We start from the raw sequence: 42,215 nt of genomic DNA, 5'->3' as shown, positions 1-42,215 counted from the left end.
AAAGTGCCCGAGTTCCGTGTTGTCAAAGTTTCACTTAAGGTAAACTGCTGGGAAAAGGGGGTTCGCCAGTGGTCTTAGGGCTTTTTGGCATCCGGCTCAAAGTCCAGTGAAATGGAATTCATGCAAAACCGCTTATGGGTAGGCGGTGGCCCGTCGTCAAAAATGTGGCCGAGATGGGAATCGCAGCGACCACATAACACCTCCGTTCGATGCATACCCTCTGAATCATCCGACTGGTAGCGAACGGCTGTTACCCGGCCTGGCTCGTAGAAACTGGGCCAACCACAGCTGCTGGCAAACTTGGCATCAGACCGGAACAACATATTACCGCAAACAGCACAATAGTATGTACCCCGGAGTGTGCTCTTCCAATATTTTCCGGTGAACGGGCGCTCCGTATCTTTTTCCCGTGCAACAGCATACAGATCGGCGGAAAGTACCTTTTTCCACGCTGTATCGCTTACCTGCAACCGGATCGTATCTGTAGTTGAATACCACGGATTGTTCTCGTGACCACGGGCTGATTTTTCATTTTGGGCGAAGCCGTTTAATGCGATCAGCAGCAGCATGGCAGCATATATAATTCTCTTTGTCATGATTGATTTGTCTTTGAATATCACCGCTGTCCGGGTAAGTTATTTTTCGGATATTTCCTGTGCGAATTCCATCAGTCCTTCGCCGTCGACATAACCCGTGTGGTTGGCGAGCACCTTTCCATTCTCATCAATAAAAAGCAGCGTGGGTAAACCTTCGATCTGCCAGCGTTTCGCAAGATCAATCCCTTCTCCTTTTGCGACATCTACGCTGTAATTGATAAAATGCTTATTGAAATATGCCGCTGCTTTAGCGTCCTTAAAGGTAGTTCTTTGCAATTCTTTACAGGGCCCGCACCAGGTAGCAAAAGCATCAACAAATACCATTCTATGAGTGGTCTTAGCCTCCGCTAACACTCCCGCATAGGTCTTCGTGGTAAACTTGATTTCCGGATCTGAAGCCATTTGCTGCGCATCCGTCTGAAAGGAGTAGAGCATAACAAAGAGTATTGAGAAAACCGCCGGCAGACGATAGTTTAACAATTGACTTTTCATTTGATGAGTAATTGAAATTTCGAGCTACTTTCCGTTCAGGTACGCCAGAACCTGTTTAGAATGTTCATCACCTTTCATAAAATCCCGGAAGCTATATGCCACGGTGCCGTCCAGGCCGATAACGAATGTTTCACGACCGCTTACCTTCACGTTGTTCCCAAAGTCCTGCTCTCTTACCTTGAATAGTTTCAATACTTTGTTATCCGGATCACTTAATAAGGTGAAAGGCAGATGCTCTTTTTCGGCAAAGGCCTTGTGGCTGGCCGCCGTGCCATTATTAATACCGATCACCAGCGCATTGGCTTCCGTATATTTAGCATACGCATCGCGAAATGCACAAGCTTCTTTCGTACAAACCGGGCTTTCGTCTTTAGGATAAAAGAAAATAACCAGTTTCTTTTTACCAACGTATTTGCCAAGCTTGAACGGCTTACCGTCCTGATCCATCAGCGTAAAGTCAGGCACCTGATCGCCCTGTTTCAACGTCGTAGTCTCGGCGGGTGCATCCTGTGCTGCTACCGGGTTGTTGCTAAGGCCAAGGCACGCGCTTACCGCGATGAGGCCGATCCATAGTTTTTTATTGAAGATTGCTTTCATAAGGATTTTGAAAAGTTGACAATTGATTTACCGCATCAAAGGTCTGTGAAACCCTCACGCTGAATTTTCACTTAAGTGAAAATCGATGCGTTTTAGTGATGAAATATGTGTTGCCGGCGCATAAATACGCCGAACAAATTAGGCTACGACAAAAGTAGATTCGGCTAATTCCGCTGGCCTGGATACACTCCAATTTTGTACAACAAAAACACAAAAATGGAAATTCGCAGAAGGCAGAACGTTATAACGCTTACACTAATCTTAAACATGTTTAGTGTTTTATCAGTCGCTCAGTCAATTGGAAACTTAAAGGGTAGAATTATTGAGCAATCCACCAAACAAACCCATTACATCCCCAATCGTTTAGTAAATTCTTCAAGACAAAAACCAATCTTTCACCTTTGGAATTCAGGCAGTCTTTTAATTAACGGAACCGGTTTGTTGGCCGGCTGACTATGATTTTCTTTTGTTTCTGCGCGTGCATAGATCGCTCATCATTTTTTTGCTCCAAAAGACGATAGAGGCTTTACCCGATCGTACCACTCCGCCAAAGCGAGTTCGTTGATGAGTTGCCGCTCGAACGGATTTTGCTGAAGCGCATGGAGTTGATCGTTGAATTCCGGAAAACTTCGGGCAGCGATCCATTTTTTCAAAAAGCTCAGCATTAATTGTTCAACACCGAAAAGTTTACGATCACTCTTCAATTTTCTTTCTGCTGCCCGCAACGCATACTGCAGGTAATCGACATTGTTTAAAAGCGTGTTGACCATTAGGTTGAGGATTTGAAACATACTTTGCTGCGCTTGGCTCATGGCACTGGTTAGTTGGTTCAGCGCTATATTAATAAGCTTCAACGCGGCCGAGTAATCTTTCACGCCTACCAATATCCTGGCACCCGCAAAAAGAAGTTGCGCGTGCATGTGCAGCGGCAGTTGAGACGCTTCGCGCTGCCAGCGTTCCTCGAATGTCTTCATGTGCATCAAGCCCTCGTCGAAAAGTCGACGATCGGCGAAAACGTTTAATTCATGTTCCAGCGTTTTATAGGTTAAGACAACGTTCAAGCCGCCACCTTCTTCGTGCAATGACTGCAGTCGCTGCAGGAAGAACTGCATGTCTTCGTAGCGCTGCATTTGCCGTAGGTCGTACAACACGCCGTCCAGCAAGTGAAAGTAATATAGCGGTGCGCCTTTCCAAAGCTCGTGGTTTTGCTGGAAGAGCGCATCAAGATCATAGAACACCGGAAGGCTGCCTTCCGGATTGCCCGTCATCTGAAAGTATATTGACTGAAAGTGGAGGTGAAGTTGTTGAAGCTCGAAAGGCTTCCTGCCAGGGCCGTTCAAAAGCTGATATTCCTCCAGCAGAAGATCATTCAAACGCGTTGCCTCCTGTTGACTGCGAACCATACCGTTCCGCCAGTAGCGCAAGAGCAAGATTTCATAGAGCGTGGAGTGCTGTTCGATTTTGGTTTGCTGCTCCAGGAGTTCGGTGATCCTCTTTTGTTTTTCCAACAGCTCGAACTCGTCGAGGCCCTCGAAATGCGAGCGCACCAGGTACTGTAGCTCCTGGCGCGCAGCCAGCACATAATACATAAACTTTTCACGCTGCAGCGCCAGGGTCTTCGTCTTCTCGAGCTGATCGAAGCTCAGCTTTAGAAGGCCCCGGTTATATAGAAGGCGGCTATCCTGTAGCAGATTGCTCAGGCGTGTTTCCACATCTTTTTCCGTGTCAAATTGCCGCAGACTTTTCATCAGCACGCGGTATAAGTGCTTGCGTGCCGGCTCGACCGTCTGCCCGGGAAAGCTCTTGCGTACTTCATTCGCCAGATCGTCGTCGGGCATCGTATGCTTTTCGAGGATCGTAAACAACGTCAAATAGCTCTTCTCGCCCTTCTGTAGCTCCGAGACCATTTTAAAATAGCGCTTCTCCGATTTGCTCATGGCCTGCACGATGGAGAATACTTCAACGATAGCGTTCATACAGTAGGATTGGCTAAGATGAACAAAAGATACGCGCAAAAATCACTTACGGGCTAGCAAAAGGCGGCTTTTTATATGTTCGGTCCGATCTTAGGAATATTGAATTGCCAAAAGAATGGCATGCGAAAGTCGTCGGCTTCCAATAGCTTAGCAAACGATTGAGGTAAAAATCCACCTAACCTATGCCTGTACCGATTTATGTTATAGGAAGCTCAAACACCGACCTGGTTGTAAAAACAGAGCGTCTGCCCAAGCCTGGCGAAACTGTTTTGGGCGGCACCTTCCTGATGAACCCCGGCGGTAAAGGTGCCAACCAGGCGGTGACGGCCGCACGCCTGGGCAGCCACGTGACCTTCGTTGCCAAGGTCGGCAGCGATATTTTCGGCAAGCAGGCCATGCAGCAATTTCAGCGCGAGAATATCGGAACCACGTTTATCACTACCGACACCGAGCATCCCTCCGGAGTTGCGCTCATTGGTGTAGACGCCAGTGGCCAGAACAATATCATCGTCGCGCCAGGCGCCAATAGCCACCTCGATATTCGCATAGTAGAGCAGGCCTTGGAGCGCGTCGAAGGTGCAGCCATCGTGCTGTTGCAGCTGGAGATTCCCATCCACATCGTCGAGTTTGCAATTGAGCGCTGCGCTGCCAAAGGGCTTACTGTCATTTTAAATCCAGCCCCGGTACAGGCATTGCACGAGCAGGTGCTGAGACACCTGCACATTATCACGCCTAACGAATTTGAAGCCGGCATGCTCACCGGCATCGAGGTTGTCGACGTGACAACAGCCGAGCAGGCCGCACAAAAGTTGCAAGCCCTGGGTGTCGCTAACGTCGTGATCACATTGGGTGCGAAAGGGGCCTACCTGCGGTCAGGCACCAAAGGCAAGCTGATCGCCGCGCCTCCCGTGACGGCCGTCGACACCACGGCCGCGGGCGACTGTTTTAACGGTGCCCTGGCCGTAGCATTGTCCGAAGGCGTGGCATTGGAGGAAGCCGTCACGTTCGCCTGCAAGGCGGCCTCGATTTCCGTCACCCGCATGGGCGCGCAATCGTCCATACCATACCGCAAAGAGGTAAATGAGATATCGCTACTTTCGGTATTGTAACCAAACCTAAGTGATTGTTATGTTCATCGTACAGGATTATTCACTCGCCGTATTCTTTTGTATTGTCACTATGCTCTGCTGGGGCTCGTGGGGAAATACACAGAAGCTCGCAGCCGGCTCGTGGCGCTTTGAATTGTTTTATTGGGACTACGTCCTCGGCATTGTGCTCTTCGCATTGCTGTCAGCCATAACGTTAGGCAGTGCTGGCACCAGCGGCCGCGGCTTCGTGGACGATATGCTCCAGGCGGACGGCGCCAACATCGGCTCGGCTCTGATTGGGGGCGTGGTGTTCAATGCCGCAAATATTTTATTGGGCGCCGCGATCGCTATTGCCGGCATGTCGGTGGCATTTCCCGTCGGTATAGGCCTGGCGCTGGTCATCGGCGTAATCGTGAACTATACCTTGTCACCGGTAGGAGAGGAGCGTCTTCTTTTTGGCGGCGTGGCACTTATCGTGGTCGCCATATTGCTGAATGCGTACGCATACCGCAAGAAGATGGCCGGCACAGCCGGTGGTCTTTCCACCAAGGGCCTCCTGCTTTCGATCGTCAGCGGTGCCCTGATGGGTCTGTTCTATAAATATGTGGCCGCGTCGATGTTCCCGGATTTCACTACACCGCTTCCCGGCAAGCTCAGCCCCTATACCGCCGTGGTTTTCTTCGCCATCGGAATCTTCCTGAGCAACATCGTCTTTAACTCGCTGCTCATGCGTTTCCCCTTTGCAGGCAAGCCGGTTACGTACGGTGCCTATTTCGACGGCACCTTGCGCAATCACTTGACAGGAATTGCCGGCGGGGTCATCTGGTGCATCGGCATGTCCTTCAGCATCATTGCCTCGGGTGCGGCGGGCCCTGCCATATCCTATGGGCTCGGACAAGGCGCCACGGTTATTGCTGCCCTCTGGGGCATCTTCATCTGGAAGGAATTTAAGCAGGCGCCCCGGGGTACAAACAATATCCTGACCGTCATGCTGCTGTTGTTCGTGATCGGCCTCGGACTTATCATTTTCGCGCGGTAGCACATCGTTCGTCAATATTAGCAAAGCATTTTTAATCTATGGACAAGACATCGAACGGACGCCGAAAGTTTATGAAAAGCTCACTGGCGGGTGTAGGCCTTCTCAGCCTACCGCAACTGGTATACGGCAGTGCGGAGCAGTCCGGTAAAAAGAAGATCGTCGTGGTCGGCGGTCATCCCGACGACCCGGAGTGCGGCACCGGGGGCACCGTGCCATTACTCATCAAGGCCGGCCACGAAGTAACACTCCTGTACTTTACCAATGGTGACGAAGGCATAGAAGATAAAACCCACGAAGAGGCCGCCGCCATCCGTAAGAAAGAATGCGAGGCCGCCTGCAAGATTCTCGGCGCCAAACCGCTTTTCTTCAACCAGATTGACGGCGAAAGCGTGATTAATAATCTGGAAATGGCGCGCTTTCAAAAACTGCTGTGGGCCGAGAAGCCGCACGTTGTTTTTTGTCACTGGCCCATCGACTCTCATAAAGACCACCAGCTCTCGAGCGTGCTCACTATGCAGGCATGGATGGAAGCACCCGTGCCCTTTGCGCTATACTTCTACGAGGTGTGCATGGGATACCAGTCCTTCCTCTTTCACCCCACCGACTACGTCGACATCAGCGAAACGCAAGCGCTGAAATGGAAAGCGCTGGCCTGTCACGCCAGCCAGAAAATCATCGGTGCTGACGGAAAATATACCCAGATGATGCACGACTGCGGCCATCCGTCCATGGAAGATTTCCGGGGGAAAGAGCTCGGGGTGCAGGCCGCCGAAGCGTTCATACGCATGACAGGCCGTGGCATGGGCAAGCTCATCCTCTAATAACGACATCATGAAACGATCCGATAAAATGACCCGGCGAAAAGCACTCAAATCAGGATATAAAATGGGAGCTCCCTGGGCGAATTAATGGTCGACACCATTACCGGCAAGAAAGAAGTACTCAAGAAATTTGCGTTGGCCCGCCTGCTCGGCTGATGTGTAACGATCGAAGATAATGTATAGAAAGCTCTTTTTGATAACCCTAAGTTGGCTCATCGCTACGCCGCTGGTGGCAGCATCCATTGTACTCAACAAACGAGACGCCGAAGTATGGTTGCCACAGCAAGCATTGACCGGCTCACTGATTGATCTGGATGTGCCAACAGTGCGGATTGTACAGGCCGATACCAGCTTCAGCGTCTCAGTCGTGAACCGACGTTTTTCATTCAACGTATCACTGTCGCCAGGCGCGAATAGCATCCATGCCGAGGCAATGGTAAATGGCGAGGTCATGTCCTCCGGTGCAGTGACATTGACATTAATGTATACGCCAGTTCCATTGGTAAAGCTGCGGGCAAAGGCACAGGGCGATAACATCCTGCTGTCGGTCGACGTCGTGGAAAATCCGCAGGGCAGGGCATTGCGCTATTACTGGTGCGCGCACGCCCAAAACCCCGCCGTGGTAAAGCTGAGCAATTCGTCCGCAGCGACACCAAGCGCACGTATTCCGGCGACGCGTGGGCGCTATACTTTTAGCCTGGCCGTTATTGCCGGTGGCGACTCTACCTGGTATCAGACGTACGTGGTGCGCGATGCGCAAGGGGTGCATGCGTTCGCCCCCGATACCGACGTCCCGGCCTGGATGCAGTACGCCGTGGTATATGAAGTAACACCCCATCGGTTTGTGGCCCACGGCACCTTTCGCGACATTACCGCCAAACTGCCCGAGCTGAAGACGCTTGGCATCAATACACTTTGGCTACAACCTATCTTCCAGACTCACCAGATCGGACAGGGCTACGACGTGACCAATTACCTGGCCTTACGCAGCGACCTCGGCAGCGAGCAGGATTTCCGCACGCTGGTGCACACGGCCAAACAGCAGGGTATCCGGGTCATGCTCGACATCGTGCCCAATCACACATCTATACACCACCCGTATGCCGCGGATTATGCCGCCTGGGGCGACCGCTCGCATTACGCGAGATTCTATCAGCACACCTTTGACGGTGCCCCTTATGCGTCATTTTATCACAAGGATGAGCAGGGTTTTGTATACTACTTCTGGAAAGACCTCGTCAACCTGGACTATAGCAATGAAGAGGTGCAACGGTGGATGATCGAGGTCTGCAAATACTGGCTTCGGGCGTACGACGTCGACGGCTATCGGTTTGATGCCGTCTGGGGAGTTATTTCCCGGCAACCCGGGTTTGCGCAACGCTTGCGCACGGAGCTCAAAAGTATCAAACCCGATTTCCTGCTGCTGGCGGAAGATAAAGCCGCGGATGCGAATGTATATGCCGCGGGATTCGACGCCGCATACGACTGGACCGCCGATACCACGTGGGTGTCGCAATGGTCGTGGCAGTATGAATACCATGACCGCGAAAGCCGCACAGTGTTTAATCATCCCTCTACCGAGAAACGTGTGACGCTGCTTCGCGACGCCTTGTTTAACAACGGCGACCCTACCGCCGCACGGCTGCGCTTTCTCGAGAACAATGACCTGCCGCGGTTTATACGAGGACATAATCTTGCGCAGACGCGCATGGCGGCCGCGTTGCTCTTTGCCTTACCGGGCATGCCCATGCTTTATAACGGTCAGGAAATGGGTTACCCGAAACATCCCTATAGCGGCGGCGACCTGTTCCGACGCGAGCAAACCATCCGCTCGCTCGATACCACGGGACTCTACGACCACTACCGCCAGCTCATCGCCTTGCGTGCCGCTCACCCGGCACTAACCGGCAACAACCTGGTCCTGCAACATCAGGCGCCACAACAGGGCGTGCTGGTCTTGCACCGTTGGGCAGGGCAGGAGCATATTATAGTTTTGCTGAACCTCGGTGACACCGCTACAACCGTTCCGGTCGATGCGATCTTGCCACCAGGCACTAAAAAGCGGTTGACCGCAATTGACCTCCTGACGGGCGAGCGCCTAAAGCTTCAAACGGGCCGCCAGACCACCGTTCGCGCCAACGCGCATTCCGGACGTTGGATTCTACTCAAATAGCCATTCCCGCACACCTCCTGATTTGTACAATCGTCGATAACGTTTGCGCAATGGTTGGCATTAGCTGAATCACACAGCAGAGTTAACTGTTTTGACAACCATTTTAACCTGTTTTAACGGTATAATACGAATTCATACTTGGTTTGGATTGTCCAGACAGGCGTTAAGTTGGTTGGAATAGCGGGTGGAATTTTACCAATATTACAAGTGTTCGGAATCGATTGCAGCTCTTTCCTGCTAATTGTCCCGGGCACCTAAGCTGTGATTAAAACTTAACCAACTATAATCCAAAACCTATGGAGATTACTACGATTTACAGGGAGAGAACCCGGTGGTACTTCGCGGCCATGTTCCTGGTGTTGCTCGCATCGGGGGGATGGGCATCTGCGCAAAGTATTACTGTAGCAGGTGCCGTTACCGACGACCTGGGCGAAACGCTGCCAGGCGTCAACATCGTCGTTAAAGGTACTACCACCGGTGTTACCACCGAGAGCAATGGTAAGTATTCGATCACAGTTGATGCGGCCAGTACGCTGGTGTATAGCTTCCTCGGTTTTATGCCCACCGAAGAGGTGATTAATAATCGCACCGTCATCAACGTCGTGCTCACGCCCGACATTCAGACGCTCAATGAAATTGTGGTAGTCGGTTATGGCACGCAAAAACGCGAAACCATCACCGGCTCGATCGCGTCGGTAAAATCGGCCGACTTCAACGCCGGTCAGATCAACGATCCGATCACACTCATTTCCGGTAAAGTTGCCGGCCTGGCCGTCAGCAACTCCAGCCGTTCTGACCCGAACGCCACGGCAGACTTCTCGCTTCGCGGTCCCGCGACGGTAGAAGGTAATTCGCGCCCGCTGATCGTCATCGACGGTATCCCTGGCGGTGACCTGCAAACCATCGCCCCCGGCGACATTGCTTCGATCGATGTTTTAAAGGACGGCTCCGCTGCGGCCATCTATGGGTCGCGTGCTACTGCGGGCGTTATTTTGATCACAACCAAGAAGGGCGTGGCCGGCAAGCCCAAGCTAAACTATACTGGCTATGTCACGACCGACCTCGTGGCTAAAAAGTATGACATGCTCAATGCTGCCGAATACCGCGCGTTGGGCGAGGAATATGGCTTTGCCGTAGACGATGCCGGTGCGGACACCGACTGGTTCGACGAAGTCACCCGCACGCCCATCAGCCATTCGCACAACCTGTCGCTGAGCGGAGGCAATGACAAGACGACGTATTACGCATCGCTTAACTATCGCGACATGCAAGGCATCGACCTGGTGGCCGATCGCGAGTTTATCAACGGCACCTTCCGCCTCACGACAAAAGCCCTGAACGACAAGCTCGATTTCTCGCTCATGCTGGTCAACTCATTCGAGAATAAGACCTACGCCAACTACGGGGCTATTGCGCAGTCGCTCAACATGAATCCGACCTTCCCCGTGCGCAACCCCGACGGAACCTTCTACCAGCGGCCAGACATCCAGTTCGGTCTGCAGTGGAACCCGGTGGCCAGCACACGCCAGAATTATAACAGCAGTAAAGAGAAGAAATTCCTCAGCACGCTGAACGCCGCATACCATCTTACTTCCGACCTCACAGCGGCAGTGTCATACTCCATGATCCGCAACGACGCGCTTAGTGGGTCATATGCCAGCCGGGAGGACTTTTTCCAGATGCGCGACGGCGTAGGCGGTCTCGCCTCGCGCGCGCAAGCGAACATGTCCAGCAATGTGCTGGAGACAACCTTGAACTATAGCCGCAACATCGGCAATCACAACATCGACGTTGTGGGCGGCTATTCATATCAAAACATCTTCAACGAGGGCTTCAGCGGTGGCAACAACAACTTCAGCACCGACGCATTCCGTTACTACAACCTGGGCGCCGGCACCGCGCTCAACAACCTCACGCCGAACTTTAACCGCTCCGGCGTGTTCCTTTCAAGCTACGGAGACGAGCGCTCGCTGGTAGCCTACTTCGGCCGCGTGATCTATGACTTCCAGGAGAAATATCTCGCCTCTGTCAGCGTGCGTCGCGAAGGGGCTTCCGTCTTGGGACACGATAATAAATGGGGCACATTCTTCGGCGTCTCGGGTGGCTGGGTTATCAGCAAAGAAAGCTTCCTGGAAGGCTCTACGCTCTTCACCAACCTGAAGCTCCGCGCCGGCTATGGCGTCACGGGTAATCAGGAGAGCCTCTCGCCCTATCAGTCGCTGGCCACCATCAGCCCCTTCGGCGGCGGGCTGCAAAATGGCTACTACAATGGGAACTGGATCCAACCGTATGGCCCCTCGATCAACGCCAATCCCGACCTGAAGTGGGAAACCAAAAAGGAGTTTAACGCTGGTATCGACTTCGCGTTCTTCGAGAGTGGCTGGTTAAGCGGTAGCCTGGATTATTACAACCGCCGCATTGAAGACCTCGTGGGGAATTATACCGCCCAGGTGCCGTCTGAAGTCAATCCGACCATCTTCGCTAACGCCGGTGAAATGGTCAATGAAGGCTTCGAGCTGGCGTTGAACGCGCAGGTGGCGCGCAATAACAACTTTCACTGGAATGTTATACTCACCGGTGCCTATAACCGTAATGAGATCAAATCCGTCAGTAGCGACCAGTTTTTTGGCACTGCCCACGACATCACACGCGTAACGGAAGGCAACACCATCCAGCGGCTTGCGCCAGGCCAGCCCGTGGCGGTTTTCTACGGACGCGAGTTTGCAGGCCTGACCGAAGACGGCCAGTGGCTATTCCGCAACAAGGCCGGCGACGCCGTGCCGGCTGCCGACATTACCATTGACGACTTTACATACCTGGGCAACAGCATTCCCAAGTACAGCCTCGGCCTGACCAATACCTTTAACATCGGCAAGTTCGACGCATCCATCCTTTTGCGCGGCGCCTTCGGTTTCAAAGCCGTAAACGCCAAGCGCATGTTTCATGAGAATCTAACCTACTATGCGCGTAATAACTTCTTCACTTCGGTCACCGACGACCGCGTCATGGATGCACCCACTTTCTCGAGTTATTACCTGGAGAACGGCGCCTATATGAAGGTCGATAACATTACCGTTGGCTATACATTGCCTATGGCGAACAGCAACTACGTGCAGAGCATCCGCTTTTACGTAACCGGTGCAAACCTGTTGACTGTGACCGGTTTCTCGGGCACAGACCCCGAGCTTGGCGTGAACTACTATGCCGCTGACCCGAATGCCGAAACAAGTGACGGCCCCGGAGTAGAGTCGAATTACTCGTACTATCCCAACACCCGCAGCCTAACGGCAGGCATCAGCCTCAGCTTTTAACCTTTATGCTACAACGTATGAAAAAGATATATCGTAACTTCCTCGGATCGCTGCTGGCGACGGCCCTTGTAGGGATGTCAGGCTGCGACCTCGACGAGAAAATATACAGCACGGAAACGTCCGAAAACTTTTACCAAAATGCCGACCAGGTCATGGGCGCCTTCATGATGCCCTATAGCTTCATGCAGACGCACGTATACCAAACCCACTTTGCGTTGCAAGAGTTTACAACCGACGAAGCGGTAGTGCCCGCCCGCTATGGATATGTAGACCAGGAAGGCGCATGGGTACGCTTTCACCAGCACACCTGGACGCCCAGCGATCAATGGATCCTACTCGAATGGCAGAACCTGTTCCAGACCATCGGCTATTGCAATTACTTCATCGACGGTATTCAAGATGTAAACCTCGACGGTATGAACGTGCCGCTCAGTAAAGAGCGCATGATTGCCGAAGTCCGCATGGTGCGCGCCTTGCATTATTACTGGGCCTTCAGCGACTTCCGCGAAATCCCGCTTGTCGAGCATGTGGGTGAGGCCAGCCCCGCCAAACGCTCATCCGCGGAGGTATTCGCCTTTATTGAAACCGAGATCAAGGAAAGCATCGGAGACCTGCCGGAGAAAGGCGACGAAGACGCTTACGGTCACTTCACAAAGGGTGCCGCCCAGGCATTGCTGGCCAAACTTTATCTGAACGCCCAGGCATGGACCGGCCAGGCGCGCTGGGATGATTGCATCGCCGCGTGCGATGCGATCATTGCCGGCAGCTACACGCTTGATGAAAATTGGAACGATCCGTTCCTCATCCAGAATGAAAACAGCCAGGAAAATATTTATGTCGTTCCCTTCGATGCGGCCAATGCCCAGCAGTTCAATTTCCTGGAGCAAAATCTGCACGAAAACATCCTCATCCAGAAATATGGCGTGACCTACTATGCCTGGCACAAGATCAGCACGCAGGAATCGTTTTTCGACCTGTATCAGGAAGAAGACGCCCGTATCAATCAATGGGTGGTCGGTGAACAGAGGTATATCGACGAAAACGGCGATGAGCAGGATGTGCTCACGTGGGAAGGTGAGCCAATGACCGTCACGCCCTATATCGACATGCTCATTAACTACGATGGCGGCGAAGCGCAAGGCGTCATGAACATCAAGTACGAGATCGAGCACGGCGGCCTGTCCAACATGAACAATGACATGGTCATCTTCCGCCTGGCCGACATCCTGTACATGAAAGCCGAGGCGCTCATGCGCCAGAACAGCAACGCTGCCACCCAGGAAGCTGTAGACCTGGTCAACAGCGTGCGCGTACGAAACTTCGACGATCCTGCTGACGCGGAATATACTACCGGCACGCTCACGATGGACGAGCTCCTCAACGAGCGTGGCCGCGAGCTTGCCTATGAAATGCACCGCCGCGAAGACATGATCCGCTTTGGTCACTTCACCGACGAGTGGTGGGAGAAATCTGAGTCTGACGCGTCACGCGCCGTGTTTCCTATACCGCTCAATGTCGTCACCGCAAACCCGAACCTGAAATAAAAAACTGAATCGTGCACATGATCTTGAATGTATCCCTTCGTCGTCGCCTGAGCAGTGTGCTCGCGCTAGCTTGCCTGCTCGCATGTGGAAAGAAAGGCGACGACGCCTTTTCCGGCTGGTCTATCGTCGGGGGAAACCCGTCCGGCAATAAATACTCGTCGCTCGCGCAGATCGATACCTCCAACGTCACACAACTACAGGTGGCGTGGGAGTATCACGCCGGTGATGCCGATACCGCGGCGCACTCGCAAATCCAGTGCAATCCTATCATCGTTGACGGCGTGCTTTTCGGCACCTCGCCCAAGCTCAAGCTGTTTGCCGTCGATGCCGCCACGGGCCAGGAGAAGTGGGCGTTTATACCCTTCGATACCATCGAAGGCGATAAAGCAGGTCACTTTAACCTGAACAACAATCGCGGCGTAACCTACTGGAGCGATGGCAAAGACGACAAACGCATCTTCTACACCGTCGGCCCTTTTCTGCACGCCGTCAATGCTACCACCGGCAAGCTGATCACCAGCTTCGGCCAGGATGGTAAAGTCGATCTGCACACCGGTCTTGGCGAGGCCTTCGAGGATCTTTTCATTACGCACACCTCGGCACCCTCCGTCTACAAAGATTTGCTCCTGACCGGCACGCGTGTCTCCGAAGCCATGGACGCCGCACCTGGCCACATCCGGGCCTTCGATGTGCGCACCGGCGAGATGAAATGGATCTTCCATACCATACCGCAACCCGGCGAGCCCGGCCACGAAACGTGGGACGACCCCGAGGCCTATACGCTGACTGGCGGCGGCAATAACTGGATGGGCATGACCATCGACCCGACCCGCGGCATTGCCTATGTCCCGACGGGCTCAGCCTCCATGGACTTCTACGGCGGCAAGCGCACCGGCTCCAATCTTTATACCGACTGCCTGCTGGCGCTCGACGCTAACACGGGCAAACGCCTCTGGCACTTCCAGTATATACACCATAACACGTGGGACTGGGATCCGTCGTCCTATCCCGTGCTGCTCACGGTAAACCACGGCGGTAAAAAGATCGACGCGGTCGCGCAAACCACGAAGACCGGGTTTGTCTTTGTCTTCGACCGGGAAACAGGCAAACCACTTTTTGACGTAGTAGAAACACCGGTAGATACCGCCACGCAGCTCGCCGGTGAGAAGCTCTGGCCGACACAGCCCATTCCGCAGAAACCTGCTCCGTTTGTACGGCAGACGTTTACAGAAAAAGAAATCAATCCGTACCTGTCGCAGGTTGATCAGCAAGCCATTCGCGATCAATTGAAATATCTGCATACAGGTAAGCTGTTCACCCCCCAGTCTAAAGACGGTACCATCATCTTCCCGGGCTTCGACGGCGGCGCGGAGTGGGGTGGGCCCGCGGTCGATCCGACCACGGGCATACTCTATGTCAACGCCAACGAGATGCCGTGGATCCTGGAGATGTGGGATGCGGAAGAATCCGAGGAACTGGAGAACTACGGCACTGCCGGCATCCGCCTCTATAAACAACATTGCATGGCGTGTCACGGCGCCAACCGGCAAGGTGGAGGCAATTATCCGTCGCTGCTGGAAGTGAGCAAGAAGTATACACCCGCTACACTCGTCGAGTTTGTCAATGCCGGCCGCCGCATGATGCCCGGCTTTCAGCATCTCAGCACCGAAGAAAAGAATGCGATCGCGACATTCTTGCTCGATTTAAAGGACGATCAGAAGAAGAAATATGAGCGCCAGCTTTCACCCGAGGAAAAATTCCGGAAGCTGCCGTATAATATCTCAGGGTATAACAAATTTGTGACGAAAGAAGGATTGCCGGCCATTGCACCGCCCTGGGGTACACTCACGGCAATCGACCTGAACACCGGCGAACATTTGTGGAAGAAAGTATTGGGTGAGGATGAGAAGATGAAAGCCATGGGTGCAGAAACAACCGGCACTGAAAATTATGGCGGACCCGTGGTCACGCAAGGCGGCCTGCTGTTTATCGGTGCCACGAAGGACGGTAAGTTCCGCGCCTTCAACAAACGTACCGGTGACCTGCTGTGGGAAACGAAATTGCCTGCAGCGGGCTTCGCGACACCGGCTACCTATTCCGTTAACGGCAAACAATATATCGTCATTGCATGCGGCGGCGGTAAGCTTGGCACCACATCGGCTGACTCGTACATAGCGTTTGCATTACCCGATCCAAAGAAATGAAGCAGTCCGTAACGCGCCGGAATTTTATTCGCACGTCTGCTGCTTTGGCCGGCGCCGGCCTGGCCTGCGCATGGCTGCCGGGTTGTAGCGACCCCTATATGAAGGTTCCGGTATATGGCCACCTGTGGGTATATGCCAGCCGGTTTCCGCCCGACTGGGACTGCACCTCCATCCTGGCCGAAGTGTTCAGCGACTTTCACTATGCCGGTATCCAGGGCGTGGAGGTAATGGAGTCATTGCTTCGTAATCCCTCGTTTGTCACACGTGCAAAAGAGCTCGTCAGCCAGTATGAAATCCCGGTCACGGGCACGTCGTACTACGGTGACTTCTGGTCACGCGACGAGCACACGCGGTTGCTGGAAGACATCGAGTTTGTGGTCGCCCGGCTAGAGCAAGCCGGCGGTACTATGTTCGGCATCACCGTCGGCGACGCCGAGCACCGCAAGACCGAAGACGAGCTCGATGCGCAGGCCGACCTGCTCAAAAAGGTGATGAAGGTCTGCGCAAAGCATAACGTCGAGCCTAACATACATAATCATTCCTTCGAGGTGGCCGACGGCCTGCACGATCTCAAGGGTATCTTAGCGCGTGTGCCGGATATAAAGCTAGGCCCCGACCTGAGCTGGCTGGCACGTGCCGGCGTTGATCCGGTGGCGTTTGTACGCACGTATGGCAAGCAGATGGTATACCTGCACATCCGCGACCAGGGACGCGACAACTTGTTCACAGAAGCAGTGGGCGAGGGCCTGATCGATTTCGCGGGCGTATCCGATGCGCTGCGTGAAATAAACTATAACGGCCGGGCGGCCATCGAGCTGGCATACGAAAAAGAGCCTACACGGTCGCCGCGCGAAAACTGGAAGAAAAGCCGTGACTATGTCAGAACGACCTTTGGTTGGTAACAAACAGAAAAGGAATTGTGGAGTCCGTGAATGTAAATAGTATAGGTAAGGTAGCCAGCACGTTCGACGCGATCGTGATAGGCTCGGGTATGAGCGGAGGCTGGGCGGCGAAAGAACTGTGCGAGAAAGGCCTCCGCACGCTCGTACTTGAGCGCGGCCGTAATGTCGAGCACATCAAGGACTATACCACGGCCACCAAAGATCCCTGGGAGCTGCCCCACCGGGGACAGCTATCGGCAGCCATGCGTGAAGAAAATCCCATTGTGAGTAAGTGCTATGCATTCAACGAGGCCACGGAGCATTTTTTTGTAAAAGACCGCGAGCATCCCTATGAGCAGGTAAAACCGTTCAGCTGGATCCGCGGTTACCAGGTAGGAGGGAAGTCATTGCTCTGGGCCCGTTGGACCCAGCGCTGGAGCGACCTGGACTTCACCGCCAACGCCCGTGAAGGCATTGCCATCGACTGGCCCATCCGCTACGCAGACATTGCCCCCTGGTATAGCTACGTGGAGAAGTTCGTCGGCATCGCCGGCAATCGCGACGGCATTCCGCATTTGCCCGACGGCGAGTTCCTGCCGCCCATGGACATGAACTGCATCGAGCAGCATTTAAAAAAATCGATCGAAAGCACCTTTCCCGACCGCAAGCTGATCATCTCCCGCACCGCCAATCTCACAAAGGCAATAGGCAACCGCGGCCCCTGCCAGGCACGCGACCTGTGCAGCCGCGGCTGTCCCTTCAGCGGCTACTTCAGCAGCAACTCCGCCACCCTGCCCGCCGCGCGGGCAACCGGTAATCTCACGCTGCGGCCCCACGCCGTTGTACATTCCATTATTTATGACGATGCCACGCAAAAAGCTAAAGGCGTCCGCGTCATCGATGCGCTCACACACGAAACCACTGACTACTTTGCCCGCATCATCTTTGTCAATGCCGGTACACTCAACACCACGCTGCTGTTCCTGAACTCCACCTCGTCGCGTTTCCCCAACGGCTTCGGCAACGACAGCGGCGTGCTCGGTCACTACCTGATGGATCATAACTACCGCGCCCGGTTTGAAGGGTCGCACGACGGCTACCAGGACCAATATTATTCCGGCAGGCGGCCCACCGGGGTATATATACCGCGCTTTCGTAACGTCGGCAACGACAAACAAAAGAGCTTCCTTCGTGGCTATGCCATCGCCGCGGGCGGCTCCCGTCGCCAGGGTAGCGTCGATGGTGACATGTTGGGTATACAATTGAAAGAAGCCATGCAGAAGCCTGGTGTGTGGGACCTCTGGATGAACGGCATGGGGGAGTGCTTGCCGTACCGCGACAACAAAGTGACGCTGTCACCCGATCAAAAAGATGCCTGGGGCATCCCGCAGCTAAAGATTGACTGCGAGTATAAAACTAATGAGCTGGAAATGCTCAAAGACATTCTGGCGACGGGCGCCGAAATGCTCGAGAACGCAGGCTTCAAAAACGTCGAAGCATACGACGACGGCGCAACGCCTGGCTTAGGCATTCACGAAATGGGCACCGCCCGAATGGGGCGCGACCCAAAGACTTCCGTCCTGAACGCCCACAACCAGGTATGGGGCGCACGAAACGTATTCGTCACCGACGGCGCCTGCATGACCTCCAACGCCTGCCAAAACCCTTCGCTCACGTACATGGCGCTAACCGCACGCGCTGTAGACTACGCCATAAGCGAACTAAAGAAAATGAACCTGTGAGAAAGATCATCATCACCATCCTGGCTGCGGCCGCATACTGTTTCGCCTTTGCGCAGCAAAAACCCGTTCGCGTCATCTTCGACACCGACATGGGCCCTGATTATGACGACGTTGGAGCCATCACCCTGCTACACGCCATGGCCGACAAAGGAGAAGCGACGATCTTAGCCACCATCGCGAGCACACGCTACGAAGGAGTAGCCGGAGTGCTAAACGTACTGAACACATACTTCAGACGCCCTGACTTGCCGATCGGCGTACCGAAAGGGGCGGCCGTGGAAACAAAAGATTTTCAGCACTGGTCAGACACATTACTGGCCAACTATCCGCACGCGCTAAAATCAAACAGCGAAGCTCCTGACGCCGTAGCATTATACCGCAAGCTTCTGAACCAACAACCGGACAACAGTGTAACGATCATTACCGTAGGCTTTCTGACGAATATTGCCAACCTGTTGCAATCGCCGCCCGACGAGCATTCGAAACTCAATGGAACAGATCTTGTTCGCAAAAAAGTAACCCAGATGGTCAGCATGGCAGGTAAATTTCCCGAAGGGCTGGAGTTTAACATTGAAGAAGACGCCAAAGCAGCCCGCTATGCGTTTGAGCATTTTCCTCGACCGGTTATCTATAGCGGTTATGAGATCGGCGCGCAGATAAAGTCTGGCTTGCCATTGGTGAAGAACGACGATATTCGCCATAGCCCGGTCAAAGACGTCTTTCGTATCGGTATCTCCGCTGCCGAAGAAGATAGGCAGGGCCGCATGAGTTGGGACCAAACCGCAGTATTAGTGGCCATCCGCGGGCACAGGCCCTGGTATACTCTTAAGCCGGGAAAGATCGTCCTTGACGACCAGGGGAACAACCGTTGGGACGGAGGTGGAAATACACAATACTATTTGATTCCTGCCGTGTTACCGCTAACAATGGAGCAGATTATTAATGCGCTAATGCAACATCGGCCATGAGCCATCCCTTTTATAGAATTTGAGTCAGCGCTGTTAGAGCGGATATAGGAGGTTTCGGATTCTGTCGTCCCGACCTTTTTTACTTCCGCCTAAATTGCTGTCTGGTATAGGCTGTTTCCTGCTATTTAGTTGGTTTTATTTTCGTGTGTTGCTTCGGTCAGTACTTGACATTTGCTCCTTTGCTCCAGGTATCTACATGCTAATGGTTCAAGCATCTGATAAAATCGAAATGCTGAAGATTGTCAAAGAGTAGATAATGGTGGTGATGCGGCGAACACTCAGCTGAAGTTATACAACAAACAGCCGGAGCTGTGATGTCCATGCAGCAAAATACGGGACAATATTGCTCTTAAAGGATTTACACGCCTGCTAGACTAGGTTCGATGTCCACTTCACTACTCGCAAAAAGCCAGTAAACTGTTAAAATTTGCAGGCTTTTTTTGGGCGGAGAGACAGGGATTACTTGCATGATCCCTTGAGGGGTGGGCTTCAAATCAAATGCTGGTCGCTGTCGCTCCTCGGCATTTTTTGTTTGTGCCTTGCTCGCCGGAGTAAACTCCGCTCACAAGACACAAACAAAAAATGCCGCCCTTCGGGCAGCATTTGATTTGGCGGAGAGACAGGGATTCGAACCCTGGATACCCTTGCAGGTATAACGGTTTTCGAGACCGCCCCGTTCAACCGCTCTGGCATCTCTCCGAGCGGGGTGCAAAGATAATAACTCTGGGCAGACACCATTGCTCCAGGCTTCAAAAAATCTCAGGCTAGGCCGGCAGTCGGTAACACTGTTGGGCAATTTCCAACTCCTCGTTGGTAGGAACCACCAAAATGGCTACGCGAGAGTCCAACGCATGGATCGCGCGGAGGCCGGAAGCGGCTGCCCGGTTCTTTTCCGGGTCCAGGCGAATGCCCAGGTAGTCCAGGTTCTGGCAGATGCTTTCGCGGATGTCTACGTCATTTTCGCCGACGCCGGCGGTGAAGATTATGGCGTCCAGGCCGTTTAGTACGGCCGTGTAGGCGCCGATGTATTTGCGCACGCGGTAGGCGTAGAGGTCGCAGGCCAGGGCGGCTTGGGCGTTGCCGGCGCGGACGGCTTTGCGGATGTCGCGCATGTCGTTTGTGCCCGTCAGGCCCAGGAGGCCGGATTGTTTGTTTAATAATGCGCTGATCTCGGACTCGGTTTTGCCTTCGCTTTCCATCAGGTGGAAGACTACCGACGGGTCGATGTCGCCCGAGCGGGTGCCCATAATCAGGCCGGCAAGCGGACCAAAGCCCATGCTGGTGTCGACGGAACGGCCACTGTCCACCGCGGCCATGCTGCAGCCGTTGCCCAGGTGTATACTGATCAGCCTGGCGTCGGGCTTTTGCAGCCAGGCCATGGACTTTTGTGTTACGTACTTGTGGCTGGTGCCATGGAAGCCATAGACGCGGATGCGCTTCTCGCGGTAGTATGACTCGGGCAGCGCGTAACGGTAGGCCTGGGGTGGCATCGTCTGGTGAAAGGCGGTGTCGAATACAGCCACCTGGCGCGCGTGGGGGAACGTTTTCTCCGCTACCTCGATGCAGGTATAGTTCGCGGGGTTGTGCAGGGGCGCCAGCGAGAACAGTGTGCGGATCGTTTCTTTTACGGCAGGCGTGATAATGGCAGGTTCGGCAAATTGCTCCCCGCCGTGCACCACGCGGTGTCCCACGACGGCAATATCTTCCGGACTGCTAATGACACCGGTACCTGGTGCAGACAGCAGCGCGAGTACCGCGTGGAGACTGGCGTAATGATCCGGTAGGCCACCCGTGCGCTCGGTCACTTTCTCGACGTCTCCTTCCCACTGTTTGTGGCGAATAAACGCGTCTTCGTTACCAATGCGCTCTGCGAGGCCCGTGCAGACGGGCTTTTCAGAAGGCATCCGGAAGAGCTGATATTTTAACGAGCTGCTGCCCGCGTTGATAACAAGGATATTCATACTGTGAAGTAACTAAAAGATGGGCGTTATACCGCGGCCGTCGCGTTGTCCTGGCACTGGATGGCCGTGATCACGACGGTGTTGAAGATGTCGTCCACGGTACAGCCACGGCTCAGGTCGTTGATGGGTTTGTTCAGCCCTTGTAGCATGGGCCCGATGGCCAGCGCGCCGGTCTCTCGTTGTACGGCCTTGTAGGTATTGTTGCCCGTGTTTAAGTCCGGGAAGATCAGCACGCTCGCGCGGCCCGCCACTTCCGAGCCCGGCATTTTTTGCTTGCCTACCAGTGGATCGACCGCCGCATCGTATTGGATCGGTCCTTCGATCTTCAGGTCGGGGCGTTTCTGGCGCACCAGCAAAGTAGCTTCGCGCACGCGCTCCACATCTTCGCCTTCGCCCGAGCTGCCCGAGGAATACGACAGCATGGCAATGCGCGGCTCGATGCCAAAGCGCGCACTGCTTTCGGCCGACGAGATGGCGATTTCCGCCAGCTGCGGCGCAGTAGGGTTGGGGTTGACGGCGCAGTCGCCAAAGACGGCCACACGCTCGGGCAAACACATAAAGAATACCGAAGACACGATGGACACACCCGGCCTGGTCTTGATAAACTGCAGCGCCGGGCGAATGGTATGCTGTGTGGTATGCACGGCGCCCGACACCATGCCGTCGGCGTCGCCTTTATAGACCATCATGGTACCGAAGTAAGAGACGTCGGTCATCAGGTCGCGTGCCATTTCCATGTTAACATTTTTGGCCTTGCGCAGCTCGTACAGTGTTTCCACGTAGGGGGTATAGTACGAGGAGTCGGCCGGGTTGATGATGCGGATCGAGGCGGGATCGAGGTCGAGGCCAAGGCGGCGGATGGACGCCGTGATCTCGACGGGGTCGCCCAGCAGCGTGAGGTCCACTACATCCTGTTTGATGAGGCGCGCGGCGGCTTTCAGAATACGATCTTCGTTACCCTCGGGCAGTACAATATGCTTCTTCTGGCTCTTGGCCGACCGCACCAGCTGGTACTGGAACATGTGCGGTGTAATGCCTTCCGGCTCGAATGTATAGAGCTTGTCGTCCAGCGCTTTCCAGTCTACGTATTTTTCAAATGTATCGATGGCGAGCGTGATCTTCTGCTTGTTGTCGGCGGTAATCCGCGAGTGGATGTTGCCGATGATGGTGGTTGTTTCAAAAGTACCTTTCAGTACGGAAATGATCGGCACCACTGTTTGCAGCCCCTGCAGCAGACGGATAACGGGTTCGTCCGGCTCGATGCCGGCGGTCAGCACAATGCCTGCTACCTTCGGATAGGTAGAGGAGAGGTTGGCCTGGAGTGCGCCGATCACGATGTCGCCACGGTCCCCCGGAGTGACGATCAGCACGTTGTCCTTAATATGGCTAAGGAAGCCGGGCAGCATCATGGCGCCGGTCACAAAGTTGTCGGCCTGGTTTGATAGAAGCTCTTCGCCAAAGAGCACGCGGGCGTCGAGGGCGTCTTTGATCTCGCGCAATGTGGGACTTTGCAGGCTCTTGTCCCACGGAATAACCGCCAGCATCATGTCGGTTGGCAGTTGCAGGCGCAGCAGCTCGCGTACATCGTCTACCTGCTCCGGTTGTACACGGTTTACCAACATGCCGATGACTTGTAACTCGCGGCTTTCAAAGTTGCGCAGCACGTTCAGCGCGGCCGTTACCACCTGGGCCGTTGTGCGGCGCTCGCCACTCACCACAATCAGCACCGGCGCGCCCAGATTCTTGGCTACAGATACGTTGATCTCAAACTCGAAGGCAAGGCCTTCCCCCAGAAAATCGGTGCCTTCGATGACGGTAAAATCGTAGGCCTCTTCCAGCTTCTTGTATTTGGTGATGATGGTGTTGATGATCTCACCCATGCCCTCTGACTCCAGGCGACGCAGGACCTCCTGTCCGCTGAAAGCATGCGTGTCAGCATATTCGATCGGCAGCGAAAAGTGGTTGAGAATTGTCTCGATGTGCACCTCTTTTTCACCGGGGGGCGTCTGGCGGATGATGGGCTTGAAGTAGCCGATCTTGTTGGTGCGGGCCAGCAGCATGTTGATCAGGCCCAGGGCGATCACCGATTTGCCCGTGTACGGCTCGGCGGAGGCGATGAAGATGGTCTTATTCATACGGCGATTGTGGCTTTTAAACGCTCCAAGGTATGAAATTACTGGAAATGCGTTTTTTGACTTTTATCACCGCGCCACCTGACATTTGTCGCCCCGCGCTACAAACGACTGATCTCGCTGCACAACGTCGGCGGGTGGCCAAAGTGCCGCCGGAAGGCGTCTGAAAAGTTAGGCGCATGCCGATATCCCACTGCCGCCGCTACACGCGCGACGGGCATCTTCTTTTCTTTTAACAAGGCCAGCGCGCGGAGCATGCGTTCTTCGCGCAGAAAGCCGCCTATGGTGGTCTGGTACATCGTGTGAAAACCCAGTTTCAACTTGCGTTCATTCAGGCCGGCGACGCGTGCCAGCATTCGCACCGAAATACTTTCGTCGAGGTGGTCGAATATATAGGCACGTGCGGTATGGACCTTCTCCAGGTCGGAAGGTTTTAAGTCGGGGTGTGTGGGAACGGGTGGCTCAAACAACGGCATCACGGCATGCCGCAGTACATTGAGTAGGGCGACTTGCCGCATGATCTTCAGATCAAAGACCGAGGCACGGCGAAACAGGTTCATAGCAGCGTATACCAACGCCTGCGAAGCGGCGCGTGCCTGGTGAAAAAGCGCCGATGACTCGTGGTGAGCAGCCTGTTCGAGAAAATGTGAATAGAGCGGATGAAGCCCGGCCCATTGCTGCAAGGCCGCCGGCCGGAAATGGACTGCCAGCAGCACGTACTGGCGATTCTTCTCCAATACAAAATCCTGTTGCAGAGAAGGTTGGTACAGCAGGTTGTAATGAAAGCGGGCCGTGCGCGCGACGCCCTTGCCCGTCACGTATTGCAGGTCGCCTTTTAGTACGATATAGAACATCAGCAGCGGTTCGGAGGAAGCTATCTGCACGCTTACGCGATCCTTCGTGCGGATCACGATGTTGACTACGCTGGCGGCATCCACGTGCACTTCGCGCACACGCGCGTAGCAGAGCGGCCCCGAGTATTTTAATACCAGTGTGCTGTCAGGATGGATATTTTCAGACAGGCCGATCTCGCCCTGGCCATACTCCGTAACTTTTACTTTGTCTGTATACGAATCTTCTGGTTGTGAAGGATGGCTCATAGTTTTCCTGGTAACGTTTCGGAACGACGTTAAAACGGTGGAATTATCAAATGGACTACTGTCGGTGGCGGCAGTAGGAAAAACATCATTCGTATAACTCGTATGGAGAATGGATGTGAACGATCGCGAACAATAACGTGGCACGGTGGTGTGCCCTGGATAGTTGATCTAAATATATAGTAAAAACATGCCGAATTATAACAATAGTATAACATCAGGGCAAAAAAAAGTCGAAAGATATACCAATATTAAGCCTGTGTTAACTGTGTATTATGTAGTGCCCGAAATAGTCCGTCTGACGAATGTGGAGTGTACGGCAAACGTAAATGGTGCCAATCGAAACAACATCGCGGATAGGTCGGGTATCATGTCGATCCGTTTGATTTCGGTGGAATACCGGCGTTATTCCATCAAAATCATACGTTTGAAAACGGCCCGTGCGATGGCACGTAACAATAACTTAATACATGCTAAACAGAAACGCGCAACAGACCTCGTATCTTGCTGCCTGGAAGGAAACCAATAACCATCTAACCCTGGTTCCGGTGGTGAAGCCCACGCGTTACCGGATCCGCCAGCAAAACCACCAGCCGTGTTTAAATTTTTGGAGTTTAATTCCATACGGAGCCGTATGGTTTCGGGTTTTTTGTTTTTGACGGTGCTCATCCTGATCCTGGCCATCGTTTCCCTCTACATACTCGACCGTGCCAACAAGATCGCGCTCATTCACAGCCGCATCAGCCAACTTCAGGTATTCACGCTTACGCTGATCAAATCCGATAACGACTTTTTTGACCTCGACGTTTACAACGTCAACTATTTCAAGACCCGCACCAGTACGGCGCTCGAGCTGCGCGACAGCATGAACAAGCGCATCCAGGCAGAGATCCGCGCGGTGCGGCAGCAGACCCGCAACAAAGGCTACGAGGTGGACATCAACCTCGATGCGATCGACAGCACACTCTCGGTGTACAACGACAAGTTTGTGGCCCTGGAAGCGCTGGTTTACCGCAAGGGCTTTAAAGACGATGGAATGGAAGGCAAGATGCGCTGGCATGCGCACAAGCTGGAAGAAGAATCCGCCGGACCGAGCTTAGTCAATGTGCTGTTCCTACGCCGTCACGAAAAAGATTTTTTCCTGCGGCACGATACGGTATATCGCAATACGTTTAACCGCGCGGCCGTCAAGGTCATGCGCGACATGGCGCGTTTTCACGCCGACAGTACCGAAGCGCGTACACACATGTTGGAATACCAGCGGCTCTTCAACGAGTTGGTGAACATCCAGTCACAGATCGGCCTCAGCAGCAAGGACGGCTTACGCCGCGAGCTGAACGAGCTGACGTCGGCGCTCAGCAACCAATACTTTCTGCTGTCCGAATACTCGCTGCGACAGTCCGTACAGGCGCAACAGAACGCGCGGCTGTTCTACATCGCCATGCTCACCGGCGCAGTATTTTTCTCCCTCGTATCGGGATTGTGGATCTCGCGCCGGTTGTCAGAGCCCATTGCACGGTTGTCGTCGCTGGTGCGCATGTCGATTGTACATAAGAAGCCCGGGCCCATCGACTTCAACGTGCGCCACGCAGCGAACGAGATCAACGCGCTCACGGCGGCCTTCAACATCCTGATGCATCAAACCAATGCGCAGCTGAAGGAGATCCAGTCGAAATCAAAATTGCTCAAGCGTAAGAACCGGCAGTTAAAGCAGCTCAACCGCGAGCTCGATAATTTTCTATACAGCACCGCGCACGATTTACGCTCGCCGCTGACGTCCCTGTTGGGCCTGATCAACATTATGCGCTACGACAACCAGCAGGAGAATCTGGTGGTATACTTCGACATGATGGAAAAAAGCATTCAGCGTTCGGATGCCTTCATCTCCCAGATCGTAAGCTTTTCCAAGAACAAACGCCTGCTCATTAAACCCGAGCGGCTGGATCTATACCAGTTGGTGGAAGAGATTTTCGAGGGGCATAGTTTCCCTGCTGGAAATGGACGCCTGATGCGGGAGACCGTTATCCAGGAAATGGCGCCCTTCTACTCCGATCGCAATCGGGTCACGATCCTGTTGAACAACCTGATCTCGAATGCCATTCGCTATTCCGACCCGGATAAAGAGCAATCGTATATCAAGCTGTTTCTTACCGTCAATGAATTGGAGGCTACAGTCGAGGTGCGTGATAACGGCATCGGTATCGGGCCGGAGCACATCGATAAGATCTTTGATATGTTTTACCGGGCCAGCACGGACTCCAAAGGTTCAGGCCTCGGATTATTTGTCTTTCACGAAACCCTCAAACGGCTGAAGGGCCAGGTGCGCGTGACGTCTGCGCCGGGAGAGGGGTCGTCGTTCTTCATTATACTGCCGAACTACTACAAAACGCTCGAGGTCACTACGGAGTCGGTGACGGAGAAAAATGCCCTCTATGAAAGATCCTAAAACGTCCATACCCTGGCCGCTGGAAAAAACACTGGAGCTGCTCACGCTGGTCCGTAATGACCTCATCGGCGATCTGCTGAATGGCAATTATCTGCGCGAGTATATTCAGACCCGTTTTCAGGTACAAGACGTATCGCGGATCAAGGTCGAGTTTATACGGATGGCATTGAAACAGTTGCGGCAATCGACTCTTGACCGTATACATTACGAAGGATTGGTGCGTGAGATCATGGAGCATGGTACGACATCCCTGACGGCCGGAAACGATCAGTTGTTCTACCAGGAAGTAGATCGTTTGCTGCAGCGTTACTTGCCGGTACAGCCCTAAAAAGAATTAATAGACAAGGTGCGATAGCATGATGTTGGGGTAATATACTTTTCCCCACGGCACGCTATTTTGCATAGCATAAATGTTATGCAGTCGATACACCTCTTGTTAGAAACTTTTTTAGAACGCATCCGCGTTCCTGTCCGCGTATACTACGTTATATTCGCTTGCGTGCTGGGTGCGATCTATCTGCAGGGCCTGTTAAGCCCGCAATTGCTACAAGATGCAGCCCGCGATGCAGCCCAGGTGTTGCACGGGTATAAGACCGGTCAGTATGCCGTTTCCGATGGCGTTGTAGTCTGGCTGGCAGCCATTAGCTTTGAGCTCTTCGGTGTTTCTGCCTTTGCCTTTCGACTGCCGTCGTTCCTCGCTACACTGTTGTGCCTCTATGCCACCTACCGGCTGGGGACTTTACTCTACAACAAGAAGACTGGCATCCTCGCCACAATCATCCTGGCTTCGTGCTGCTGGTTTATACTCGCGTGTAATGACCCGCGTCTCGATTCCATTTTAACAGCCTGTATCGTGTGTGCCATCTGGCAAATGGTGTTGCTCGTTTTAAACAACCGGTTGCTCCACGCCGTCATGGCAGGGCTTGCCATGGGGATAGGCTTTTCCGCTAAAGGTGGTATCGCCGTGTTGATGCCACTGCTGATCGTTGGCCTGTATATCATGCAACAACGCTCGTGGCGAAAAGGGATGCGCCTTTTTCCATGGGTGGTCGTCGCCGCGATAACGCTGGCGTTGATGGCACCGATGATCTATGGATATCACGGCCAGGTAAACCGTTTTGTAAAACGTACCGGACCTGTATTTTATTTGCACACATTCTTTCGCGCGTTCCTGCCGTGGAGCCTGGTGTGCATTGCCGCCTATACAAAAGAAATTTCCTATCGCTTCCGCAAGGGGCTCCGCAACCGGAAGCGCGAGATTCTGACAGGCATTGCGCCGGTCATTGCCGTGATACTGCTCACGCTCATGTCGACGAAGTGGCCGCATTACCTGCACGTCACGTTTCCGCTGTTGGCCATCTTTACCGCGGCTTTTCTGTTGCGTAGTGGTACGCAGACCAAGAACCGGTTGATCGTATCGCAGCAGATCATGGCGACGCTCGTCATTATCGGGATCATTGTGCTGTGTGACTACTGCCTGCCCGTTCGCGACCTGCCCACCATGACCGGCATCCTGATATTACTGTCGGTAACCGTGTTCTTCCTGTTCGAGAACAGCCTGGGCCGCACCAGCAAGGTGGTGTTGATGTCACTGTCACTGGGCGTCTTCCTGTTCTTCGTCATGAGCTTTCACTATTACCCCGAGGCCCTGAAATACCAGGCCGGCCGAACGCTGGCGACCCGGGCGACGGCGCGTAAGGTGCCCGTTGATAACGTCTATAGTCTGGCCGGCTTTGAAGCCTGCTATGACTTCGGCTTTTACATGAAAGCCGACATACCCCTCCGGACGGTGGCGCAGGTAGCAACTTCCTCCGCTCCCCAATACCTCGTCACCGGTCCGGAAGGGCTTGAACAGCTCAAGACGCTGCCTGTAAAGATCGACACGCTCGAACAGGCCGTAAACTACAACGCTTCCAGCTTCAACATCGGGTTCCTCGACCCGTCCCGCCGCAACGACATGCTGTCACGGCGGTATTTGCTACACGTTACACCGGAGTAGCGGTTAGACGCCGGCAGCATCCAAAATCTTGGCAGCTCCGGTATATTTCGCCTCTTCAACAATGTTCTCTCCGTAAGGGATTCCGAACCGTATCCCAATAGCCAACACAAGCGTATAGGCCTCGTCGTCAGGGATTGGATCCAACTGTATTTCCAGCGTAGAAGGTGAGCACCCTTTTGTCGCGCTATACCATGGTGTAGCCGCCGTCCGTGCGCCGCTACCGTTGTTAGTGCCATACCAGACTGGTGGCCTATACGTTTTGCGGCCGGGGTCGTAGACGAAGTCGGGAGCGAGCCCCAGGGAAATCACGACGCTAAACAGCGGCAGGTCGTTCTGCGGGTGAAAGTTAACGCCATGCACAAGCTGAGGAATGTGCACACGCACCGAACGTGTATCACGGTCAAGTGACCATGTTAGTGTTGCACAGAACACAGCGTCAAATACGTTGCTCTTGTTTAACGGAAGACCTCGAAGCAGATCCGGATAGCGCGACAGATTGACATTTCGTGTACCCAACGCACTGGAGGTATCCTGCTTTTGGACAATCTTCATGAGCCTGTTCAGTGGCGCACTGACATTGAAACCGCAGGACAGCGCGCGGAGTTCGTGAAATGTCAGCCGCAGGTGTTTGCATGCAAGCGTAAACCCTTTGAACTCTGCCTGGTGGTGGCGCAGGAGTTTGAATTTCGGTGAATGCTTAATTTGATCGGCCGAAGGACCACCCTTTTGACGAACGATCGTTTTTTCAACGCCGCGCCGACGGTAAATGCTGATTTCTCCAACCGATCCTGTAATGTCCAGTAAATTTTTCTTTAACGTAGCCATGAGTATGTAATAGTTTTAGTTTGTTTTCTTTGTTTTCATGTTCCCGCTGTGCGCTCTGCGCAGGATAAACGCTGATCGGTATAGATACGAGTATGTTTTGAAATAGGTTTATTATAGCCCTATAGAGCTATTAGGATTCTATTTCAATGCTATATCAATGGTATGTCAATGCTATTATATATCCGAAGTAACCCAGCTGTTGATATGAATTTTGGGGAAACTGTATTGTTTTTTTTTGTTGCGTATTTGTTACAGCCAAAAATGGAGATAACGTTCTATTTACGGAAAATACATGTATAGAAAGAAACAGGGCGTTATAGGAAGATATAGGCAGATTCGGCTAAATCTGGCAAAAAACGGAAGTGGTGTTTGTCATCGCAAATCTGAGTCCAGTCGCCAGAATGCATTTCCCTCGCGTTAGCTTGCTGCAGCTGTCCACATTTCCGATAGGGAATCCCCGTTTTAGCCATTATCTTCAAGACTCAAACAACCCTACTCCGTATGAAGATCGAAAAAGAAGAGGTGCTGCTCCGCGAAGGTATTGTGGTGGAGAAGGCCACGGTTCGCGACGACGAGAACAACGTATTTCCACGGTATCGTGTCAACCGTCCGGATGTGGCGGCGGTGTTGCTGTTTAATACCGACACGCAGAAGATCATTCTTACCCGCCAGTTCCGGTATGCGGTGGCGGTTAAAATGCCCGAGTCCATTCTGGAGATTGTCGCGGGGCGGCTTGATGCGGGGGAGACTCCGGAGGCGGCGGCGCTGCGTGAGACGGAAGAGGAGGCAGGGTATCGCATCCGGCCGGAACAGCTGTCGCTGCTGGTGTCGTGTTTTGCTTCGCCGGGCTACAGCTCCGAGCGGTTGAACATTTATTACGCAGCCGTGACCGATGCTGACAAGCTGAAGGACGGTGGGGGTGGGCTTAAGAGCGAGCATGAGCACATCGAGCTTGTTGAGCTGACGACGGCTGAATTCCGGCACCTTTTACAAGAAGGCGGCATTCAGGATGCCAAGACCTACGTAGCCGGTCTGTACGTGGCTTTTTATCGTCGGAATTTTCTGTGACAGCCCGCATGGCGGATTTCAATAAAAAGTCACCGGATCGTATCTTTCGGGATATGAGCGATCTCATTCGGATAGTATGGCGGCGTGTTTGGACGGTCGGTGCCCTGCTGGTAGCGGCAGGGATGGCTATATCCCTGGAAGCGCAGATGATGATGGGCCTGGATACCGACAGCCTCCGGCAGGTGCTGCGCCGCCTGCCCGACGACACCAACAAGGTGCATGCGCTGATCACCACGGGGCAGCAATACGAAATGTCTCACCAGGACACCGCCATATATTATTATACGGCTGCCCGGACGCTCAGCGACAAGCTCCGCTATCCCGCGGGGGTGTTGGCATATTATGCCAACATCACGGCCGTGTTGAATGTGCAAGGTAAGTTTGCCGAATCGCGCAAGCTCAACGAAGAGGCTGTCGGCGTTGCCCGTCGCCACGGTTTAAAACTGCAGCTCGGAAAGGCCTACGCCAACCTGGGAGCTGTGTGCCAGTACCAGGAAGATTACCGCGCCGCGATTGACTACTACCTGAAGGCATTGCCGATCATCAGGTCGTTCGGCCAGGACCAGGCCGAGGCCATGTTATACAGCAACCTGTGCGGCTTGTACCGCAACCTGCTGCAGCCGGAAAAAGCGCTCGACTATGCGCAACAGGCGGTGGCCCTCGGCGAGCGCCATAACGACCCTTACGCCATTGGCAACGGCTGCATCAACCTGGGCAACGCGCTCAAGGATTTGCACCGCATCGATGAAGCGATCGAAGCCTATCAACGCACGTTAAAGATCGGCCAGGACACAGGCGATCTGCACATGCAGGAGACTTCCCTGATCAATCTCGGCGAGGCGTATATCCAACAAGACCTGGTGCCGCAATACATGGATGCCTTCCTGCGCGCGCTGCCCCTGACCGATGTGTTGGAGGACGTGTCCGGTAAGGCCTTTGTCTATAAGGGCATAGCCACGGGGTTGTTCCAGCAACACAAGTTCCAGGAAGCGGATGCCTATATCTGGCAGGGGCTGGAATATGCACGCGAGCACGATCAGAAAGAAGTCATGGCCGCGCTTTACCTGTTGCTGTCAGATGTTCACCTGGTGTTGCATCACTACGATGCGGCCGACCGCTACCGGGCGCGACACGATTCGCTCAACCACGTATTGTTAAACGGCACGCTGCTGAAAGACGTACAGGAGCTCGAGACCCTGTACAAAGTAGGCGAGCAGCGCAACGAGCTTTTGCGCAAAGACCTGCTGCTCCAGCAGCGGGAAGCGGAAACAGCGCAACACCGCTTCTGGTTGATCGCGGCGATTGTTGTGTGCGTGCTCATGCTGGTCTTGCTGGTGTTAGCCGTATTGTTTTATCGGCAACGGCGGCAGCTGCACCAGACTGCGCTCCAATCCCTGCAAGCCGAGCAGGAGGCCATCCGGTTGAAAGCGACGCTGGATGGGCAGGTACAAGAGCGGCAGCGCATCAGCGAAGAGCTGCACGACGACCTCGGGGGCGGACTCACGTCCATGTTGTTTATCAGTCGCGCCTTACGCCAGGCGCCGGAAGAGCATGCCACGTTGTCGACCAGGATGGAAACCATTGCCTCTAAGCTCATCGATAAGATGAACGAGATCATCTGGGCGATGAGCCATGAAAACGACACGCTGGCCGACCTGGTGGCGTATATCCGGGTACAGGCGGACGAGATGCTCAAGAATGCCGACATTCAGTTTAACTGCCAGGTGCATGCCCCGATCCCCGAGATCCAGTTATCGCAACATGATCGTCATCAGATCTACCTGGTGGTGAAAGAAGCCCTGCACAACATTGTCAAACATGCCCGCGCCAACGCCGTGACAATTGACTTTCACAGTTTCATCCCGTTGCGCGTCAGCATCCGTGACAACGGCCGGGGCCTGCCGGCGACACCCGACGCCCTGATGGGCAACGGGTTACGCAATATGCAAAAGCGTGCACACGAGTTGCGGGGTGCGTTAAAAGTATTTGGCGACAACGGAACCGTCGTCCAATTGGAGACGGTTTTACCTGTATAACTTTTGTTCTATTGATCGAGCGGTTTGGCTTAACCCATCTTGCCTTATGGATACGATACACCTGGCCGTTGTAGAGGACGTTTTGGAGATACGGGAAGGCTTAAAATTCCTGTTGAACCAAGGGAAGGACTTTACGTGTCCGGTTGCCTATGCGTCGGCCGAAGAAGGCCTTGCCGGGCTGTTGCAGAACCCGCCGGAAATTGTGGTCATGGATATCAGTTTACCGGGCATGAGCGGGATTGAATGCATGCGACAGGTAAAGGCTAAACGTCCCGAGATGCAGTTCCTGATGTTTACAGTATTCGAAGACGCCGAGCAGATCTTCCAGGCGCTCTCGGCCGGTGCGAACGGTTATTTATTGAAGAACGCTTCACCCAACAAGATCATCGAAGCGATCCGCGAGCTGCACCAGGGTGGTGCGCCGATGAGCACGGCGATCGCCCGTAAAGTGGTGGGATCGTTCCGGCCGGCAGAGGCCGTACCGGACAACAGCGGCTTATCGGTCCGCGAGCGCGAAGTGTTGGAGTATCTTGCCAAGGGACTGTTATACAAAGAGATCGGCGATCAGCTCGGCATCAGCACCGGCACGGTGCGTCAACATATTCATCATATCTACCGGAAGCTCCACGTACAGAACCGTACGGAAGCAATCAACAAAGCCTTTGGTGCACGCTAGTCTTACAACGGGGCTTAAAAAAAAGTAGCGATCTCGCGACCGCTACTTTCCGTTTATCATAACCTAGTCCTAATGATACAAAGGTACACGCCGGGCGGAAAAATTCGAATTATACGGTGTTATGAAATTATTATTGATGAAATGGTATAATTCATATACTGTTTTACCGGAGGACGGGATAAAACAAAAAAGGAGCAAACCCGAAAGCCGCTCCCTTTTTTCATTAACCCAAATCCTATGACACAAAAGTAACGGGCTGGTGTTGGGCTGACGTATATACCGTATTATCAAATCATTATCTTCTGGTGTGTACTATACAGTTATGCATGCAGCAGTCTTCCTTTCTCAATGCCATCGCGACGTCCCACATGCTGGTTGGCGGTATATATTCCGGGGCCGGAAATGCGCACGTCGGCGTGCATCATAGCCGTTGTGTGGCCGAGACGGATTTATGGTTACATTGCGTCAAAGAATTTTGCGTTAGATCTCGTTTTTATGCGGTTTTCGGTGCTTTTCGTGGTTTTCCTGTCTTTTGCCTCTTCGGCTTTTGCACAAACAATCGATCCTGTCGGGTCCGGACGTGCCCTGCAGTTCGACGGTATCGACGATTATGTGGATCTGGGCAACATCTATGATGATCTTACACTGCCCCTAACAGTCTCGGCATGGGTTTACCTGGACAACTCGGCTTCGGGCATAAATCCGATCTTTGTCAGCCAGGACAATGCACCGGTCTACAATGGGTTTTGGTTTCAGGTGACTGAAGAGAACTTTGCCATTGAATACGGTGATGGCATGGGAGAGGGGAGCAGCGTGTATCGGCGTGGGATAAGGTCGGACTATTTGGACAGACGGGGACGCTGGGTTCATTTGTGCGCGGTGATGCGTAGCGCCGGTGATATGGGGTTGTATCTGAATGGTGTATTGGTGAGCAGCAGTTATGCGGGCTCAAGCAATTTGCCAATGGCGTCAAATTTTCCGAATGACATCGCTAAAATAGGATATTACTACACCAATAGCGCGGTGTATCACTTCAAGGGTATGCTGGACGACCTGCGTGTCTGGAACCGGGCACTGACTGACACGGAGATCCGGGCAACGATGTGCAAGAAACTGACGGGCACCGAAAGCGGACTGATCGGGTACTGGAATTTCGATGAGACATCCGGGACAACAGTAAAAGATAACTCGTCGAAACATTACGATGGAATACTTCGTGGCAATCCCACGCGGGTATATTCCGGCGCGGCGATCGGCGACGAGAGCACGTATCTTTATCCGGCTGCTCCGTGGACCAACGCAACGGCAATGGTCTCGGCTGACGGAACACACGAGCTGGTGGTCAAGAATGTGAAGGGTGCGCCGCAAGGCATGCAGTTGTACCGGGTAAATGCCTTGCCCAGCCAGACAGGTGGATTAAATCTGGCGGACGTCGAGCAGCCCTATTTTGGTGTGTTTTCTGCTGGAAGCGGCACCGGGTATACGTTCGACCTGGAATACGTGTACAATGGCCATGCACCATGTGCGTTGAATGCCCGCACCGACAACCGGGGACCTACCTGGACGTCGGTGGCCACGGCCACCGGCATTTCCGAGCGGTTTGAGATTCTGCGGAGTGACCAGTCGTCTGCTCCAATAACGGTGGACCTGGGGCCTGACCAGCTGATTTGCGACCAGCCTTCGCGCTCCTTGACAGCGACTACGCCGGATGCAGGGACCTTTCTGTGGAGCACGGGTGCGACCACGCCCACCATTACCGTCAACGCTTCGGGATCCTATTGGGTCAAGCTCATGAACGGCTGCAGGTTCGACCGGGATACGGCGGAGATGACCTTCCGCCGGAAGCCTGCTGTATCGCTCGGCGTGGACGAGATCCTTTGTGAGCTGATGCCGCGTAAGCTCCAGCCAGTGACAACAGTTCCCGATGACTATGCCTTCGCCTGGCAGGATGGGTCCACGCAGCCGGTATACGACGTGCGGGATTTTGGTATCTACTGGGTGCAGGTGACAGGCGCGTGCGGTATGGACCGTGACACGGTTGAGTTTGCCAGGAAGCCACAAGAATCCGTTGTGTTCGACCTCGGTGAAGAGCAGCGTGTGTGCGACCAGCCCTTGGTGCAACTCTCTACAAATCTGCCCGCCACCGGAAGGACATTCCATTGGAATACAGGCGCTACGACACCATCGATTGATGTGACGACGACCGGGGAGTATTGGGTGACGGTGGAAAATGTCTGCACGCAGCAGTCAGACACCATTCGCGTGACAATGGATGGTTCGCCTGTTCCTTTTACCCTGGGGGAGGACGAGATTGTTTGTGAAATGGAGGAGAGGATGCTGCTGGCAACGGCGCCGCCCGGGGCCAGCATCGCCTGGCAGGATGGATCAACCTCACCGACTTTATCGGTCAAAGAATTTGGGCGTTATTGGGTAGAGGTGCGCAATGGCTGCGGCGTGATGCAGGATACGGTGACCTTTACAAAGCTACACTATGTCCCGGAATTTATACCGAATATCATTACCCCGAACGGCGACGACCGGAATGAATATTTTATCGCTATACCGAATCCCGATGCTGTTCCGGTCGCACTCCGGGTGTATAACCGCTGGGGCATGCAGGTATATCGGGCGCCGTTTTATAAGAACGACTGGAATGGCGGCGGCCTGAGTCCAGGCATATATTTCTATCACCTGACAGGCGCCTGCATCCCAGAGCAGAAAGGGATGCTAACGATCCGCTAGCGTTTCGCGCTAGATCATTTCCGCGATTTGCTGTTGCGAGCGCACCGGTGCAACGCCCGGCGGCCGTGTGACGGGTATGTTTTGCAAGTGGTCGTCGAGGAGCACGGCCTGCTCGGTATCCTGAAGCTGCAATTGTGCGATATTTTTAACTACCGTTTTTAATGCGTTGTCGCGCAAGGGAAAGCATACCTCTACCCGCCGGTATATATTCCGGTTCATCCAGTCGGCCGAGCCGAGGAAGATCTCTTCGTCGCCGGCGTTGCGGAAGATAAACACACGGCCATGTTCCAGGTAACGGTCGATGATGCGGCGCACGGTAATGTTCTCGCTCATGCCCGGCACACCCGGGATGAGGCAGCACACGCTGCGCACGATGAGCGACACGTGTACGCCGGCGCGCGAGGCATCGTACAATTTACTGATCAGTACTTTGTCTTCCAGGTTGTTGAGCTTGATGGTGATGGCCGCCGGAATGCCTTTGCGGGCAAAGGCGATCTCGCGCTCGATCAGCTGTAGGAATTGTTGCTGTAAGTTGAATTGGCCGACCAGCAGGTAGCGGAAGGCGATGGAAGGCGTTGCGCCGGGACGTCTTTTTTGTTTGAGGAACCGGAACACCTTTTCGATCTCCAGCAGCATGGGCTGGTGGGCGGTAAATAAAATATGGTCCGTATAAAAACGCGCGGTGCTTTCGTTGAAGTTGCCCGTGGCCAGCAGGCCGAGGTATTCGGTGCCGGTGACGGTCTTGCGTTTGAGCATGGCCATTTTGGCGTGTACTTTTAAGCCCGGAAGGCTTTGGATGACCTGTACGCCCGAGGCTTTCATTTTTTTCATCCAATGTAGATTGTTGGCTTCGTCGAACCGGGCCTTCAGCTCGACAAAGACCGTTACTTTCTTGCCGTTGCGAGCCGCATTGATCAACGCATGGGCAATGCGCGAATCGTGGGCGACGCGATACAAGGTCACGTAGATGCGGGTGACGTACGGATCGATGGACGCTTCGTTAAAGAAGCGCAGTACGGCGTGATAGGTGTGATAGGGCGGATGCAGGAGGATGTCGCGGTCGCGGATCTCTTCGCAGAGCGAGCCTTGGGGGTTATGCGGAATGTAGGGCCGGGTGGTCCAGGGCTCGTAGGAGAATGACGGATCTTTTAGCGGCAGCGATGCCAGGTCTTTCAGGTTGTGGTGTGCGCCGCCTTGTACAAAGGTGGCCTTCTTCAACCCCAACTGCTTTTTGAGATAGGCCAGGATGTGCGATGGGATGCCGGGCTCGTGCAGGAAACGGGTGGCGAAACCCAGCTCGCGCTGCGTGATCTTGCGCTCGATCTTCTTGGCCAGGTTGCCTTCAAACTCGTCGTTCAGGTCCAGCTCGGCATCACGGGTCACCTTAAAGCTGTGGCAGGTGAGGATGCGGTCTTCACCAAATGCCTTGCCGAGGTTGGCGCGGATGATGTCTTCCAGGAAAAGTATATACTGCGTGCCGCCGTGGTGGAAGCTATAGAACCGTGGCAGGTGATGCGTGGGCACGCGTACCAGACTGATGCGTTCGGTGCCGTCGGGGTCCGCGTGCGCGATGACCAGGTATAGCGTATTGTTCTCGGGGAAGAAGTCCGTGCGTTCGGACAGCGGTATGATGTGCAGAAAGGTAGCGGCGTCGTGCGCAAAGGCGTCGTGCACGGCCGGTAAGATCACGTCGGGGATCGGCTCGTTGTAGAGCAACCGGATGTTGTGTCGCAGGAGCGCGGGCAGGATCTGCGTGATCATGGTTTGTCCGAACTGTTCTTGCTGCGTGTGAATGGTTTGCGTGACGTCGGGCAAGACATCGACCAGGTCGCGGCCGCCGCTTTTGGTGGCCAGCGTTTGCAGGGCCATCAGCGTCGGTACCCGCACACGATAAAACTCGTCGAGGTTGGAGGAGTAGATGGACAGGAACCGGATGCGCTCCATCAACGGCACGCTTTCGCGTTGGGCTTCGGCCAGCACGCGTGCATTGAAAGACAGCCAGCTGAGGTCACGGTCAAAGAAGCGGTCGGGGAGCTGATTTTTTTTTGTCTTTTTATCAGGCATACAGAACATGTGAGAACACTACGATGGATCGGTCGGCAATGTACCATTAGCCGTCAGGTTGCGAACGACGCGGGCGGGGTTGCCTACCGCCAGCGAATCGCTCGGTACGTCGCGTGTGACCACGGCGCCGGCGCCGATCACACACCGGTCGCCGATGGTTACGCCGGGGCAGACGATGGCGCCGCCGCCAATCCAGCAGTCGTCGCCGATCGTGATGGGCCTGGCAAATTCCTGCGTGCGCCGCAACATGGCATCGAGGGGATGCGTGGCGGTATAGAGCTGTGCCCCCGGGCCAAACATCACATTCGACCCGATGGTGACGCGCATTACATCCAGGATGGTACACTGCACGTTGAAGTAAACGTTCTCGCCGCAGTAAATATTATACCCGTAGTCGCATTGGAAAGGCGGTTCGATATATAGCGATGGATGGGTATTCGGCATTAGCTCGCGCAGGACGGCCAGTGCGCCGGGCCCTACCACATATTCGGTGATGTTGAGCCGGTGTAGCAGTTGTTTGGCCCGCCGGCGGTCGGCCACAAGCTCGGGATCGAGCGCATAATACAGCTCACCCGCCACCATCTTTTCTTTTTCAGTCTTCATACAAGAGGGTTTTGTTGTCTGGTGGGTGTAAGGTAAAAAAAATCCCTTCAGGAACCACCCTGAAGGGAAACACTAACCCAAAGGAATAAACTTACTACTACAACAAAGCTAATCGGTCCAGGCGACGATGGGGTTGGAAAGATGTTATTTTATCGTTATGGATGCCCCGGACTGCTGACACGACGTCTTTCATTCCATGGTGTCGCGGTATATTCAATTGGTTTATCAACGGATACGAACAACGCTTAGTGGTATATTTGACCTGTAGATGGCAATGCGGCAATTCCGCCACCATGGGATCCAGCCGGATTTCAATCGAAATCTTAATAATCAAGTAATATAAATTCCAAGTTTTACCGGTATACTTGGCTACCTAAACAGTCCGTTATGTCAGTCGATCGTGAAGTGGTAAAATCTGTTAAAGAAGGTTCGGTTCGCGCTTTTGAGCTTGTGTATACCGCGTACGTGGACCGTGTGTATCGCTTTCTATACACGTTGTTGCGGTCGGGCGAAGATGCCCGGGAAGCTACGCAGGACGTTTTTGTGAAGTTGTGGGACAGCCGTGAACAGCTGCAGGAAGATCGTGCGCTCTCTTTTTATCTCTTTGCAATCTGCCGCAACCATGCCTTCAATATTTTGCGCAAACGCAAAAGCCAGGCGGGTGTGGTGGAAGAGTACCAACGTGACCAGCCGTCGGTGACGTTGTCGGCCGAGGAAGGAACAGAGGACACCTATTCCGCTTTATTGGAAGAGGCTATTGAGACGCTGCCACCCAAGCGCAAGCGGATCTTCGAGTTGTGCAAAATACAGGGGCTCTCGTATAAACAAGCTGCCAGCACGTTGCAAATTTCCGACGGCACGGTAGAAGTGCAAGTCGCCAAAGCCATGAAACAGATCCGTTTATACATGGTCAAGCAGGACGTTAGCCGTGTATGTGAATAACGGATCATGATTCCGTAACATATCCTTAATCTTTGCGCGTATAGGAAACCGTATAGGTGGCGTGTATTACAATAAAACGAATACATGCACCTTACCGAAGACCTGTTGCGACGTTATTTCGAAAACCGCTGTACTCCTGGCGAGGAGCGGTTTGTGGAGGAAGCGCTGCAGCGGGATGACGCTGCGATTCCCGGGCTTTTAGAAGACTATTGGGCGCAGTCGGCAGAGGGCGTACCCCTGGCGGAAGCGGACCGAAAAGCAATGTTCCGTGATATTCAAGGAAGAATTGCTGTGGACGAAGCGCCACAGAAAACTGTCTCCCGTCCCTGGTTTGGCGGAGCGGCGTTCCGCATAGCAGCTTCCGTGACAATCCTGATCGGGGCGCTCGTGGGGGGATATTTCTTTTTCCGGGGTTCACGTCCCACACACTATTATACAATCACTTCGCAGGCCGACCGCCAGCAGATTACCATGCCTGACAGCTCGGTGATCTGGCTGGCCAGCTACAGCCGGCTGACATATTCCAGTAACTATAATAAAGAGGACCGCCGTGTGCGCCTGGTAGGGGAGGCCTACTTTGAAGTGCGCCGCGACACCCAGCGGCCTTTTATCGTTGCGACTTCCACACTTTCTACGCGTGTACTGGGCACCCACTTTAATGTAAAAGCCGAACAAGCTGAGGACAACATCGCGGTGACGCTGCTGGAGGGGAAAGTATCCGTAGCACGGGAGGACAGTGTGCAAGGTACGTCGGAAGAGCTGGCGTTGCTGGATCCGGATCAGCAACTGATCTACAACCGGCAGACGGGTAATGTTACACGCCTGCAGGTGGAGGCTTATGATTATGCCGCCTGGAAGGATGGCGTGTTGAATCTCAAGAACCTGACGTTCCAGGAGGCTTTAAAGCGCCTCGAAAAATGGTATGGGGTGACGATTACGGTATCAGACCCCGCGATCAACCGGTGTATAATCCATGCCAGCTTTAAGAATGAATCGTTGCCGAACGTGCTGAAGACGATCGGTATGACGGTTGGATTTACCTATGCGGTTGAATCGCACCAGGTGAAGATCGTCGGCCGCGGTTGCTCGGCGACAACCCGGTAAAACGGACATTAGTAAATACTTAACCTATGACTATATCTTTTACGAACGCTATGCATCGGACTTTCACCTGACATAAAAAAGAACAACCGGAAGGGATGGAATCCCTGCCGGTTGCCAAAGCTTCCCGATAGGCTTGGCGGCAGAACGGGAAGCGGCTTTAATCTTTGTAGAACGCAGTATTAAAACCTATTTCAAGTATATGGAAAAAATCCTTTGGAAAGGATTCTGGAATGTCTTTTTCATTTTTATGCGGTACACCTCGATTGTTGGTCTTCTCATTTGTGTCTGCAGCACTCTTCTTTTTGCGGAAACGGGATCCGCACAGGGCATTCAAAACACCCGCATGAGCCTGCATGTGACAAACATGCCGTTGTCGGACGTATTGGAGGATATCGAACGGCGCACGGGCTTCCGGTTTGTGTATAACCGGACGGAGCTTGACACCCGCACGCGGGTGACGCTGTCTGTCGACAACACGTCGGTTTCCGATATTCTTCGGAAGCTGCTTGCGGCTAAACATATGCGTGCGCGGCAGGTGCGTAACAGCATTGTGCTGGTGGCGGAGCCGTTGCCGCAGTTGCGGCAGGCGACGGGCAGTATACAGGGCGTTGTGACCGACAGCGAGTCGGGTTTGACCTTGCCCGGCGCGAACGTGATGATCGAAGGCTCCGGTCAGGGTGCGTCTACTGATAAAGACGGAAAGTTTCAGTTGGCGAAGCTTATGCCGGGGACTTACACGGTGTTGGTATCGTTTATCAGTTATCAAAGCAAGAAAGTTGAAAATATCACGGTAACCGGTAATAATGCGTCTACCGTCACTGTGGCCCTGGCGCCTGCGGCGTCTAACCTGGCCGAAGTGGTCGTGCAGGCGGACGTGGATGTGCGGTATACGCCGATTCAGCACAGCACGGAAGAGTCGTTACTGTCGGATATGCGTTCGAGCAATAACATCGTTACCGGGATCAGCAATGTGCAGATTGTGCGCAGTTTGGATCGCGACGCGGCGGATGTGATGCGGCGTGTGCCGGGTGTTACGGTGCTGAACAACTTTGTGCTGGTGCGGGGTCTCGATCCGCGCTATAATATCA

The 42,215-nt window shown here is 53.8% G+C and carries 30 protein-coding genes and 1 tRNA gene; 20 read left to right on the top strand and 11 right to left on the bottom strand.

The window, feature by feature from the left end; genetic code table 11:
- Window positions 1-74: 74 nt before the first annotated feature.
- The 4 genes from msrB to KK062_RS27295 all read right to left on the bottom strand — a co-directional run bounded on the left by msrB (window position 75) and on the right by KK062_RS27295 (window position 3,661).
- A complete protein-coding gene (gene msrB / locus KK062_RS27315) occupies window positions 75-596 on the bottom strand; it encodes a peptide-methionine (R)-S-oxide reductase MsrB (RefSeq protein WP_254087562.1) in 522 nt (173 codons plus the stop codon).
- Between the two features lie 39 nt (window positions 597-635).
- Window positions 636-1,088, bottom strand: a complete 453-nt coding sequence (locus tag KK062_RS27310) for a thioredoxin family protein (RefSeq protein WP_254087561.1) — start codon at window positions 1,086-1,088, stop codon at window positions 636-638.
- Between the two features lie 24 nt (window positions 1,089-1,112).
- Window positions 1,113-1,685 (bottom strand): peroxiredoxin, encoded by a 573-nt coding sequence (locus tag KK062_RS27305; RefSeq protein WP_254087560.1) that lies wholly within the window; start codon window positions 1,683-1,685, stop codon window positions 1,113-1,115.
- 494 nt (window positions 1,686-2,179) lie between these two features.
- Complete coding sequence (locus KK062_RS27295; RefSeq protein ID WP_254087559.1) at window positions 2,180-3,661, bottom strand: hypothetical protein; 1,482 nt, start codon at window positions 3,659-3,661, stop codon at window positions 2,180-2,182.
- Between the two features lie 182 nt (window positions 3,662-3,843).
- On the opposite strand from KK062_RS27295, the gene rbsK reads away from it, so the two are divergent.
- The 10 genes from rbsK to KK062_RS27245 all read left to right on the top strand — a co-directional run bounded on the left by rbsK (window position 3,844) and on the right by KK062_RS27245 (window position 19,432).
- Window positions 3,844-4,770 carry a ribokinase gene (gene rbsK / locus KK062_RS27290; RefSeq protein WP_254087558.1) on the top strand — a complete coding sequence of 309 codons (927 nt, stop codon included), beginning with the start codon at window positions 3,844-3,846 and terminating at the stop codon, window positions 4,768-4,770.
- A 19-nt stretch (window positions 4,771-4,789) separates the two neighbouring features.
- A complete protein-coding gene (locus KK062_RS27285) occupies window positions 4,790-5,788 on the top strand; it encodes a GRP family sugar transporter (protein WP_254087557.1) in 999 nt (332 codons plus the stop codon).
- Between the two features lie 38 nt (window positions 5,789-5,826).
- Window positions 5,827-6,609 carry a PIG-L deacetylase family protein gene (locus tag KK062_RS27280; RefSeq protein ID WP_254087556.1) on the top strand — a complete coding sequence of 261 codons (783 nt, stop codon included), beginning with the start codon at window positions 5,827-5,829 and terminating at the stop codon, window positions 6,607-6,609.
- A 193-nt stretch (window positions 6,610-6,802) separates the two neighbouring features.
- Window positions 6,803-8,782 carry an alpha-amylase family glycosyl hydrolase gene (locus tag KK062_RS27275; RefSeq protein WP_254087555.1) on the top strand — a complete coding sequence of 660 codons (1,980 nt, stop codon included), beginning with the start codon at window positions 6,803-6,805 and terminating at the stop codon, window positions 8,780-8,782.
- Window positions 8,783-9,078: 296 nt separating this feature from the next.
- The gene (locus tag KK062_RS27270) at window positions 9,079-12,093 is read left to right on the top strand and encodes a SusC/RagA family TonB-linked outer membrane protein (RefSeq protein ID WP_254087554.1); all 3,015 of its coding nucleotides are present in this window, start codon (window positions 9,079-9,081) and stop codon (window positions 12,091-12,093) included.
- Between the two features lie 17 nt (window positions 12,094-12,110).
- Window positions 12,111-13,637: a RagB/SusD family nutrient uptake outer membrane protein gene (locus KK062_RS27265; RefSeq protein WP_254087553.1), complete on the top strand. Its 1,527-nt coding sequence runs from the start codon at window positions 12,111-12,113 to the stop codon at window positions 13,635-13,637.
- 17 nt (window positions 13,638-13,654) lie between these two features.
- Window positions 13,655-15,841 carry an outer membrane protein assembly factor BamB family protein gene (locus KK062_RS27260; protein WP_254087552.1) on the top strand — a complete coding sequence of 729 codons (2,187 nt, stop codon included), beginning with the start codon at window positions 13,655-13,657 and terminating at the stop codon, window positions 15,839-15,841.
- The gene (locus KK062_RS27255; RefSeq protein WP_254087551.1) at window positions 15,838-16,743 is read left to right on the top strand and encodes a sugar phosphate isomerase/epimerase family protein; all 906 of its coding nucleotides are present in this window, start codon (window positions 15,838-15,840) and stop codon (window positions 16,741-16,743) included. Before KK062_RS27260 ends, KK062_RS27255 begins: the two co-directional genes overlap by 4 nt.
- Window positions 16,744-16,769: 26 nt before the next feature.
- On the top strand, window positions 16,770-18,464 hold the full coding sequence (locus KK062_RS27250) for a GMC oxidoreductase (RefSeq protein WP_438836542.1): 1,695 nt from the start codon (window positions 16,770-16,772) through the stop codon (window positions 18,462-18,464).
- The gene (locus KK062_RS27245; protein WP_254087550.1) at window positions 18,461-19,432 is read left to right on the top strand and encodes a nucleoside hydrolase; all 972 of its coding nucleotides are present in this window, start codon (window positions 18,461-18,463) and stop codon (window positions 19,430-19,432) included. The genes KK062_RS27250 and KK062_RS27245 overlap by 4 nt, the downstream gene beginning before the upstream one ends.
- Before the next feature lie 609 nt (window positions 19,433-20,041).
- Here KK062_RS27245 and KK062_RS27240 read toward each other — a convergent pair.
- The 4 genes from KK062_RS27240 to KK062_RS27225 form a co-directional block, all read right to left on the bottom strand.
- Window positions 20,042-20,131, bottom strand: a tRNA-Ser gene (locus KK062_RS27240).
- Window positions 20,132-20,196: 65 nt separating this feature from the next.
- Window positions 20,197-21,393: an acetate/propionate family kinase gene (locus KK062_RS27235; protein ID WP_254087549.1), complete on the bottom strand. Its 1,197-nt coding sequence runs from the start codon at window positions 21,391-21,393 to the stop codon at window positions 20,197-20,199.
- 26 nt (window positions 21,394-21,419) lie between these two features.
- Complete coding sequence (gene pta / locus KK062_RS27230) at window positions 21,420-23,528, bottom strand: phosphate acetyltransferase (RefSeq protein WP_254087548.1); 2,109 nt, start codon at window positions 23,526-23,528, stop codon at window positions 21,420-21,422.
- A gap of 98 nt (window positions 23,529-23,626) precedes the next feature.
- Window positions 23,627-24,625 (bottom strand): helix-turn-helix transcriptional regulator, encoded by a 999-nt coding sequence (locus KK062_RS27225; RefSeq protein ID WP_254087547.1) that lies wholly within the window; start codon window positions 24,623-24,625, stop codon window positions 23,627-23,629.
- A 592-nt stretch (window positions 24,626-25,217) separates the two neighbouring features.
- On the opposite strand from KK062_RS27225, the gene KK062_RS31010 reads away from it, so the two are divergent.
- The 3 genes from KK062_RS31010 (at window position 25,218) to KK062_RS27210 (ending at window position 29,067) form a co-directional block, all read left to right on the top strand.
- Entirely contained in the window at window positions 25,218-27,068 is a 1,851-nt protein-coding gene (locus KK062_RS31010; RefSeq protein WP_254087546.1) for a sensor histidine kinase, read from the top strand.
- Window positions 27,055-27,396 (top strand): hypothetical protein, encoded by a 342-nt coding sequence (locus tag KK062_RS27215; RefSeq protein ID WP_254087545.1) that lies wholly within the window; start codon window positions 27,055-27,057, stop codon window positions 27,394-27,396. The genes KK062_RS31010 and KK062_RS27215 overlap by 14 nt, the downstream gene beginning before the upstream one ends.
- An 87-nt stretch (window positions 27,397-27,483) precedes the next feature.
- Window positions 27,484-29,067, top strand: a complete 1,584-nt coding sequence (locus KK062_RS27210) for an ArnT family glycosyltransferase (RefSeq protein WP_254087544.1) — start codon at window positions 27,484-27,486, stop codon at window positions 29,065-29,067.
- Window positions 29,068-29,070: 3 nt separating this feature from the next.
- Here the strand turns inward: KK062_RS27210 and KK062_RS27205 are convergent, their stop codons facing one another.
- Window positions 29,071-29,892: a hypothetical protein gene (locus KK062_RS27205; RefSeq protein ID WP_254087543.1), complete on the bottom strand. Its 822-nt coding sequence runs from the start codon at window positions 29,890-29,892 to the stop codon at window positions 29,071-29,073.
- A 501-nt stretch (window positions 29,893-30,393) separates the two neighbouring features.
- Between KK062_RS27205 and KK062_RS27200 the strand changes: the two genes are divergently transcribed.
- The 4 genes from KK062_RS27200 to KK062_RS27185 all read left to right on the top strand — a co-directional run bounded on the left by KK062_RS27200 (window position 30,394) and on the right by KK062_RS27185 (window position 36,414).
- Window positions 30,394-30,960 (top strand): NUDIX domain-containing protein, encoded by a 567-nt coding sequence (locus KK062_RS27200; protein ID WP_254087542.1) that lies wholly within the window; start codon window positions 30,394-30,396, stop codon window positions 30,958-30,960.
- A gap of 53 nt (window positions 30,961-31,013) precedes the next feature.
- Window positions 31,014-32,996 (top strand): tetratricopeptide repeat-containing sensor histidine kinase, encoded by a 1,983-nt coding sequence (locus KK062_RS27195; RefSeq protein ID WP_254087541.1) that lies wholly within the window; start codon window positions 31,014-31,016, stop codon window positions 32,994-32,996.
- Between the two features lie 46 nt (window positions 32,997-33,042).
- Window positions 33,043-33,672 (top strand): response regulator, encoded by a 630-nt coding sequence (locus tag KK062_RS27190; protein WP_254087540.1) that lies wholly within the window; start codon window positions 33,043-33,045, stop codon window positions 33,670-33,672.
- Window positions 33,673-34,188: 516 nt separating this feature from the next.
- Window positions 34,189-36,414, top strand: coding sequence for a LamG-like jellyroll fold domain-containing protein (locus KK062_RS27185; RefSeq protein WP_254087539.1), 2,226 nt, complete (start codon window positions 34,189-34,191; stop codon window positions 36,412-36,414).
- A gap of 9 nt (window positions 36,415-36,423) precedes the next feature.
- Here the strand turns inward: KK062_RS27185 and ppk1 are convergent, their stop codons facing one another.
- Together ppk1 and KK062_RS27175 are read right to left on the bottom strand one after the other, a co-directional pair.
- Window positions 36,424-38,478 carry a polyphosphate kinase 1 gene (gene ppk1 / locus KK062_RS27180; RefSeq protein WP_254087538.1) on the bottom strand — a complete coding sequence of 685 codons (2,055 nt, stop codon included), beginning with the start codon at window positions 38,476-38,478 and terminating at the stop codon, window positions 36,424-36,426.
- Between the two features lie 18 nt (window positions 38,479-38,496).
- On the bottom strand, window positions 38,497-39,081 hold the full coding sequence (locus KK062_RS27175; RefSeq protein ID WP_254087537.1) for a sugar O-acetyltransferase: 585 nt from the start codon (window positions 39,079-39,081) through the stop codon (window positions 38,497-38,499).
- 387 nt (window positions 39,082-39,468) lie between these two features.
- Here KK062_RS27175 and KK062_RS27170 point away from each other — a divergent pair, with 387 nt between their 5' ends.
- From KK062_RS27170 to KK062_RS27160, 3 genes are all read left to right on the top strand, one after another.
- Window positions 39,469-40,023, top strand: coding sequence for an RNA polymerase sigma factor (locus KK062_RS27170; protein WP_254087536.1), 555 nt, complete (start codon window positions 39,469-39,471; stop codon window positions 40,021-40,023).
- An 84-nt stretch (window positions 40,024-40,107) separates the two neighbouring features.
- The gene (locus KK062_RS27165; RefSeq protein WP_254087535.1) at window positions 40,108-41,127 is read left to right on the top strand and encodes a FecR family protein; all 1,020 of its coding nucleotides are present in this window, start codon (window positions 40,108-40,110) and stop codon (window positions 41,125-41,127) included.
- Between the two features lie 199 nt (window positions 41,128-41,326).
- On the top strand, window positions 41,327-42,215 hold an 889-nt coding region (locus KK062_RS27160; protein ID WP_254087534.1), incomplete at its 3' end, for a carboxypeptidase-like regulatory domain-containing protein.

The sequence above is a fragment of the Dawidia cretensis genome (assembly GCF_018598175.1).
Lineage (GTDB): Bacteria > Bacteroidota > Bacteroidia > Cytophagales > Cyclobacteriaceae > Ohtaekwangia > Ohtaekwangia cretensis.
The sequence above is the reverse complement of the archived record's forward strand: the minus strand, read 5'-3'. Positions and strand labels throughout refer to the sequence as shown.

What these genes read in the sequence shown, in the direction of transcription:
- msrB (WP_254087562.1), bottom strand. Translation starts at nt 596, where the DNA reads ATGACAAAGAGAATTATATATGCTGCCATGCTGCTGCTGATCGCATTA.
- KK062_RS27310 (WP_254087561.1), bottom strand. Translation starts at nt 1,088, where the DNA reads ATGAAAAGTCAATTGTTAAACTATCGTCTGCCGGCGGTTTTCTCAATA.
- KK062_RS27305 (WP_254087560.1), bottom strand. Translation starts at nt 1,685, where the DNA reads ATGAAAGCAATCTTCAATAAAAAACTATGGATCGGCCTCATCGCGGTA.
- KK062_RS27295 (WP_254087559.1), bottom strand. Translation starts at nt 3,661, where the DNA reads ATGAACGCTATCGTTGAAGTATTCTCCATCGTGCAGGCCATGAGCAAA.
- rbsK (WP_254087558.1), top strand. Translation starts at nt 3,844, where the DNA reads ATGCCTGTACCGATTTATGTTATAGGAAGCTCAAACACCGACCTGGTT.
- KK062_RS27285 (WP_254087557.1), top strand. Translation starts at nt 4,790, where the DNA reads ATGTTCATCGTACAGGATTATTCACTCGCCGTATTCTTTTGTATTGTC.
- KK062_RS27280 (WP_254087556.1), top strand. Translation starts at nt 5,827, where the DNA reads ATGGACAAGACATCGAACGGACGCCGAAAGTTTATGAAAAGCTCACTG.
- KK062_RS27270 (WP_254087554.1), top strand. Translation starts at nt 9,079, where the DNA reads ATGGAGATTACTACGATTTACAGGGAGAGAACCCGGTGGTACTTCGCG.
- KK062_RS27265 (WP_254087553.1), top strand. Translation starts at nt 12,111, where the DNA reads ATGAAAAAGATATATCGTAACTTCCTCGGATCGCTGCTGGCGACGGCC.
- KK062_RS27260 (WP_254087552.1), top strand. Translation starts at nt 13,655, where the DNA reads ATGATCTTGAATGTATCCCTTCGTCGTCGCCTGAGCAGTGTGCTCGCG.
- KK062_RS27255 (WP_254087551.1), top strand. Translation starts at nt 15,838, where the DNA reads ATGAAGCAGTCCGTAACGCGCCGGAATTTTATTCGCACGTCTGCTGCT.
- KK062_RS27235 (WP_254087549.1), bottom strand. Translation starts at nt 21,393, where the DNA reads ATGAATATCCTTGTTATCAACGCGGGCAGCAGCTCGTTAAAATATCAG.
- pta (WP_254087548.1), bottom strand. Translation starts at nt 23,528, where the DNA reads ATGAATAAGACCATCTTCATCGCCTCCGCCGAGCCGTACACGGGCAAA.
- KK062_RS27225 (WP_254087547.1), bottom strand. Translation starts at nt 24,625, where the DNA reads ATGAGCCATCCTTCACAACCAGAAGATTCGTATACAGACAAAGTAAAA.
- KK062_RS27215 (WP_254087545.1), top strand. Translation starts at nt 27,055, where the DNA reads ATGAAAGATCCTAAAACGTCCATACCCTGGCCGCTGGAAAAAACACTG.
- KK062_RS27210 (WP_254087544.1), top strand. Translation starts at nt 27,484, where the DNA reads ATGCAGTCGATACACCTCTTGTTAGAAACTTTTTTAGAACGCATCCGC.
- KK062_RS27205 (WP_254087543.1), bottom strand. Translation starts at nt 29,892, where the DNA reads ATGGCTACGTTAAAGAAAAATTTACTGGACATTACAGGATCGGTTGGA.
- KK062_RS27200 (WP_254087542.1), top strand. Translation starts at nt 30,394, where the DNA reads ATGAAGATCGAAAAAGAAGAGGTGCTGCTCCGCGAAGGTATTGTGGTG.
- KK062_RS27195 (WP_254087541.1), top strand. Translation starts at nt 31,014, where the DNA reads ATGAGCGATCTCATTCGGATAGTATGGCGGCGTGTTTGGACGGTCGGT.
- KK062_RS27190 (WP_254087540.1), top strand. Translation starts at nt 33,043, where the DNA reads ATGGATACGATACACCTGGCCGTTGTAGAGGACGTTTTGGAGATACGG.
- ppk1 (WP_254087538.1), bottom strand. Translation starts at nt 38,478, where the DNA reads ATGCCTGATAAAAAGACAAAAAAAAATCAGCTCCCCGACCGCTTCTTT.
- KK062_RS27175 (WP_254087537.1), bottom strand. Translation starts at nt 39,081, where the DNA reads ATGAAGACTGAAAAAGAAAAGATGGTGGCGGGTGAGCTGTATTATGCG.
- KK062_RS27170 (WP_254087536.1), top strand. Translation starts at nt 39,469, where the DNA reads ATGTCAGTCGATCGTGAAGTGGTAAAATCTGTTAAAGAAGGTTCGGTT.
- KK062_RS27165 (WP_254087535.1), top strand. Translation starts at nt 40,108, where the DNA reads ATGCACCTTACCGAAGACCTGTTGCGACGTTATTTCGAAAACCGCTGT.